Below are 47,388 nucleotides of genomic sequence, written 5' to 3'. Positions count from 1 at the left end.
AGCGTGTTGGCCATCGCCTGGACGTAGTGAATGCCGCAATGCACGCCGGAGGGGCCCAGCGGATAGAAGCCGTTGTCGGCCAGGCTGAGCGCCGTGTAGTAGAGCGCGGCGTCGCGCACCTCCTTGCCGGCCTTGTCTTTGAAGGGGAACTTGAACGAAGGCATGGTCACTCCCGTGCGCTTACGAAGCGTCCGAGAAAGACCGGGAGAACTCGCCGTCCGGCGGTCTGCCGGATGCTGGAGCGCACGCTAGCGGCGGTGAGTTACCAGCACAGGCGACGTTGAAACGCAGGGCGGAATGATTGGGCATGGCCGATCTCTTTGGAATGCCAAAGGCGATACAAGCCATGCTTCAGGTAAACGGCGCCCCCGTATATAGGCCGTTTCCCATTCATGCGGCTGAAAACTCAGAAAGCGCACGGATTTCGTCGCGGCTGGCTTCCGCGATGGCGAGATGCTGCCGCCGTCCGGCAATAGGGCCGGAGCGCGCCGGCGCGAACGTGGAGTCAGGTTCGCGCCAGCAACATGAAAAATCAAATCACCAGTTCAATCAAGAACGGCCCCGCCTTCGCATTGGCCGCCGTGAACAGCGCCGCAAACCCCTCCATGTCCACCGCGCGCGCAGCCTCCACGCCCATGCCATTGGCCAGCTTCACCCAGTCGAGATCGGGGTTGCCGATGTCGAGCATGTCGAGCGCGGTCTTGCCGGGATTGGCGCCGACACCGGCGAGTTCGCCCAGCAGGATGGCGTACTTGCGGTTGGCCAGCACCACCACCGTCACGTCGAGCTTTTCGCGCGCCATGGTCCACAGCGATTGCAGCGTGTACATGCCGGAGCCATCGGCCTGCAGCGCGACCACGCGGCGGCCGGGCGCGGCGACGGCGGCGCCGGTGGCCAGCGGCAGGCCTTCGCCGATGGCGCCGCCGGTGAGTTGCAGCCAGTCGTGCGGCGCGGCGTGCACGGTGCCGGGATAGAAGGCGCGGCCGAAGCTCACGCTTTCTTCCACCACGATGGCCTGCTCTGGCAGCAGCGCGGTCAGGGTCTGCGCCACGGCTTCGGAGGTCACGGCGCCCCTGGCGATCTCGTGCATGGAGACGGAGGCCGGCAGCGCCACGACGGGCGCGCCAAGTTCGTCGGCCAGGCGCGCCAGCGCTTCGGCGAGGTCCTGCTCGGGGCGGGCGAGCACGAAGACTTCGGCGTCTTCCGGATAGGGGCGCGGCGACTTGCCGGGGTAGGCGAAGAAGGTCACGGGCGGCGGCGCGCCGACCAGGATTACGTTGCGGATGCCGGCCAGCTTGGCGCGCGCCGCGTCGCCGGAGTACGGCACGCGGTCCACGTTGAAGCGGCCACGGCCGCGCGACACGCGCGCATTGGACATCGGCGTGATCAGGCGCGCGTCGGTGGCGGCGGCGATGCGATGGGCGTCCGCCAGCGCGGCTTCGCGCAGCGCGGTGCCGGCCAGCACGATCAGCGTGGGCTGGCCGGAGCGCAGCACGCGCGCGGCCTGCTGCACGGCGTCGGGCGAGACCTTGGGCACCGGCAGCGGCGCCAGCGGGGCGGCCACCTTGCCGCCGGCGTCCCAGCACACGTCCGAGGGCAGGATCAGGCTGGCCACGCCGCCCGGCGCGGCGCAGGCCGCCTGCACGGCGGTGGCCGCATCGGCGCCGACCGAGGCAGCGTGCGTGGCGGTGCGGGTCCACACCGAAACCGGGCGCGCCCAGCCTTCGGTGTCGGCGGTCAGCGGCGCGTCGAACGGCCGGTGATAGGTAGCCTGGTCGCCGATGATGTTGATCACCGGGGTCTGCGCGCGGCGCGCGTTGTGCAGGTTGGCCAGGCCGTTGGCCAGGCCCGGGCCGCAGTGCAACAGGGTGGCCGCGGGCTTGTCGGCCATGCGCGCGTAGCCGTCGGCCGCGCCGGTGACCACGCCTTCGAACAGGCCGAGCACGCAGCGCATGCCGGGGATACGGTCGAGGGCGGCCACGAAGTGCATTTCACTGGTGCCGGGATTGGCAAAGCAGGTGTCCACGCCGCACGCCAGCAGCGTCTTCACCAGGCTCTCGGCGCCGTTCAGTTCGCCCTGCCCGTGGTCTCCATGATTCGCCTGGTTGCGCTCGGTAGTCTGCATTTGCTTGTTTTCCGGTTGGGTTGCTGGATGGGGATGTGGATGTGAATCGGGATGCGGAATCGGGTTGCTGGCCCGCTCACGGTTGCGTGGCAGCGCGTGCCGGATAGGCCGGGGCAGCCCCCGCGCCCGGCGCGAGCAGGTCGAAATCCAGGCACACGAACTCGCTCGGGAATTCGATGCGTGCGTAGTAGACGATCACGCCGTCCACGCAGGCATGGCGGCGCAGTTCGGCCACCGGCGCGCCCACCGGCAACGCCAGCCGGGCTGCGGTTTCGGCGCCGGCGGCGATGATCGACAGGCGCTGGCGGGCGGCCGTCACCTTGAGATGCGGGAAGCGGTCCAGCACCGGCACCGAGGCGCCCTGGCGGAAGGCCTCCGGCTCGCGCGCGAACACGCTGGCCTCGATATAGACCTCGCCAAGCGCGAACGGCCGTTGCTCGATACGGTGCAGCCGGCGCAGGAAGCGATAGCCCGGCGCGCGCGCGGCGCTGCATGGCAGCCCCAGTTCGTCGGGCAATGGCACCAGGCCGTCGGATTCGCTGAGCGCCTCGGTGCCGAGGCGGTCGCCTACCGCCACGGCCTGGTCCCAGCTCACGGGCAGCATCAGCGGGCGCCGCTCGCGGTAGCCGGTCTTGACGAAAGTGCCGCGCCCGCGCTCGCGGGTCAGCAGGCCCTCCTCGTCCAGCAGCGACAGCGCGTTGTGCATCGTCATGCGCGCCACGCCGAACTCGCGGCAGAGCTGTTCCAGCGAGGGGATGCGGGCGCCCGGCCGCCATTCGCCGCTCTCGATATGGCGGCGGAAGATGGTGGCAAGCTGGAGATAGACGGGCTGGCGGCTGCGCGAGAGGAGATCGCTGGCAAAGGCCGGGTTCGGCGGAGGGTTCTGCATGGGCGTCCGGGTGCGCGGGCTGGCCCGGCGGCGGCTGGCGCAGCCGTGGCTGCAAGCGAGCTACTTTAGTAAGGTCTACAAAGCTAGACTACTAGGGTTAACTAGGGGGTCGGGGCCGAGCAGGGGCCGGAAATGAAAAAAGCGCGGGATGGCTCCCGCGCTTCGCTTGCAGTCCATGTCGTGCGGCATGGCGCCGCGTGGCTCACGCCGCGAGCGCCTGCGCGTATTGCGGCGGCCTGACCTGCCTGAGGTCGGGCGCCGGGATGACCGCCGACGCCGCCACGGGCGCGGCCAGCCAGCCTTGCACCGTGGCCTGGACGCCGTCGGCCTGCGCCTGCTTGCGCCGGTAGGCCGAGCGCTTCTTGGACGGCAGTTCCATCGCATCGCGGCGCGGCAATCCGACCGGTATGCCCACGTTGCCGCCCTCAAGCACCTCGCCCCCGCACTCCATCCAGAAACTCTCGTAGTCGCACAGGATCTCGCGCGGCGTGTGGCGCTGGCGCCCGACGTGATTGGCCCGGGACACACCCACGATGCGCTGCACGTCCAGCGCGGCGGCAAAGCCCAGCAGCGCTTCCATCACGGCGTCCTTGGGGCGCAGACCGTCGCAGGCCTTGGTCGACTCGCGGATGAGGTCCCGGCTGTTCTCGCCCATCGGGCCCTGCAGGCCGCCGACGAAGATCTCCGCGCCATCCTTGCCCCGCCGGAGGTAGAAGCTGATCTGGCTCAGGCAGGTGCCGCTGGCGATGTCCAGCCAGTAGAAGGCCAGTTCGCCTTCCTTCGGATTCGGCCCGGCATCGGCCAGGCGCAACACGTAGCGGCCCTCGCCGAAGGCACATTCCAGGCCGCCTTGCACGTAAATGCGCTCGCACAGCGCCAGCGGCACCAGCGCGTTCAAGGTCCGGTAGTGGTCCAGTACCGTGCCCATGCGCTCGCGAAAGCCAAGTCCGGACACGCCCAGCGGGCGGTACGGACGCTCCAGCAGCGCCGGCTTGGCCGCGGCCACGCGCAGCATCAGCGCACACGACTCCACGGCCTGCAACCAGCCGCGCACTGCGGCGAAACGGAATGCCGAACGGCAAATCAGCTTTATCCGCTTGAAGCGCCAGCGGCCACCTTGTTGCGGATAGCAGAATGCCGCCAGCGCCGTCAGCGTAGCGAGATAGCGAAGATAGAAAAACGGCCCGAGGTTATTGAAATAACCACGGGCATGGATGGCCGACAGCCACTGAAGGCTAGACATGGGTCCCTGCACGACTTGATGCTCCCCTGTTCCTGATGCAGCTAGCCGGTATCCGGTCTTATGCTGATTGCTGCCCTTGACACGAGTTTCACGAAACGGCCGGATCCGGACCAGGGGCCAGAACCGGGCAAATGTATCCATCCCGTAATAATTCGTAACGGATGGTAATACGTCCCGTTGACCAGGAGATGAAGAATCTTTAGCCGCAAGGAAAAAAAGCCGGCTGATGCCGGCTGGGGGTCTCTCGGGACCTCCGGGGAGACCTTCCGGGATGCGGGGGGCTCGCTGGCCGCGACTCAGCGGTGCGCCGCCGGCCCTTGTTGCCGCTCCGTGGCGAAATACAAAGCCGCCAGCACCGGCAGCCCGAACCCGATCCAGCTGGTCAGCGCCCAGCCGCCGTAGGCGAACGCCCAGGCACCCAGCGCGGAAGCAACGGCGCCACCCGTGAAGAAGATCGCCATGAAGATGCCGTTGAGCCGGCTGCGGATGGTGCCGCCGAGCGCGAAGATGGCGCGCTGGCCGACCACCAGGTTGGCGGCCACGCCGAAGTCCAGCGTGATGGCAGCCAGGGTCAGTGCCGCCAGCGCCGGCGTCGATCCCGGCGTGCCGGCCATGCCCAGCAGGAAGGCGCCAGCCGCCAGCGCCATGGCCAGCGCGGTCATGCGGCGACCGAGTCCGCGATCGGCCGCGCGTCCGGCGAGCGGCGCCGCCACGGCGCCGGCCACGCCCGCCAGTGCGAACAGGGCGATGCCCTTCTGGCTCATGCCGAATCCGGGCCCGGCCAGCCACAGCGGCACGGTGGTCCAGAACAGGCTGAAGGCGCCGAACATGCACGCCTGATAGGCAGCCCGCCGGCGCAGCACCGGCTGGCTGCGCAGCAGCTCCCACATCGAAGCCAGCAGCGCGCCGTAGCGCACCGCCGGCGCCGGGCGGCGGTCCGGCAGCAGGCGCGCCAGCACCGTCGTCAGTACGGCCATGCCCACGGCCGAGCCGGCGAAGATGGCATGCCAGCCCCACAGGTCGGTGACCAGGCTGGACACCGGCCGCGCCAGCATGATGCCGAGCATCAGCCCGCTCATCGCATTGCCCACCACCTGGCCGCGCGCATGCTCGGGTGCCAGGTGCGCGGCGAACGGCACCAGCACCTGGGCCGCCACCGAGCTGAGCCCGATGCACACGGCCGCCGCCAGGAACACGCCGGCATGGCCGGCCAGGGCCGCGGCGGCCAGCGCCACCGCGCTGGCCGCCAGCAGCGTGCAGATCAGCCGGCGGTTTTCGATGATGTCGCCCAGTGGCACGATCAGCAGCAGGCCGACGCCGTAGCCGGCCTGGATCACGGTCACGATCAGGCCGGCGGCCTGCGGCGACAGCCCCAGCGCATGGCCGATCGGGCCGACCAGCGGCTGGGCGTAGTACAGATTGGCCACGATCAGGCCGCAGGCGGTCGCCAGCAGCAGCGTCATCCAGCTCGCGCCGCCCACGGGGCCCGCCTGCGCTGTCGCCGCGCAGTCCGCTCTTGTCGTCATGATCGTATTCCTGCAGCTGACCTCGGCCGGCGCCCGATACGGGTTAACCAGAGGTCGAAGGGCGTGATCATGCCTCAGATGGCGCAAGCTTGCAGGCGGCGGCCCGGCTCACGGCAGGTAGCCCAGCAGCCGCCACCAGACATAGTCCAGCGGCATCAGCACCAGCAAGGTCGGCACGGCCAGCGCCAGGCACAACCGGGTGCCTGCGCGCAGCCCCACCCCGCCAAGCTGCATGGCGATCACGATGGGCGGCGACTGGTAAGGAAAGAACACCGTGGAAAAGACCGGCACCTGCAGCATCAGCACGGTTTCCAGCGGCAGGCCGGTGGCCTGCGCCAGCTCCCTGGCCAGCGGCGTCAGCACCGCCGGCAGGCCCGGCAGCGTGGTCACCAGCCCCAGGGCCGCGCCCACCGCGCCGAGCGCCGCCACATTCGCGGCGTTATGTCCCGGCGACAACGGCAGCCACTGCAGCAAGGCCTTGCTGATGGCCGTGCCCAGCCCGGTCGACTCCACCACCGCACCCAGGCCGAGGAAGCCGGCTACATAGATCAGCGGCGTCAGGTGCACCTGCTCGGCCAGCATGCGCGGCGACACCAGCCCCACGCCCGGCAGCAGGCACACGATGCAGGCCGCCAGCGAAATCCAGGCAGGCGAGATACCGTGCAGCGCATCGGTGGCAAACCCGGCCACGGCCAGCGCCAGGATCGCCGCCAGCACGGTCTCCTGCCGGCCCGGCGTGCCCAGGTCCTGGGGCGGCAGCGCGGCGAGCTGCCCCTTCTCCGGGAACAGCCGACACACCAGCCACACCAGCAGCACGGTCTTGAGCGCGCCGAGGATGGGGAAATGCAGCAAGAGATAGCTGCCGTAGCTCAGGTTCACGCCGTACAGCGAACTCGCCGCGCCGAGCAGCACGCTATTGGGGATATTGGCCGGCAGGATGGTGGTCGGCGGCATATAGCTGGCCGCGGCCACCGTGAGCACCATGCCGATGCGGCCGTTGGAGCCGGGGCCATAGCCCAGGCGGTCGGCCAGCGCCAGCACGATGGGCATCAACAGCAGCACCCGCCCGGTGGTCGACGGCATCAGGAAGGCCAGCCCGACCGCGCTCAGCGCCACGGTGGCGATCACCTGCCGGTAGCTGCCCACCCGCCCGCGGAAGATGATCGCCGCCAGGCGCTGCGCCAGCCCGGTCTGGCGCAAGGCCACGCCGGTCACGGCGCCGCCGAACATCAGCCACCAGGCGGTGGAAGTAAAGCCGGAGAACACCACCGGGGGCGGCGCCACGTGCAGCAGGATGGCGCACAGGAAGAACAGCAGCGTAGTGGTGGGCTCGGGCAGCACGCCGAGCGCCCAGCAGCACACCGTGGACAGCACCAGCGCCGCCGCCAGGACAAGCGGGCCGGGCGCGCCGAGGGCGTGCCCCGCCAGCCAGACCGCGGTGACGCATACGGCAATGACGGCGGCGGCGCGCGCGCTGTCGGAGAGATTGCCGGCTTGCGGCGGGCTGGGCGCGGGCTTCGGCGGGGCCGCGGCGGCTGCGCCGGCCGCGGGATAGCCTGGCTGGGGGCTGGTATGGCTCATGGGGGCGAACTCCGGGGTGCCTTGGGATGTGCGCCATGCTAGGGCGATGCGCCGTGGCCGGGTTACACTTTCCGGGCAAGTTCTTACGAATTCCAGCCACCATCGGCAATCCGGTTCCATCACTTCGCCCCGCATGCCACGTCCGACTTACCAGCCCATACCGCTGACCGAGCCCACCGCCGAACAACCGGTCATCGTGCACCTGCGCCTGCCGCCACCCAATGCGATCATTCGCCGCCACCGGCATGCGTGGGGCCAGGTCTCCTTGCCGCTGCGCGGCAGCATGCGCGTGACCGCGGCCGGCACCACCTGGGTGGTGCCGGCCATGCGCGCGGTATGGATCCCGCCGGACGTTGAGCACGAGGTAGTCACGCTGGGCGACGCCGCGCTGCATGCCTGCTATGTGCTGCCGGCGGCGTCGCCGCTGTCGTTGTCCACCTGCACGGTGCTGGAGGTGTCGGCGCTGATGCGCCAGTTGCTGGTCACGCTGGCCGATGCCGCCCGGCTCTCGCCGCGCCGGCGCCAGCTCAGCGCCGAACTTCTGCTCGAGGAACTGCGGGTGGCGCCCACCCTGTGGCCAGGGCTGGCGCTGCCCACCGACCGACGCCTCAAGGCGCTGTGCGATGCGCTGATGGAAGCCCCCGGCTCGGCCCTGAGCCTGGCGCAATGGGCGGCGCACACAGGCGCCAGCGAGCGCACGCTGGCGCGCCTGTTCCGCACCGAGCTGCACACCAGCTTCGCGGCCTGGCGCCAGCAGCTGCGCCTGGCCCACGCGGTCGACCTGATGAGCCGTGGCAAGCCGCTGGCCCATGTGGCGGCGGAAACCGGCTACGCCAATGCCGGGGCCTTCTCCACCATGTTCCGCCGCGCCCTGGGACAGGCACCGCGCGACTTCCTCGCGCACCGGGCCGAAGCGTAGACGGGACCGCCAGGGGACGGCAGCCGGGCATGGACGCGCGCCACCGAAACCGGGTAGATTCGCCTGCGTATCAACGTATGCGGCCAAGCTCGCGGAGGCAGCCTTTGGGCGAGAAAACACATCTGGGACGCGCCATCCACTGGTCCGCCGGTCCGCAGGCACATGCCGGCGAGATGCTGGCCGCCGGCCTGGGCATGGCCGCACCGCTGCTGCTGGCCGGCGCCATGGGGCACCAGCCCCTCGGCCTTGCCGCGGCGCTTGGCAGCCTGGCCATCGGTTCCGGCACCACGCCGGCCGCGCCGGGCAGCGAAGCGGAGATGGCCCGCAGCGCCGGCGCCCAGGCGCGCGAACTGGCCGCGTTGCTGGCGCCGTTCGCTGCGGCGGCGGCCGTTGCCGCGGCCTGCTCCGGCCATGGCGCGGCCAGCGACGCCATCGTCATCCTGCTCGCCGTCGCGGCCGCTGCCATCGGGGCCTATAGCCGCCCGCTCGCCGTTGCCTCGACGCGCTTGCTGCTGTTCCTGGTCATCGCCGCCAATAGCGCAGGCGCGGCGCCGCACCGCGGCGGCTTCCTGCTGCTCGCGCTGGCCGGCGCGCTCTGGACCTGCCTGTTGCTGATGCTGCTGGGGCCCTGGATGCGCGCGGGCCAGCCAGCGGCCGCGGCGCAAACGGCGCAAGCAACGGAACCGGTGGAAGCGGCCGCGCCCGGGCCGACCACGGCGCAGCGCTGGCGGCGCTGGCAACGCACGATGGCGTCATGGGCGGGCTGGCAGTACCCGCTGCGGCTGGCCTTCGCGCTCGCCGCAGCCGCCGCGCTGCGCTGGCTGTTTCCCGGCCATCACTTCGACTGGATCGCGCTGACGGTGGCCCTGCTGATCCAGCGCCAGCCCGGACTGCCTTCGCTCAAGACCACGCAGCGCGTAGGCGGCACCGTGCTGGGTGTGCTGCTGGCCGCCCTGCTGCTCGGCCACCAGCTGCCGGCCTGGGTCATCGCCGTCAACGCCGGCTGGCTGGCCGGCATGCGGCCCCTGCTGCGCAGCCGCAACTACCTCGCCTACTCGGCGGCGATGACGCCGCTGATGGTGCTGATCACGGGCGCGGGCAATGCGTCCACGGCCGGGGCCATGAGCGGCATGCTGGCCGACCGCGTGGCGGCGACCGTGATCGGCGCCGCCCTTGTCATCCTCGCCGACGGCGTTGCGCTGCGCCTGCTGGCGAAGCCGCTCAGCCGAACCTCGCCAGGTTGAGCGCGGGCAGCGAGCCGCCCGGTCCTTACTCGAAGGCGCTCTTCACCGGCGGCGCCAGCAGGGCCAGCAACTCGCGCACATCGTCCAGCTGTTCGAGGTTCATCACCATGGCTTCGATGTCGGACTGGCGCTTTGCATCGATCAGGCCGCCGGTCAGCGCGCGGTACTTCATCGCCACCTCGGCATTGGACTGCGGCGACTCGATGGCGCGCGACATCTGCCGGTTGATCTCGATGCGCTGACCGTCCGTGAAGGTGACCGCCAGGCGCACGCGCCCGCGGCCATGCTGGCCGCCGGCGTCGAACCCGGGATCGTGCCTGACCGCGATGCGCGGCAGCAGCGCCCAGACATCGTCGGCGTCGATGCGCGAAGGAGCGAACTGCGGCACCAGCGCGGCGCCGTCGAGCACCGCCACCGCCAGCGCGTAGCCGATGTTCATCTGCGCGCCGATCGGCGTGAGCGGGCGCTCCGGCACCCACCAGCCGTGGTGGTAGACGGCGTGCGACACGTCGACCTCGATGCGCGCGATCTGCTCCGCGCGCAGCGCGCGCTGCGCGCCCACGTCGAACAGCGCGTCCAGCGGCGCGTGGATGCCGCCCATGGCCGCATATGGCTTGATCACGATGCGCTCGACTTCCCAGCGCTCGCCCAGGCCATCGGTGATCTGCGACGCATCGGGCGCATGCCCTTCGCCGAAGGTGGAGAGAAAGCCGCCGTACTCCCGCTCGAACACGCGCTTGATGCCCGTGTAGCCGCCCGCCGCCAGCACCGCCGCATAGAAGCCGTTGCGCGCGGAAAAGCCGTGGTGCATGCGCTTGCACATGGCCTCGTACTGCGCAGCCATCAGCCCGGCCGACTGCGTGCCCGCCAGCCCCAGCGCATCCTCGAAGCGGGCGGCGTCCAGTCCCAGCAGCTTGCCCACCGCGGCGGCCGCCGCGTGCGTGCCGAACACCGAGCCGGAATGCCAGCCGCGCGAGAGCATCTGCCCGCCGTGCAGCGCCATGCCCACGCGCGGCCCGACCTCGTAGCCGGCCAGGGCCGCCTGCAGGAATTCGCGGCCGCTCACGCGTTGCTCGCCGGCTGCCGCCGCCCATAGCGCCGGCAACACCAGCGAGGCGCTGTGCAGCGGGCCTAGCGGATGATAGTCGTCGAGCTCGAAGCCCTGGATGAAGGTGCCGTTAAGCAGCGCCGCGCCCGGCGCGCTGGTGCCCGCGCCCCAGCCCACGATGGTGTGGCTGCCCTGGCCTTCGGTCTTGCGCACGATTTCCACCGCGGTGCGCGACCACGGCAGCCGGGCGCCGACGATGGCGCAGGCGATGCCGTCCAGCGTCAGCGCCTTGGCGCGCTCGCGGGCCTTCTCCGGTGCATGCGCCAGGTCGAAGCCGGCGAGCCAGAGCGCGAGCCGGCCGGTGGGGCCGGCCGGATCGGTGGGGGCCTGGGCCTGGGCCTGGGCCTGGGACTGCGGTTGCGGTTGTGATTGCTGTTGGGACATGGCAGGGCGGAGTGGTTGCACGGAGCGTGTTGGACGGAGCGGGTGACGGGAACGGACCAAGCTTGCGCTGGCCGTGTCCGTCCAGCACAGTAACCGTTGTTATGTGTTTATATTCTAGGTACAACAGTTCCTGCCTTGCAAGCGATTTTTTTGCGCCGATGCCTGGGCACGGCCGCGCGCGGGCATTCCGCTCCGGCGTGGCGGAGGGAAAGGAAACGGAACGCGGAACGCGGAAGGGAGGAAAAGCCGGAAGCGGTGCGCTAACGGGACGCACCGGCACCGCGGCGTGCTTGATAGAATCGGCCAGTCAGCGCCCTGACCCCACGATACGAGGCCCCCGATGCCCATCGCAGACACCAAAGCCACGCCCTACTACGCAGTGATCTTCACCTCCATCCGCACCGATGCCGACGGCGGCTACGGCGCCATGGCCGACGCGATGGAAGCCTCCGCATCGCAGCAGCCCGGCTTTCTCGGCGTCGAGTCGGCGCGCGAGGAAATCGGCATCACGGTGTCGTACTGGGAGAGCCTCGAAGCGATCGCCGCATGGAAGCGCGACGCCGCGCACCTGATGGCGCAGAAGCTCGGCCGCGAACGCTGGTACGAGGCGTACAAGACGCGCATCTGCAAGGTCGAGCGCGACTACGAGTTCGCGCGGCCCTGAGGCGCCGCGGCCAACCCCAGGCTCAAATGCTCCCGTCCCGCCGCAGCGCGGCAACGACGCCCGCGTCCACACCCCATTCACGCAGGATCGCCTCGCTATCCGCGCCAGCCTCGACCGGCGCCCGGGGCACGCCGGCCGGCGTGCGGCTAAAGCGCGGTGCCGGCGCCGGCTGTACCACCCCCTCGATCTCCAGGAAAGTCTCGCGCGCGCGGTTGTGCGGGTGTGCGGGAGCTTCGTCCCAGTCCAGGATCGGCGCGAAGCAGGCATCGCTGCCTTCGAGCAATTCGCACCATTCGTCGCGCGTGCGCGTGAGGAACATTTCTGTCATGCGGGCCTTGAGCGCGGGCCACTGGCGTTTGTCCAGCTGCGCATCGAAGGCCGGGTCGTCCAGGCCGCAGCGCTCGCGCAACAGCGCGTAGAACTGCGGCTCGATGGCGCCCACCGCCACGTACTTGCCGTCGGCGCAGGCATAGGTGTCGTAGAAATGCGCCGCGCCATCGAGCAGGTTGTCGCCGCGCTTGTTGGTCCAGCGGCCGGCGGCCTTGAAGCCGTACATCATGGCGCCGAGCAGCGCGGTGCCGTCGGTCATGGCGGCGTCCACCACCTGCCCCTTGCCGGACTGGCGCGCCTCGTTGAGCGCGCACATCACGCCGAACGCCAGCAGCATGCCGCCGCCGCCGAAATCGCCGACATAGTTGAGCGGCACCGCGGGCGGCTCGCCCGCACGGCCGATGGCGTGGAGGGCGCCCGCAATGGCGATGTAGTTGATATCGTGGCCGGCGGCCTGCGACAGCGGCCCGTACTGGCCCCAGCCCGTCATGCGGCCGTACACCAGCGCCGGGTTGCGCGCCAGGCAGGGCTCGGGGCCCAGGCCCAGGCGCTCCATCACGCCGGGGCGGAAGCCTTCGATCAGCACGTCGGCTTTCGCGATCAGGTCCAGCACCACCTGCGCCGCGCCGGGCTTGCGCAGGTCGATGGCCAGCGAGCGCTTGCCGCGCGCGGTCACGTCGCAGCGCGCGCGGCCGGCGCTGGTGGCGGCCGGCTCGCCCGCGGCGGCGGGCCTGGGCCGGTCGATGCGGATCACCTCGGCGCCCTGGTCGGCCAGCATCATCGCGCAGAACGGCGCCGGGCCGATCCCTACCATCTCCACCACCTTCAGTCCTGCCAAGGGTCCCGCCATATCCTGTCTCCGGTTGTCTGTGTCCGGGTGCGCCCCGGATGTGCCTTGGCGGGCAGTTTGCCACGGGCGCCGGGCGGGCGAATCGTCAATAGCGACGAATCGGGCTGTCGGTGACGTCAGACGCCGGGCACGGCGAAAGCCGGGGGGTTGGCGCGAAGCGCGTGCCGCAGCGCATCCGCGGTCAGTTCCGGCAGCCCGGCGGGCACGGCGAGCCCGTCCTGCGCCAGCGCGCCGGCCACGCTCACCACCTTGTCGGCACGGTACTGGCGCCCGCTGCCGATGGCGGCCTCGAACGCGTTGGCGCGCTGGTTGATCTCTTCCGGGTCGGCACTGACCAGCAGCACGGCGTGGGCCAGCACCACGTGCAGGCTCGCATCGGCCGCGCCGGCCACGCGGCGCCAGTACTGCGCCGTGCCGGCAATCTTGCGCGCGTCCGCGGCCGGGCCCCAGGCCAGGTTGAAGCGGCCGTCGCAAAAGGAGCCGTCCACGGCCTGCCAGTGCGTGCGCAGCCCGAGCTGCGCCAGCGCGCCGGCCAGCACTTCGCACAGGTGCAGGTAGACCGCCTCGGCATGCGTGCCGGCRCCGCCGCGCACCGGATAGGCCAGGCTCAGGTTGAGGATGCCCGGACCCTGCGGCACCAGTCCGCCGCCGGACAGCCGCAGCCACACCGGGCAGCCGCGCGCGGCAAAGGCGCTGCGCCCGGCCTCGAGTTGCGCGTGGCGCAGGTAGCTGCGCGGCACCACCAGCGACACCGGTGCCTGCCAAAGGTGCGCCAGCCAGCGGCCGGCGGCGGCCTGTTCGAGCATGGCCTGCTCGGCGCGCAGCGGATCGGGATCGGTGGGGTCGGGAGTGAGGTAGGCGAAGGACATGGGTTGCATCGTGACGACGTTGCACAAGTACCGCCGGCCAATACTGCCACGTCCCCGCCGAGATACAAAGATGGCCAGGCGCTGCCACGGCGGCCGCGCCCGGACCCAACCCCAGGCTTCACCCTCCCAGGTGCGCCTTCAGCAAGGCATTGAACTCATTGGCCCGCTCCATCTGACTCATATGCCCGGTGTCGTCGAAGACCTTGACGGTAGCGTGCGCCGGCGCGTTGCGCGCATGCGAGGCCGGCACGATGCGGTCCTGCGCCCCCCACACCACCAGCACCGGCTTGCCGCCGAGCTTGCGCCCCGGCTGCTCCGTCTGCCGGCCGCCACCGAACAGGCTCGCGCCCAGGCTCGCCAGCGCCTGCGTCACGCCGTCCAGGCGCTTGTACTTCAGCAGGTCGTCCAGCATCTGGCGGCTGACCAGCCCGGTATCGGCGAACAGTTGCTCCACCACCGGCTTGAGATCGCGCCGTGACTGCGCGCTGACGAAGCCTTCGGTGTAGCCATTGTTGATCTCGTCGCCGAAGCCGACCGGCGAGATCAGCGCCAGCGAGCGCACCCGCTGCGGCGCGTCCACCGCCAGTTGCGTAGCTACGCCGCCGCCCATCGAATGGCCCACCAGGTGGGCCTGGCCGATATCCAGCGCATCCATGAACTGGGCGACAAAGCCCGCCAGCGCGGCCAGCGTGGTGCCGGGCAGCCGCGGCGTGGACTGGCCATGCGCGGGCAAGTCCAGCGCCACCACGGTATGGGTGCCGGCCACCGCATCGAGATTGAACAGCCACGCGTCCAGGTCGCCGCCGAAGCCGTGCAGGAAGAGCACGGTCTCGGCGCCCTCGCCGCGCTTCGCGTAGCGCACGCGGATGCCGTCGATATCGATGAACTGATAGGCGGCCGCCGCGGCAGCGTCATCGTCCTCATCCGCCGCCGGGGTCTCGTAGGCGGCCACGTAGGCATCGATCTCCGCGTTGCTGACCCCGGCGGGCGCCAGCACGCCGAGCAGGGCCTTCACCGGCAGCACATCGCCCACCGCCGCCACCTTGCGGCGCAGCGTGCCGGCGTCGGGCGCTTCCACCGCGTTGGCGATCTTGTCGGTCTCCACGTCGAGGATGGGCATGCCCACGGTGATCTGCGCGCCCTCTTCCACCAGCCAGTCGTTGACGGTGCCTTCTTTCATCGACAGGCCCCATTTGGGCATGACGATCGGGGTGATCTCGGCCATCAGTGTTTCCCTCCTTTCACGGTCTTGCGCGCGGCATCGGCGATCTGCGCCGCGCTGGGGATGTAGAGGTCTTCCAGCGCGGGCGAGAACGGCACCGGCGTGTGCGGCGGGCACACCATCTCGATGCCGGCCTTGAGCGCGCCGAAGGCCTGCTGCGCGACCTGGGCGGCGATGTCGGTGGCGATATTGCAGCGCGGGCTGGCTTCGTCCACCACCACCAGGCGGCCGGTGTTTTCCACGGTCTCCAGCACGGTGTCGATATCGAGCGGCGAGAGCGTGCGCAGGTCCACCACCTCGGCCTCGATGCCTTCCTTGGCCAGCGTGGCGGCGGCTTCCAGCGCGCGGTGCACCATCAGCCCGTAGGTGACGATGGACACGTCCTTGCCGTCGCGCACGATATTGGCTTCGCCGAACGGGATCGCATACGAGTTCTCAGGCACCTCGCCTTCGAAGCCGTACAGGTTCTTGTGCTCGCAGAAGATCACCGGGTCGTTGTCGCGGATGGCCTGGATCAGCAAACCCTTGGTGTCGTACGGCGTGGACGGGCACACCACCTTGAGCCCGGGGATATGCGTAAACAGCGGCGTGAGCATCTGGCTGTGCTGGGCCGCCGCGCGGAAGCCCGCGCCCACCATGGCGCGGATCACCACCGGGGTCTCGGCCTTGCCGCCGAACATATAGCGGAACTTGGCCGCCTGGTTGAAGATCTGGTCGAAGCACACACCCATGAAGTCGATGAACATCAACTCCGCGATCGGGCGCATGCCGCAGGCCGCCGCGCCGATGGCCGCGCCCACGTAGGCGGACTCGGACAGCGGCGTGTCCAGCAGGCGGTCGCCGTGCTTGGCGTAGAGGCCCTTGGTGACGCCGAGCACGCCGCCCCAGGCGTCTTTCTCGCCGTCCGCGCCGGCGCCGCCGACGATATCCTCGCCGAGCATGATCACGCTCGGGTCACGGGTCATTTCCTGGTCGATCGCCTCGTTGATCGCCAGCTTCATGCTGAGTTTGCGGGACATGGTTTGGTCTCCTGTTCGTGCTGTTCGTGCTGTTCGTGCTGTTCGTGCTGTTCGTGCGGTCCGGTCTGCGGTGCGCCGCGCTCAGTAGCTGACGTACACGTCGGTCAGCAGGTCGGCGGCGGTCGGGAACGGCGCGGCCTTGGCCTGCTGCACCGCGTCTTCGATCAGCGCGGCGACCTGTTCGTCGATGGCCTTGAGCTCCTCCGGCGCGAGCACGCCGGCCTGGGTCACGGTGGCGGAGAACTTCTTCAGGCAGTCCTTGTTGGCGCGGATGTCGTCGAGCTCGCCGCTGGCGCGGTAGGTCTGCGCATCGCCTTCGAAATGGCCGTAGAAGCGCACCATCTTGCATTCGAGCAGGGCCGGGCCGCCGCCTTCGCGGGCGCGCTTGATGACTTCGCCGGCAGCCTCGTGCACGGCGAAGAAATCGGTGCCATCCACGGTCACGCCGGGAATGCCGAAGCCGGCGGCGCGGTCCACATAGCTGTCCACCGCGGTGCCATAGTCGCGCGCGGTCGATTCGGCATAGCCGTTGTTCTCAATCACGAAGATGACCGGCAGGTTCCATACGGCGGCCAGGTTCAGGCTCTCCAGGAAGGTGCCCTGGTTGGAGGCGCCGTCGCCGGCGAAGGTGATGCCGATCTCGCCCTTGCCGCGGAACTTGGCCGCCAGCGCGGCGCCGCAGATCAGCGGCGCGCCCGCGCCGAGGATGCCGTTGGCGCCCATCATGCCCTTGGACAGGTCGGCGATATGCATGGAGCCGCCCTTGCCGTTGCACGAGCCGCCCTTGCGCCCGTAGATCTCCTTCATCATCGCCACCGGGTCCACGCCCTTGGCGATGCAGTGGCCGTGGCCGCGGTGCGTGCTGGCGATGCGGTCGCCGTCGCCGAGGTGATGCAGGATGCCAACGCCGGCGGCTTCCTCGCCGGCATAGAGGTGGACGAAGCCGGGGATGTCGCCGCGGCCGAAGTCCACGTGCAGGCGCTCCTCGAAATCGCGGATGGTGCGCATGCGGCGGTAGACGGCGAGCAGGTCTTCCTTGCCGAGGGGCAGCGTGTTCTGGCTGCTTGAGGTTGTCGTCATGTCTGTCTCCTTCACGGTTTTTGCAGTGGCGGTATGTGAGCGGGGTTACGACTGAGGGTGCGGATGCGGGTGCGGGTACGGCTGCGAGACTGGCCGGGACGCCAGGGGCGGCGCCGCATGCGAAGGCGGCGCCTGCGCGCTCGGCGCGCGGCCGCCGCGCATCAGCCCGGCGGCGGCGGCGTAGCGCATGCAGGCCGCCACGTCGATGCTGAGGAAGGCGCGCTCGCGCAGCGTCACGGTGACTTCGTCTTGCTCGCCGAACACCAGCTCGCGCTCGCCGTCCAGCGCGACGACGCCGCTGCGCTGGCGCACGCGGTGCGGCACGCCGTCGGTCAGGCGCTCCCAGCCTGCGATGGGCACCGCGCTGAGCAAGCCAGGCGCGATCGGCGCGCGCAGTTCGAAGCGGCCTGCGCCTGCAGCCGCCAGCTCAATGGCCAGCCCGCCGGATTCGTGCCGGCCCACCGGGTCGAGCAGGCCGCCGATGGCGGACAGGCCGATGGCCTGCGGATCGGCGAAGGCGAGGTACACGGCGCCCAGCGTCTCGGTCTTCCACAGGGCGCGCGCGCCGATGAAGTGCTCGTGGGAGATGACCGCATCCACCAGCGCAATATCGCGGCGCACCTCGTTCGTGCCGGCGATGCAGATGTCCAGCCGCTTGTTGCCGGCCAGCGAGTGCGCCGCCGGAATGCGCCCGCTGGCGAACAGGCCGGTGGCGAGCCCGGTGATGGTGGCCTCGCGCATTTCGGGATAGGCGTTGTTGGTGCCGGTGGAGATGCCGGCGATCGGCACGTCGCCGCATTCGCGCACCACGGCGCGGTGGGTGCCGTCGCCGCCGAGCACGATGATGGCGGACACCCCCGCTTCGCGCAGCATGCGCGCGGCCAGGAAGGTGTCGTCCACGCGGGCGGTGACCGGCATGTCGAGGTACTCCACCCCGGGCAGCGCGGCGTCCGGCCCCTGGCGACGCGCGAGGTGCCGCGCCAGCAGCACGCGCATGCCCTCGCGGTCCGGCATCATCAGCACGCGACCCACGCCGCAGGCGGCCAGCGCGGCCAGCAGGCGCAGCACGATATTGACGCGGTCGGCCAGTTGCAGCGTGTTGGCGTTGGCGATCACGCGGCGGATATCGCGCGCCGAGACCGGATTGGCGATGATGCCCACCAGGGGCCGTTCGGCCAGCGTCTGCTCACCCATGCGTGTCTCCTGCCGTCTTGTCTTGTGACAGGCATATCGCAATGGGCGTGCCACCCACCGGACACGCGCGCAGGGCAGGAAAAGCGCGGGATTACCCGCAGGAAAAAGGGCCTTTGGCCGGGCGTGGCGGCGCACCGCGTGACAGGTGTCACAGCATCAGGTGTACGGCCGCTGGACAGGTGTCGCGCGGCGCGGGGCCAAGCGCGTCGCCGCGCTCAGTCGTGCGCCGCGTCGCGCTGGTTGGGGGACGCGATGCCGTAGCGCGCCATGCGCCGGTACAGCGTCATGCGGCTCACGCCGATCTGGCGTGCCACCGCGCTGAGGTTCCAGCCGGCGGCGCGCAGATATTGCATCAGCAACATGGCTTCGGGCGGCAGCTGGTGCGGGTCGAAGCCGGGTGCCGGCACCGTGAGCGGGACCGGGATCGTCTGCGCCATGGTGGCGGCCGGCGCCGCCGGCGCGGCCGCCGTGGCAAGCAGGCCTTGCTGGCGCGCCGCCGCGCCAATGCCTTCGGGCAGGTCTTCCACCTCGATATGTCCGTCGGTGCAGATCGCGCGCGCATACTCGAGCGCGTTGCGCAGTTCGCGCAGGTTGCCGGGCCAGGCATGCGCGTGCAGGCGCGCGCGCGCCGCCGGCGACAGGCTGACGGTGCCGATGCCAGTGCCAGTGCCAGTGCCAGTGCCAGTGCCAGTGCCAAGCATCTTGCCGATCAGCCAGTCGAGGTCCGAGCGCTCGCGCAGCGGCGGCAGCATCAGGCGGGCGCCGTTGAGCCGGTAGTAGAGGTCTTCGCGGAAGCGGCCGCTGCTCACCAGCTGGTCCAGCGGATGGTGGGTGGCGGAGATCACGCGCACATTGACCGGCACCGGCCGCGCCGCGCCGATGGCCAGCACCTCGCCTTCGGCCAGCACGCGCAGCAGGCGCGATTGCAGCTCGCGCGGCATGTCGCCGATCTCGTCGAGGAACAGGGTGCCGCCGTCCGCTTCCTGGATGAGGCCGCGCTTGGGCCGCGAGCCGGCGCCGGAGAAGCTGTTGGGCAGGTGGCCGAACAGCTCGCTCTCGATCAGCGATTCGGGGATCGCCGCGCAGTTCACCGCCACGAAGGGCCCCTGGCGGCGTCCGCTGGACTGGTGCAGCGCCTTGGCGAGATATTCCTTGCCGCTGCCGGTCTCGCCGTTGATCAGCAGGTTGATCGGGGAGTCGACCAGCTTGGCGGCGCGCAGCAATTGCTGCTGCAGCGCGTCATCGCCGCCGCACAGGGCCGCCAGCGGCGCTTGCAGCGGCGCGCTGCGCACGGCGGCGGCCGGCTGCCAGCGCAGCGCCGGCGGCATCACGCTCAGGTAGAGCCGCGTGCCGCTGCGCGACAGGGCCAGCGCGCGCTGCTCGCTCGGGCGCGAATGCACGAAGCGGCCCAGTTCGTCGAGGCGCGCGTCGAACAGCGCCTCGAAGGCCATGCCAAGCAGGGGCGCCCCGCCCAAGCCGGGTTCGGCCCCCAGCATCTGCTGCGCGCGGCGGTTGTGCCCGACCACGCGGCCGCCGGCGTCGAGCGCGAGCAGGTATTCCGGGTTCACGTCGACGAATTCCGGCGCGGCATTGAGCTTGAGGATCCAGTCTTCGCGATGGCTGCGCAGGAAGCTGGCGTTCTCGATATGGCTGGCGTAGATGCGCACCATCTGCAGCGCCAGTCCCTGGCTGTCCTTGGCCTGCGGCGAGGTCAGCGCGGAGATGTCGAGGATGGCGCAGAGGCTGCCGTGCGAATCGAACAGCGGCGCGGCGGTGCAGGTCAGCGGGATATGGGTGGCGTCGAAATGGTCGGCCTGGTGCACGGTCAGCGCCTGCCCGGTGGCCAGCGCGGTGCCCACCGCGCAGGTGCCGGCGCCGGCCTCGCTCCACTGCGCGCCCAGGTACAGGCCGGCGCGGCGCAGCCGCGCATCGGCACTGGCGTCGCCGAGGTAGTCCACCGTCACGCCCTGCGCGTCGGTGAGCAGCACCACGTAGCCCATGCCGGCGACCTGGCTGTACAGCGTCTGCAGCCCGTGGCGCGCGATGCGGGCGAAATCGTCGATGCGCTGCTGGTGCTCGCGCAGGCGCGTCTGCGGCAGGATGCAGGCCTGCTGCATGCGCGCCGGGTCCAGGCCGTACTGGTGCACGCAGCGCCGCCAGGAGTTCTGGATGATGGTCTCGGGCGCGCGCGGCAACAGCGCGCCGGCGTGCGTGGTGAGCTGCACTACCGTATCGATGTGCTCGCGTTGCCGCAGGTCCATCGTCGTCTCCTTGTCGTCTCCCGGCCTGGCGCCGTCGCCGGCTCTATGTGCCTCTGGAATGACGGGCGGCCGGGAATCCTAATGTATCCGACAGGGAGCCGCTTGGGCAAACCGCTTGGGCAAACCTCTTCATGCGATGTGCGGCCTGCACTTCATGCGCCGCGCACGCGCGCGGATCTCCGCCCTGGATGTGCGCGGGCCGGCGCATGCGACGACCCGCGCGAGACGGAAAGCACGAAACCGGACGGATCAGCAGATCCGGTCCGCCAGCTCGGTCATGCTGCTCACCACCACATCCCAGTCGGATTCGGCGGCAAGATCCCTGGACTGGTTCGGGCCGTATTCGGCAGGCCGATTGACGTAGGCGGTGCGCATGCCGTGCGAGCGCCCGTGGCGCAGGTCGTCGTTGTGCGCCGCCACCAGCATCACCTCGTGCGGGCGCAGGCCGAGAAAGCCGATCACGCCGCGGTAGATCCTCGGGTCCGGCTTGAAATGCCGCACGATATCGGCGCTGAACACCGCGTCCCAGGGCAGGCCGGCATGCCTGGCGGTATTCACCAGGCAGGACACGCTACCGTTGGAAAACGTGGAGATGATGTAGCGCTGCTTCAGCCGCGTGAGGCCCGGCACGGTGTCGGGCCAGCCCGAGAGCCGGTGCCAGGCGCGGTTGAGATAGTCCTTCTCCACTTCGTCCAGGCCTTCGATGCCGAACTCGTCGAGCAGCACGTCGAGCCGCTCGCGGTGCAGCACGTCGATATTGGCCCAGGGCCGCTCGCCCTCGCGCACGCGGTCCATGCCGGGCACATAGCCGGCGCGCCAGGCATCGGCGAACGCCACCCAGTCCGCCTCGATGCCCTTGCGCTTGCCGAACGCGGCGAGGTCGGCGCTGACGCTGCTGCGCCAGTCCACCACCGTGCCGAACACATCGAACACCAGCGCCTTGACCTCGCCAAGCCCGTGGCCCTTGCTGTCTTCCTTCTTGCTGTCCATGTCCGCTCCAGGTTCGGCCGCGCTCAGGCGCTGGCCTTGTCGAGCAATGCGATATCGTCCGCGCCCAGTTGCAGGCGCGTGGCGGCGATCAGGTCGTCGAGCTGCGCGACCGAGGTGGCGCTGGCGATGGGCGCGGTGATGCTGGGACGCGCGATCTGCCACGCCAGCGCGACCCGCGTGGGATTGGCGCCGTGCCGCGCCGCCACATCGTCCAGTGCGGCCAGGATGCCCAGGCCGCGCGCATCCAGGTAGGCCTTGACCCGCTGGCCGCGCGCGCTGCTCTTGTCGAGATCGGCCTCGGAGCGGTACTTGCCGCTCAGCAAGCCGCTGGCCAGCGCGTAGTAGTTGAACACCCCGATCCCTTCGCGCAGTACCAGCGTTTCCAGCTCGCTCTCATACTCATTGCGGGTGTAAAGATTGTAGTGCGGCTGCAGGCTCTCGTAGCGCGGCAGGCCGAGGCGCCGGCTGGTCTCCAGCGCCTCGGCCAGGCGCGCGGCGGTGTAGTTGGAAGCACCGATGGCGCGCACCTTGCCGGCCTTGATGAGACGGTCGTAGGTGTCCAGCGTCTCCTCCAGCGGCGTGTCCTGGTCGTCGGTGTGCGACTGGTAGAGATCGATGTAGTCGGTCTGCAGGCGCTGCAGCGAGGCGTCCACCGCGCGCTCGATATAGGCGCGCGACAGGCCCTTGCGGCCTTCGCCCATGTCCATGCCGACCTTGGTCGCCAGCACGACATCGGCGCGCTTGCCGCTGCGCCGGAACCATTTGCCGAGGATGGCCTCGGATTCGCCGCCCTGGTTGCCGGGTACCCAGCGGGAATAGACGTCGGCCGTGTCGATGAAATTGAGTCCGGCGCCGACGAAGGCATCCAGCAGCCTGAACGAAGTGGCTTCGTCGACACTCCAGCCGAACACATTGCCGCCGAATGCCAGCGGCGAGACTTCCAGCCCGGACCTGCCCAGTTTGCGCCTGGTGATGCTGTTGGTGATGCTTGAGGTCATCCGTGTTGCTCCGCGAGTTGCATCGAACCGCCCCCGTCAGACCGCTGTCGGGCCGCTGCCCTGCCCGAACCCCATCTGGCATGACTGCCGGCGGCAAAGGTGCCGCGCCGGTCCAGGCGCGGCGAAAAGCACATTGTAGGCAGGGAACGCAAAGCTTGCCGGCGGCAGCGTGCCAGGCCGGCGCGCTGGCGGTGAATGCACCGGAGATCGCGCGGCGCGGCGGCGAGAACAGACCGCCGGCATCGGGCAGGTCGGGCAGGCGGTCAACCAGATGGATGCGGTGCCGCAGCAGGACGCCGCGCTGGTGGAACAGGCCGCGGCAGCGGCCCAGGCGCTGGCGGAGCAGGCGCAGTCGATGAAGCGCGCGGTCGGCGTGTTCAAGCTCGCCGCCTGACACGTCTTGTTCCGCGCCGGCGCGCGAGCCGGCAAGGGCGGACTGGCCGCCCTGTCTATTTTCCGGCGCGCCTCAGATGGCGGCGCGCGCGGCGGGCTCCAGTTCCTTCATCACTTGCGCCGCGATTTCGAACGAGCGCAGCCGCGCTTGGTGATCGTGGATCTGCGCGGTAAGCATCAGCTCGTCCGGGCGCAGGTCGTCGACAAAGCGCTGCACGCCGGCGCGCACGCCCTGCGCGTCCCCCACCACCGAGCATGCCAGCGAGCGGCGGATATGGGTGGCCTCGGTCTCGCTCCACAGCGATTCGATATCGTCCACCGGCGCGCGGATCGGGCCCGGCGTGCCGCGCACCAGCGCCAGGAACTGCTGCTGCAGCGAGCTGAACAGCCGGCGCGCCTGCGCATCGCTGTCTGCGGCGAATACATTGAGGCCAAGCATGACGTGGGGCCTGGCCAGTTGCTCGGAGGGCCGGAAGGTCTGGCGGTAGAGATCCACCGCCTGGCGCATGAAGCCCGGCGCGAAGTGCGAGGCAAAGGCGAAGGGCAGGCCCATGGCGGCGGCCAGCTGCGCGCTGAACAGGCTCGAGCCGAGCAGCCACAGCGGCACCTTCAGGCCCGCGCCTGGCACGGCGCGCAGCCGCTGGCCGGGGCGCGGCGCATCGAAGTACGCTTGCAGCTCTTCCACGTCCTGCGGGAAGGCGTCGGCGGTATCCTGCGTGGCGCTGCGGCGCAGCGCGCGCGCGGTGGACTGGTCGGTGCCGGGCGCGCGGCCCAGGCCGAGGTCGATGCGGCCGGGAAACAAGGCTTCGAGCGTGCCAAACTGCTCGGCCACCACCAGCGGCGAGTGATTCGGCAGCATGATGCCGCCCGAACCCACGCGGATGGTGGAAGTGCCGTTGGCGACATAACCGATCAGCACGGCCGTGGCGGCGCTGGCGATGCCGGGCATATTGTGGTGCTCGGCCAGCCAGAAACGATGGTAGCCAAGACGCTCGGCGTGCTGCGCGAGCGCCAGCGAGTTGCGCATGGCCTGGCCGGCATCGCCGCCTTCCACGATGGGGGACAGGTCAAGCAGGGAATAGGGAATCATGGCGACGAAGATTGACTGCGACGGATGGCGGCAAAACGTCCCGCGGAAGGTCCGGCGGGACGGCGCGGCCAGCCCGGCAATTTATTGAACGATCGCTATATTAATCACACGCTGGTGCGACTGGCAACGGAAAAATATAATGACCACTATGAAAAAGAGTGTTTCCGGTGCGGGCCGCGGACGGCCCAGGCAATTCGATCGCGAGACGGCGCTGGGCCAGGCCTTGTCGCTGTTCTGGCGATATGGCTATGAATCCACTTCGATCGCCACGCTGACCGAGGCGATGTCGATCACGGCGCCGAGCCTGTACGCCGCGTTCGGCAGCAAGGAGCAGTTGTTCTACGAGGCGGTGGAGCGCTATGCGCAGACGCATGGCGCGCTGCTGTACGGGCCGCTCGAGGCCGGCGGCAGCGCCCGCGACGCCGTGCACGGGCTGCTCCGCGGCGCGGCCGCGCTGTTCAGCGCCAAGGGCAATCCGGCCGGCTGCTTCCTCATGAGCGGCACCAGCCATTCGGCCGACTGCGCCTATATCGAGGACACCCTGCGCCAGCGCCGCCGCGAGAAGGAACAGGCCATGCAGGCGCGCATCGAGGCCGGCATCGCACAAGGCGAGCTTGCCGCGGACGCCGACGCCGCAGCGCTCGCGCGCTTCTTCAACGCAGTGATGCAGGGCATGTCGATGCAGGCGCGCGACGGCGCCACGCGTATCGCGCTGGAACAGATGGCGGAGATGGCGATGCAGGCGTGGCCCGGCAAGGCCGTGAAAGCGGCGCGCGCCACCAGGGCCACCAGGGCCGCCAGGGGGCGGGAGGTGCAGGCGGCCTAGCCCGGCGGCTCGGGACGGCACCACAGCCAGGCCAGCACGCACGCCATGCAGGCAATCGCGCCATAGGCCAGCCAGGGCCGGTGCATGCCGAACAGCAGCACGCCGGCGCACACCGTCATCGCCGCCGTGGCGCTCCATTTGGCGCGCCGGCTGACCATGCGGCCGTGATGCCAGTTATAGAGCATGGGCCCGAACACGCGATGGCCCAGCAACCATGCATGCAGGCGCGGCGAGCCCTTGGCCGCGGCCCACGCGGACAGCAGTACGAACTCCGTGCTCGGCAGCCCCGGCACGAACAGCCCCAGGATGGCCACGCCCAGGCTCAGCAGCGCCAGCGCCGTCAGCAGCGCGCGCGCGGTGCGCGTGCGCGCCAGCCGCAGCGGGGTGTCTTGGGAAGCCTCCGCGGCGGCGGCCCTCGTAGGCGGCACCGCGTCGCGCGCGCAGGCTGCGTCGGCATCATCCAAGGCTTGTCACCACAGTGAGAAATTGCGCCGCAGCAACGCGCCGAAGCGGTCGAAGGCATCCTGCGCGGCGGTCTCGTGCTTGAGACGCTGCGGCAGCGTAAGTCTGTCTGGAGAGTCGGCAAGGGCCGGCAGCATGTCTCGGTTTCTCTCGGTTCGGCCGGCGCGGATGCTTCGGCGACTGGACGCGCCCACTGCGCCAGCACGCGGCCGTGCCCATTGTCGCGCGCCGCCACGGCAGGGGGCAAGGTGAGACCCTGGCGCCCGTGCTGGCTTTCGCACACAGGCAAGGCCGGAATCCGGCGCGAATTCCCGTACGCGGCACACCGCACGGCACGGCATATAGTAGCGCTTCGGCGGCAGTCGCCGGCGCCAGTGCCTTGGCCTGGGACAGACGCTGCCAGCGCGAGGCCGGAATCAGTGCGAGGTTCATTCACCTAGCTGGAGGGATTGCGCGGCTACCCGCCGACGTCCGATGGTTTGCCGTCGCGCTGCCCGGCGACGCCGTGGCGGTTGTGAAATGCTGCCCGTGCGGCATCCTTGCGCTGCGTCATGCCGCGCATGCAATGCGCAGGAATGGCACGCGATAAATGCTGCCGCGCACGGTCACGGCCGGTATACTCGCAGGCACGTCTACCCCTGCCTGCAGACCGCTCATCGTGTCCTCTTCCTCCGCGCACAAGACCGCCGCGCAAGCACCCGCCGCCGCACCCTACGATTTCACCGAGCAGGTCGGCCACCTGCTGCGGCGCGCCTACCAGCGCCATGTGGCGATCTTCCAGCAGACCATTGCCGATTCGCAGCTCACCGCCGCGCAGTTCGTGGTGATGTGCGCGGTCAACGACCGCGGCTCCTGCTCGCTCAGCGAGATCGTGCGCGCCACCGCCATCGACCAGGCCACCGTGCGCGGCATCATCGAGCGGCTCAAGGCGCGGGCGCTGGTGGCGGTATCGCACGATGCCAACGACCGCCGCAAGGTGGTGGTCACCGTCACGCCGGGCGGTCTCGCGCTGATCGAGGAAACGGTGCCGTTCGCGCACCGCATCTCCGAGCAGACCTTCGGCGACCTCAACCCGGCCGAACGTGTGGCGATCCTCTACCTGCTGCGCAAGATGAGCGAGTGCGACGAACGCGGCGAACGCGACGCCGCGCCGGACGCGCAGGCGTAGCCGGCGTCAGGCCGGCTGCGCGATGCTGCCGGCCAGCGCCGCCAGCACCGCCTCCGGCGTGAAGGGCGCGCGCCGCAGCCGCACGCCGGTGGCATCGAACAAGGCATTGGCAATGGCCGGCGCGCCCGGCAGCGAAGCCGACTCACCGGCGCCCATGGGCGCTTCCTCCTGCCGTTCCAACAACAGCACCTCGATCGGCGGCAGTTCCGGGAAGGCCAGCAGCGGATAGCTGCCCCATTCGCGGCTTGCCACGCCCGCCGCGTCGAAACGCACCTGCTCCTTGAGCACGCGGCCCAGGGCCTGCACCACGTTGCCCTGCACCTGGTGGCGCACGCCGTCGGGGTTGACCATCATGCCGGTGTCCTGCGCGACCACCAGCCGCTGCACGACGATCTCGCCGGTATCGGGCGCCACCGTGAGGTCTACCACCCAGGCCGCCCAGGCGGCGCCGAAACCGGGAAACCGGCTATGGACATAGCGGGCGTAAGCCACGCCGCGCCCGCGCAGCAGGCCGTCCGCGCCAGGCGTGCCGCGCGTGCCGCGCGCGCCTTCGCGCCAGCCGGCGTGCGTCGCCAGTTCGCGCAACAGCGCGCTGGCGCGTTCGTCGGGCAGGTGGCGCAGGCGGAAGGCGAGCGGATCGGCGCCGGCTTCGTGGGCGATCTCGTCGATCAGGCACTCGTGCGCGAACACATTGGGCAACGCCGAGACGCCGCGCAGCCAGGAGGCCCGCACGATGGCCGGCGTGTCATCGCAGGCGATGCGCGCACTGGCGTAGTGGTACGGCGGCACGGCAGTGCGGTCGCCCATCTGCAGCGTGCGCGGGGCATTGTCGACGATGCCGGTGAGCAGCAGCGCCAGCGTGGGCGCGTCATTGGACGGATAGCGGCTGACGAAGTCATAGGCGAGCAGGTCGCCGGCGGCGCCGATGGCCGCGCGCACGTCCATCAGCTGCGCCGCGCCCTTGGGCTCCCACAGGTGTTCCTGTTCGCGGCTGAGCTGCACGCGCACGGGCCGCTTCACCGCGCGCGAAAGCAGCACGGCGTCAGCGCAGACGTCGTCGGCGCAGTTACGCCCGTAGCACCCGGCAGCCTCCATGCGCACGATCTCGATACAGCCTTCGTCGAGACCGGTGAGGCGCGCGAGATCGATGCGCAGGACATGCGGGTTCTGCGTGCCGGACCACACGGTGAGGCCGTCGTCGCGGTAGTCGGCCACCGCACACGAGGGGCCGATCGAGGCATGCATCTGGAACGGCCATGCATAGCTGCGCGACAGCACCTTGCCGCTGCCCCGCGCGGCTTCGAGCGCGCCGGCCACGTCGCCTTCGTCCACCAGCTGGCGGCGCGTGGCGGGGTTGGCGCGCAGCGCGGCCTCCGCCTCGCCCGGGCCATTGAGCGCGGGCAGCGGCGGCACCGGCTTCCAGTCCACGCGCAGGCGGCGCGCGGCCTGCATGGCCTGCTCCTCGCGCTGCGCCACCACGCCGACGAAATCGCCCTGCACCACCACGTCGATGACGCCGCGCACGCCCTCGAGCGAGGCGCGGTCCACCCCGCGCAGGCTGGTGCCGACGAAGTCGCCGCAATCGCGGCCTGCGTAGGGCGGACGCACCACGCGGCCGTGCACCATGCCGGGTACGCGCACGTCATGCACGAAGGCCAGTTGCGCCGTGGCCTTGGCGGGAATATCGACACGCGCCGCGGCGCGGCCGACCACGCGGTATTCGGAGACCGGCTTGGTGTCGAACTGGTCGGCCAGCGGCAACTCGACATGTTCGCCCGCCAGCAGTTCGGCATACGACAGTGCCTGGTCCGGCGCGCCCTTCACGCGCAGCCGGCCGTCGTCCGCGGCCAGCGTGGCGGCGGGCACGCCCAGCCGCTGCGCGGCACGTTCGCGCAGCCAGGCCATGGCCTGCGCCGCCGCGCGCCGCAGCGGCAGCGCCGAGATCTGGATGGTGGCGCTGGCAATGGTGGGGCCCTGGTTGGGCGTGGCCTCGGTATGGCCCAGCGTCATCGCCACGCGCGCGGCCGGCACGTCGAGCTCCTCGGCCACGATCTGCGCCAGCGAGGTGCGGATGCCGGTGCCGAGGTCCACATGGCCGTTGAAGGCGAGGATCTCGCCGTTGTCGAGCAGCGCCACGAAGATGTCAGGCTGCGCCGCCACATAGTCCGATGCCGCGCCGGGCTGCCCCGGCGCCGGACGCGGCGCGGCCTGTGGCGCGCGCGTCACCAGCAAGGCGCCTTGCCTGCGCAGCAGCGCGTCGCGCAGCGCGCCGGGCGAGGTCGCGGAGGCGGCCACTGACGATGATGCGCGCGCATCGGCCTGCGCGGCGGCGGGGTCGGTTTGCATGGCTTCCCTCACTCGTCCATCCCTTGTCCATCCCTTGTTCATCACTTCGGTGCGCGCGCGGGCGCCGCGTTTGCGGCGCGCCATGCCCTGCCCGTTATACTCCCAGCCTTGATCAGCACAGCAACGCGGCTTCAGGCCCCAGACATATGAACACCCCGACCGCTAGGAAGAGCGCGGCAGCCGGAACCCGGGCCCGGCAGGCTCAGGACACCCGGGCCAAGATCCTCAAGGCAGCCATCAAGGTCTTCGCCATGGGCGGCTACGAGGGCGGGCGCGTGGAACGCATCTCGTCGCTGGCCAAGACCTACGACCGCATGATCTATTACTACTTCGGCAGCAAGGAAAAGCTGTTCGTCGAAGTGCTGGAAACCATCTACACCCAGCTCAACGAGGCCGAACAGGCACTCAAGCTCGACGCCGGGGACCCCGTGCGCGCACTGACGCAACTGGTCGACTTCGTCTGGAACTACTACCTGGAGCATCCCGAGTTCGTCGCCATCCTGTCGAGCGAGAACATGAGCCAGGGCAAGCACGCCAAGAAATCCGGCCGGCTCAGGGACATTTCCAGCTATGCCTTGTCGGTGCTCGACGGCATCCTCGAGCGCGGCAAGGCCGCCGGCCTGTTTCATGCCGATGTGCGCGCCCGCGATGTCTACCTGGTGATCGCCTCGCTGGGCTACTTCTACAACTCGAACCATCATACGCTCAGCGCCTTCCTGGGCGAGCCGATGATGAGCAAGGCCGCGCTCGAGCACTGGCGCAACATGATGCAGCGCACCGTGCTGAGCACGGTCTGCGTGGTCCCGTCCGGCAGCGCGCCGGTCGCGGCGCCGACGGAGCCCGCGCCCCCCAGGAAGGCTACGCGCGCCCGGCGCGCCTAGCCGCCCCGGCTCAGCGCGCATCGCCACCGGTGCGCGCCAGCAACGCCAGCGCCTCGTCGCGCGGCATCACGCTGGCGTATTTCTGCGCCATGTCGAACAGGTTGGCGTCGTGCGGGCCGATAGCGCGGTCGCCCACGCAATCGGACAGCACCAGCGGGCGAAAGCCCAGCGACATCGCATCGACCACGCTGGCGCGCACGCAGCCGCTGGTGACGCAGCCCGCCACCAGCAGCGTCTGCACGCCACGCTGCGTCAGCCACGCCGCCAGCGAGGTGCCGAAGAAGGCCGAGGGCACCGTCTTGCGCACCACCAGCTCGCCGGCGCGCGGCGCGAGCTGCGGCACGATGGCGCTGTCGTGGCTGGCTTCCTTCAGGCCCAGCATGCCGGGCACCTTCAGGGTGAAGATATTCTGGTCGCTGTCGTCGTCGGCGAACACGATGCGGCTGTGCGCCACCGGCCAGCCCTGCTCTCGCGCGGTGGCCAGCAACGGCACGGTGTTGGCGATGGCGGCAGGGATATTGCCGCCGCCGAACACCTCCGGATTGGCGAAGCCGTTGACGAAGTCGATGATCAGCAGGCCGTAGGGCGCCCTGGGCGCCAGCGTGGCGCCAAAGCCCTGGCGCTGGTAGGTGGTGGCTTCATCGTGCATGGGTGGCTCCGCTCTCGTGTGTTTGCCCCTGGTTCGACTGCGCCTGGCCGGCCTGGTGCCAGCCGTCCAGCACCTTGCCGCGCTCGACCACCGCCTCACCATCGAGCCGCACGGTGCAATGCCGCACCGGGATATCGATATGGCAAGCCGTGGTGCGGCTGCCGCCGGCCTCGTTGTTGGGACCGAAGGAGCACAGGAAATTGCCTTCGAAGGCGCGTGCGTCCATGCCGATGGTGGCCTCGCGGTCGTACATGGCCAGCGTGGACCAGCGCGCGCGCGGCTGCAGGCCCCAGCCGATATGCGACATGGCGTAGGCCTCCGGATCGTTGAAGGAGGCCATGTAGTCGCTCAGCAGGTCGGCGTCGAGGCCGCCTTCGATATGCGTGACATAGCCGTTGCGCACGGTGATGTCGACGGGCGCCTGCACATAGGACTTCATCGGCAGCAGGATGTCGCCGCGGTCGAGCACGATGCGTCCGCTGGTGCCGCCCTCGTTCGGCCAGGTCAGCACGAAGCCGCTCGGCCAGTGGTCCCAGCGCCCGGGCTTGTCGACGAAACCGTACTCGCTGATGGCCGGGAACTCGCCCAGCGCGCAGCGCAGGTCAGTGCCGGCGCCGGACGTGATGTGCATTTCCCCGGCGCGCCCGAGCCGCGCGGTGGCGGCCATGACGCGCGCGCGGTCGTCCTCGGTGGGCACCAGGCGCACCAGCACTTCGGGCGGCTCCACCGCCAGCAGGATCTTGGTGCCGCCGGACAGGATCTCGTGCTGCTCGGGCGAGAACAGCAGCGTCATCAGGTCCAGCACCAGGTCGCTGGCCTTGAGCGCGGCGATGGCGGCCGGGTTGCCGGTCAGCGGCGTGGTGCCGAGATAGGCCAGCGCGTCGCGGCTGAGCGCGCGCTCGCCGTTGACGGGCGGCAGGTCGAGCCGGTTGACGATGGCGCCCATCGACGCCGCCGCCAGTTGCGCGGTGCGCAGCGTCTGCGGGTGGGTGGCGGCGCCGGTCAGCACCGTGACGGTCTGTCCGGGCTGCAGCCTGGACAAGGTGAGCACCTGGCGCCAGGCCTGGGTCAGGTCGTGATCGCTTACGGGCATGGTTTCTCCTTGGTTGGCGGTGGCGCGCTCAGGCGGCGGCCTGGTCGCACACGAGCGGCGCGCCGAGGAAATCGCCGAACGCGCGATAGAAGCCGGCCTCGTCGTCCCACGGGATCATGTGGCCGGCATCGGGCACGCGCGCCACCAGCACGGCGGGCAGCAGGCCGCGGATCTCCTCGATATCTTCCGCGCGGATGACATCGCCGCGGCCGGCCACCATCAGTAGCGCGGGCACGCGCAGCGCCGGCAGGTCGGCGTGGATATCGTCGCGATGGAAGTCCTCGAAGCTGGCCACCACCGCGCGTTCGTCGCAGGTATGCAGCCACTCGGCGCGCAGGCGCAACTGGTCCTGCGTCCAGGTCGGGCAGAAGCGCCGCATGCCCTCGGCATCGATGCCCTGCCGCGCCAGGCGGATCGAATCGACATACCAGGGCAGTTGCGACGGATAGGCGCGGCGGCCCGGACCGGACACCGGCGGGTCCACCATCACCAGGCGGGTCAGCCCGGCGGGATTGGCGCGCGCGGCACGGATGCCGATGCGCGCGCCCATCGAGTGGCCGACGATGGCGTAGCGCGCAAGGCCGAGTGCCCGGGCAAAGGCAAGCACATCGGCGGCCTGCGCATCGAGGCCGTAGTCAAGCGTATCGCCCGCGGCCGACAGGCCGCGGCCGCGCACATCGAGGACATAGGTATCGAAGTGCTGGCCGAACCGTTCGCCGACGAAGCCCCAGGTGACGGCCGGGCTGGTGATGCCGGGCACGATGATCACCGCGTCGCGCTGCGCGCGCGCGCCGGCGTTGCCGCCGTAGCGCAGGTAGTGCTGGCGGATGCCGTTGGCGGACACGTTTCCGCCGTAGAGAAACTCGCTCATGGCTGGCTCTCTCGCGCTCAGTAGGCGCCCGACAGCAGCGCGCCCGCGCCGGGCACCACCGGTTCGAGATCGAGCTGCCTGAGGATGGCGTAGGTGGTGGCGATGGCGGCGGTGATGACAGGCTTGCCGGTCATGGCTTCCACCTTGGCCACGGCCGGCAGCGAGGGCATCTGCACGCAGGCGGACAGCACGATGGCATCCACGTCCTTCGTGTTCATCTGCGCGACGATGCCCGGCAGGTTCGCAGGGTCGTGGCGGCCTACCTCCAGGTTGTCCGCGATCTCCAGCGCGCGCCAGTCCACCACCTCGTAGCCCTCATTGCGGATGTAGTCCACCACGAGCTCGGTCAGTGGCTTCATGTACGGCGCGACCACGGCAATGCGCTTCGCACCGATCACCTTGAGCGCGTCCACCAGCGCGCCGGCGCTGGTGATCACCGGCGCATCGGCGCCATTGGCCGCGGTATGGGCCTGCAGGCGCTTCTCGGAGACGCGGTGGTAGCCGTGTCCCATCGCCATGATCGCCACCAGGCAGGCGTAGCCCAGCACGTCGACGCGCGCGTCGCTCAGCTCCAGCGCGCAGCGGTCGGATTCGGCGTCCATTGCCGCCAGCTCTTCCTTGACCACTTTCTTCATGCGCATGCGGCTGGAATGGAAGGTGAAGCGTTCGGGCCGAACCAGCTGGCGCGCCGCGAGCATCGCCGGGATTTCGGTTTCCATCGTGGTGTTCGAGCTCGGCACGATCTGGCCGATACGGAAATTTTTCTGCACTGTCGACTCCATCATCCATCTGTTTTGTCCACCCGCCCAGGCGCTGCGCTTGCGTGGCCAGCTCCTTGCACGGCGGCCCGGCGGCTTGCCAGCGCCCCGGTACCTTGCGAACGATTGTAGTGTACACACTGTAATTTCACAACAAATCAATGCGCCGCGCGTGCCGCACTTATTCAGTGCTCGCTTAACGAAATGATGCCTGAAAACGGGCATATTTTCCCGTGTACAGTGCAATACACCGCTGCAATCACATCCGGATAAGGGTTTTCCATAGGACGCGCATATCGTTCCTTTACTTCCATTTTTATGGTGTGTACACTTGATTTCACCAACTGGCCGAAAGGCCGCTCCAGACCCACATACATCGCCAGGAGAAATATCGTGCAAGGCAAACCACGGATCGCAATCATCGGGGCCGGACTGGGAGGGACCGCTGCCGCGGCGCTGCTGCAGCGCAGCGGCTTCGAGGTCAGGCTGTATGAGCAGGCTCCGGCGTTCTCGCGTCTGGGCGCGGGCATCCATGTGGGGCCCAATGTGATGAAGATCATGCGCCGCATCGGCATCGAGGATGCGCTCAACCAGATGGGCTGCCACCCGGATTTCTGGTACAGCCGCGACGGGCAGAGCGGCGAAGTGGTCGCGCAGATCCCGCTCGGCGACTACGCGCTGTCGCACTACGGGGCCAGCTACCTGACCGTGCACCGCGGCGATTTCCACGCCCTGCTGACCGAGGCGGTAGCGCCGGGCACGCTCCTGTTCGACAAGAAGCTCGACAGCGTGGAAGACCTGGGGCACGCGGTACGCCTGCGCTTCACCGATGGCACGGTGGACGAAGCCGATATCGTGATCGGCGCGGACGGCATCAATTCGCGCATCCGCGAGACCTTGCTGGGTGCCGAGCCGCCCCGCTACACCGGCTACGTGGCGCACCGCGCCGTGTTCCCGATCTCGCGCGTGAAGGGCTTCACGCACGACCGCTGCACCAAATGGTGGGCCGACGACCGTCACATGATGGTCTACTTCGACACCGGCAAGCTCGACGAGATCTACTACGTGACCGGCGTGCCCGAGCCCACCTGGGACCTGAGCAAGAGCTGGCTGCCGAGCAGCATCGAAGAGATGCGCGCTGCCTTCGACGGCTGGCACACAGGGGTGCAGTCGCTGATCGAGGGCACGGTGGAAGTCACCAAGTGGCCGCTGCTCGAGCGCGACCCGCTGCCGTTGTGGAGCCGCGGCCGCCTGGTGCTGCTGGGCGACGCCTGCCACCCGATGAAGCCGCACATGGCGCAGGGCGCGGCCATGGCGATCGAGGATGCCGCCATGCTGACGCGCTGCCTGGAGCAGACCGGACTGTCGGACTTCGGCACGGCCTTCTCGCTGTACGAGGCCAACCGCGCCGCGCGCGCCAGCAAGGTGCAGCTTGTTTCGCACAACAATACCTGGCTGCGCGCCAACGAGAACCCGGACTGGTGCTTCGGTTACGATGTGTTCAACGTGCCGCTGGCGCAAGCCGGGCAGGTGGCGATCGCCGCCTGAGCCAGATCCGGCAATACCGCCAGGCCCCCGGGGCCTCCGGCCGCACATGCCTGCCCACGTCGCATGCATGGCGCCGGAGCCGGGGACCGGGCCTCGCAGAGTGATGTTCTGGAACGCCCCCGCCCCACTGGAATGCACACGCCCCGCCCCCTCACCCTCCGGGTCAACCGGACCACGCACCTGCTCGATGCCGAGGTCGACCCCGACACGCCGCTGCTCTATATCCTGCGCAACGACCTGGCATGCAACGGCCCCAAGTATGGCTGCGGGCTGGGCCAGTGCGGAGCATGCACGGTGCTGGTCGACGGCGTCGCGGCACGCTCGTGCGTGATCCCGGTCAAGGCCGTGGCGCAGCGCGCGGTGACCACGCTCGACGGATTGGGCACGCCGGAGCGGCCCGACCCCGTGCAGCAGGCCTTTATCGACGAGCAGGCGGCGCAATGCGGCTACTGCCTGAACGGCATGATCATGACCGCCAAGGCGCTGCTGTCGGAGAACCCGTGTCCCGATGAAGCGCAGATCCGCGAGGCGCTGCGCTTCAACCTGTGCCGCTGCGGCACGCATGTGGAAATCCTGCGCGCGGTGCAGCGCGCCGCCGTGCTGCTGCGCCAGGCTGCCGGACCGGAAGGCGCGCCATGAGCGGGCGCGACGAGATCGTCGCCGGCCAGGCCGGCGCGGCGCCCTGGATGCCACCGGAAGCAGCGGATTGCCTCGCCTGCCATATGGTGCGGCCCCCGCAGCTTGCGTGGCAGGCCGACACCCTGCGCAGCGCCCGGCTGGTCGATTGCGATGAGGCCGCCGCGCGCGCGGTGGCCGGCGTGGCCGCGGTGGTGCGGCGCGCGAACTTTCTCGGCATTGCCGCCGGCACCGCGCAGCAGGCGGCCCAGGCTGCCAGCGCATTGCGCGCACGCTGGCGCGCGCCGGATACCGGCAAGCCGGAGCTGCGGCCCGGCGCCCGCGTGATCGCCGCGCACGGCGATGCCGCCCAGGCCACGGCGAGCGCCGCGGGCGGGAGCACGCAAGACTACCGCTGGCCGTTGGCCGGCACGCAGCCCGGTGGCTGCACCGCCATTGCCGACTGGCGCGGCGGCGCGCTGCGCGTCTGGCTGCCCAGCCGCACGCCCGGCGCCCTGCGCGCCGAACTGGCCGCGCTGCTTGGGATCGGCGCGGACCGCATCACGCTGGTCTGCTGGCAGGCCATGGACGATGGCGCGTCCGGCGAAGACCCGCTTTACGCCCACCATGCCGCCGCCGACGCAGCGCTGATGGCCCACGCCGCCGGCCGCCCGGTGCGCGTGCGGGTGCAGGCGCATGAACTCGGCGCCACGCAGGCGTGGGCCGGCATCCATCTGCAAAGTGCATGGGCGAGCGATGGCCAGATCACGGCCTATGCTGCCGATGCCACCATTGACGCGCGCCACAGCGCGGCGCTGGCAAGTGCGCCGCCGCTGGCGCTCTGGCTGACCGGCACGCCGTCGCCGGTCAGCGAGATCCGCCCCGATGCGCATGGCGGCGATGCGCAACCCGACGCGAGCGACGCCATCCTGCCACCCTACCGTTTCGCCAGCCTGCGCGTGACACAGGCCGACGCGCCGGGCCAGCCGCCCGCCGCGGCGCCGGAGGAACAAGCAGGACAGACGGCGCGCGCGCACGTCTTCGCGCGCGAATCGCATCTGGACGAGATCGCGGCCGCCAGTGCGCAGGATCCGGTGGCATTGCGCCTGCGTCATCTCGAAGACGCTCGCGGCGCCGCGCTGGTCGGCCGTGTCGCCGCCCAGGCAGGCTGGCAGCCGCGCGCCACGCGCGCGCCAGGCAGCGGCAATGTGCGGCGCGGGCGTGGCTTCGCCTACGCCAGCACCATCGACGCCGGCGACGCCCATGCCGGGCGGAGCTGGTCCGCATGGGTGGCGGACGTCGAAGTCGACGCGGCCACGGGCGAGGTTAGCGTGACCGGCATCACGCTGGGGCACGACGGCGAAGCGGCGGGCAAGCCTGTCCCCGCCGACGCGCCGGCACTGCAGCAGCAAGCCATGCGCGCCGCGCGGCGCCTCACCGCCGGCGGCGGCTTTGACAGCTGGGGAGAGACGCAGGACTTGCAGGAGGATCACCTGCCGGCGCTTGCCGACGCGCCCTTGCCCACCGTGCGCGTCGCCGGCACGCTCGGCCCTGCGACCCTCGGCACCGGCGCGGCGACGACACTGCCGGCCGCGCCCGCCGTGGCCAATGCCATCTTCGACGCAACCGGCGTGCGCCTGCGCGAGCCGCCCTTCAGCGGCGAACGCCTGCGCGCCGCGCTGGCCGCGCAGGCAGGCGGCACGGATGCGCGCGGCGCCAGGCGCAAGCGCAACTGGCTGCTTGCCGCCGCAACCACCGCGGCGACGACCGCCGCCGGCCTGATCGCAACCGCCATGCCCTGGCGCGCGCCGATCGCGCCGGTGGCGCCGCCTGCGCCCGGCTTCTACTCGGCGGCCACCATCGAACGCGGCCGCCTGGTGGCCGCCGCCGGCGACTGCGCGGTCTGCCACACGGCGCCCGGCGGCGTGCGCAACGCCGGCGGGCTGGCGCTCGATACGCCGTTCGGCACCATCTACAGCACCAACATCACGCCGGACCCGGAAACCGGTATCGGCAACTGGTCCTACGCCGCCTTCGAGCGCGCCATGCGCGAGGGCATCCACCGCGACGGGCGGCATCTGTACCCGGCCTTTCCGTACACCGCCTTCGCCAAGGTCAGCGACCCCGACCTGCAATCGCTCTACGCCTACCTGATGGCGGCCGAGCCGGTGCGCGCCAGGGCGCCGGAAACGGCGCTGGCCTTCCCCTACAACCTGCGCCCGCTGATGGCCGGGTGGAACCTGCTGTTCCATCGCGCCAAGCCCTTCGAAGCCGACCCCGCGCGCAGCGCGCAATGGAACCGCGGCGCCTATCTGGCCGAAGGCCTGGGGCATTGCAGCGCCTGCCATTCGCCACGCAATGCGCTGGGTGCCGAGCGTGGCGGCCGCGCTTACCTCGGCGGCGGCGAGGCCGAAGGCTGGGAGGCGCCCGCGCTGAGTACGCTGTCGCGCGCGCCAGTGCCGTGGACCGAGCAATCGCTGTTCGCATACCTGCGCCAGGGCTACGCGCCCCATCACGGCGCGGCGGCGGGACCGATGGCGCCCGTCGTCGAGGAGCTCGCGCTGTTGCCGGAAGAGGATGTGCGGGCTATCGCGCACTATGTCGCGTCCTTCGGCGAGAACGCGCCGGACGCGGCGCAGGCAGCCACGCAGGCCGCGCTGCTCGAGCAGCGCAGCGCCGCTGCCGCGCGCGCGCTCGCCGGGCCGGCGCAGCGCCTGTACCAGAGCGCCTGCGCGGTGTGCCACCAGGGCGAGCAGGGCATCCGCCAGTTCGGCATCAAGCCTTCGCTGGCGCTCAATACCAATCTGCATGGCGACAAGCCCGACAACCTGATCCGCGTGCTGCTCGACGGCATCCCGGCGCCGGCGGCCAGCGCGCTGGGCTATATGCCGGCGTTCGGCGACAGCCTCGACGACGCCCAGCTGACGCAACTGGTGCACTACCTGCGCGCCCGTTTCGCCCCCGACAAACCCGCCTGGGACAACGTCGACGAGACGCTGGCCAGGGCCCGCGCCACGCCTTCGCACTGAGAAGCACTATCGAGGCGGTCCCGGCTTCGCCGCACGGCCATGGCAGGTACGGCTTGCCTGCGGCAGTCACGCCTGGCCTGGACCGCTTCGCTTGACCCTGATAGCGCCTCCAGGCGGGAAAACCCCGAGGAGAAAACCACGCCCTCGCCCTTGCACGCCTGTTTCATGTAGCTTACGCTGAATGATCATGTAGCAGGCACTACATGAGTGCGGCGTGAAGGAAAGCGGTGCCGGCCCTGCACAAGGACGGCGCCACGGCAGACGGCCAATGTGCCCTGCGGCCCGCATCACGGCGCTGCCAGGCCGGCGGCCCGCATCAAACCATAAGAAAACGACCCAGCCATCACTGCACAGGCGCTGGCCCGCAGCTTGCATAGCAAGACGGCGGCCCGCCGCCGGCAGCACTGGCGAAGACACCCAACGGCAGACAACGGTAGAAAACAAAGGAGTGAACATGTCGTATCAGTATCAAGACGGCGCGGCGGGCGTACTGCCCGCCGCGTCCCGGCCCGACGTCTACCGCAAGGTGACGTGGCGCCTGATCCCGTTCTTCTGCGCCTGCTATCTCGCAGCCTATCTCGACCGCATCAACGTCGGGCTGGCCAAGCTGCAGATGCTCGACGACCTGCACTTCAGCGAGACGGTCTATGGCCTCGGGGCCGGCCTGTTCTTCGTCGGCTACATCCTGTTCGAGGTGCCGAGCAACCTGGTGCTGCAGAAGGTGGGCGCGCGCCTGTGGATCGCGCGCATCATGATCACGTGGGGCCTGCTGTCCGGCGCGACCATGTTCGTCACCACGCCGACCCAGTTCTACGTGCTGCGCTTCCTGCTGGGCGCGGCCGAGGCGGGCTTCCTCCCCGGCGTGCTGCTCTACCTGACCTACTGGTTTCCCACCCACAAGCGCAGCAAGATCATCGCCCTGTTCATGATGGGCCTGCCCCTGGCGAGCATGATCGGCAGCCCGCTGTCTGGCTGGATCATGACGGCGTTCGCCGGCGTGCACGGCTGGGCCGGCTGGCAATGGCTGTTCTTCCTGGAAGCCATTCCCTCGGTGCTGCTGGGCGTGATGGTGTTCATCTACCTGCCCAACGGCATTGCCGACGCCAAATGGCTGCAGCCCGACGAGAAGCGTGTCCTGCAGCGCAACCTGGAGTCCGACGTGCTCACGGAAAGCAGCCATTCGCTCAAGGCGGCCTTCACCGACCGCCGCGTGTGGATGCTGGGCCTGATCGACATGTGCCTGCTCATGGGCACCTACTCGATCGGCTTCTGGATGCCCACCATCATCCGCGACACCGGCGTGGCCAGCCCGCTGCATATCGGCCTGCTCACGGCCATCCCGCACGCGGTGGCGGTCGTGGCGATGCTGCTCAACGGCGCCCATTCGGACAAGACCCGCGAGCGCCGCTGGCATATCGTGATCCCCATCCTGGCGGGCGCGGCCGGCCTGGTGGGCAGCACCTTCGTCACCGGCTCGGCCTCCGCCACCGTGATGATGCTGACCCTGGCCAACGTGGGCATCGTGGCGACCTTCCCGGTGTTCTGGTGCCTGCCGTCGACGTTCCTGAGCGGCACCGCGGCCGCCGCCGGCATCGCGCTGGCCTGCTCCATCGCCAACCTCGGGGGCTTCGCGGCCACCTACCTGCTGGGCTGGCTGAAAGACACGTTCCACAGCCCCAGCGCCGGCCTGATCCTGTTCGCCGGCTGCCTGCTGGGCGCCTGCTTCCTGGTGCTGGCCATGCCAGCCAGGGTGGTCAACCGCTAAGCCGCGGCGACACGGGCGGCGCGCGGACATTGAGCCGCGCGCCGCTTATCCGTACCATGCTGCCCATGCAAAGCGGGAACATGGTATGACTCTCAAGACTCTGGACGGCGCGCTGGCCCTGCTGACCTACTTCACGGTGCGGCAGCCCACCTGGGGCGTGCGCGAGCTGGCCAAGCACAGCGGGGTGCACCACGCGGTGGTGCACCGCGTACTGGCGACCTTCGCCGCCAACGGCTTCCTGGTGCAGGACGCGGCCAGCGGCAAGTACTCACTGGGGCTGCGGCTGTTCGAGCTGGGCCAGGTGGTGCGCAAGACCTTCTCGCCGGCCGAGGTAGTGCAGCCGGTGCTGGAAAAGCTTGCCGCGCAAAGCGGCGAGACGGTATTCCTGTCATGGCTGGACGGCCATGAAGGCCTGTGCGTGGGCATGGTGCAAGGCCAGCACCAGCTGCGTTTCTCGATCGAGCTGGGCCAGCGGTTCCCGCTGCATGCGGGTGCCCATGCCAAGGTCATCCTGGCTTTCCAGGACGACACCTTCCGCGCCCGCGTGCTCGCGCACGCCAGCGACCCCGCGCATGCGCAGCCGGGCCTGGCCACGACGGATCCGGCCGTGATCGAGCCCCAGCTGGCGGAGATCCGCGCGCAGGGCTGGGCCCACACGCGCGGCGAGGCAGCCGCCAGCGTAGCCGGGCTCGCCTTGCCGCTGTGGTCGCGCGACCACGGCGCGGTGGTCGGCTCGCTGGCCATCGCCGGGCCGCAGCAGCGCCTGGATGAAGAGGCGGTGCCGCGCATGCTCGATGCCCTGCGCGACGCCAGCCGGCGGCTCGAGGAAGTCGTCGGTTTCGGACGCTAGGGTCTGCTCAGCGCGCCCACAGCGCGCGTGCCACCGCATCGCCCGCCGCGCCGCCGCCGAACACGCGCTGGCCGATGGCGAAGCCAAGTTCGCGGTAGCTCTCCCACTGCGCCTCGTCGAAGAACTGGTCGCTGGTGGGTTCCTGCGGAAAGGCCGGATGGCTGCCACCGTATTGCCGCACGTCCGCCGGTGCGCTGGCGACCTGGCAAGGCTTGAGCAGGACGATGCGCGTCACCGGCCTGCGTGTGGCGGCAGGCTCGTCGGCGCGATAGACATCGAGCAGCAAGGCGCATTTCTCGCAGGCCGCGGCGCGGGCCTGCGGCGTGAAATCCGCTGGCGTGCCGAACACGCTGCCGAGCACGGGATCCCCGGCGGCGGCGGTGTCGACCACGATCTCCAGCCCCATGTCGATGCGCGCCAGGCGGATCAGGTTGGCAAGGTCGCCGAACTGGTAGTTCGGATCCGCCCCGCAATCGCACAGCACGATCATCGACACCGCGCGCTCCGGCCGCAGCAGCTCATACACCGCGGTGTTCTCGAAATGGCCGCCGTCCGACAGGTACTGCCAGCCGCGGCGGGTGCCGTGAAAGCGCGCGCTCAGCTCGCAGGCCAGGTAGTAATGCGTGCGGAACAGCGAGATGAAGGCACCCAGCCAGGGCCGGTCGGGGCGGTCGTCCTGCACGCGGTCGCGCTCGGCACCGCCGGCGCGCGGTGCGCTGCCCGCATCGAGCGGATAGGACGGCCACCACGTGCCCAGGCGCAGGTTGGCCAGGCCCAGCAGCAGCGAGGTACCAAGTGTGGTGGAGCGGCCAAGGCCGGTGGAGATGGCCGCGCCCGAGGTGGCGATCCAGTCGCCAAGCGTGCGCGCCTGCGAGAGTTCGCTGCCGCCGGCCTTGTGCGTTTCCGGAAAGTAGCGCTGCCCGTCCACCGTGAAGCGCACGAAGGCGTCGGCGGGCAGCCCGCGCGCCGTGGTGGCCGGCAGCGTGAACGGCCCGGGCGCGATGCACAGCGGCTTGCCCTTGCGGTCGCGCTGCACCAGTTGTTCGGCCGGATCCACGGTCAGGTTGAGCGTGATGTTGATCAGGTGCAGCGGCGCCAGCATGGCGGGATCGTAGTAGGCGTTCAGGCTGAGCGGATCGCCATCGGCGGGCTCGGCGACGCTGAGGCGGGCGCGCTGGATGGCGTGCTGGCGCGCCGCCGTTCCCTCGCCCGCGGCAGGCGCGAAGCGCTGGCCGTTGGAGCCGCCAAGGTAGGCGCGCGTCAGCCGCGCCGAGTAGAACTGCTGCAAGGTCGACAGGTTCAGGAAGCCGGCGAAACGCCCGGCGATCAGCGTCAGCCCGAGCGCCAGGGCGCTCAGCGTGCCCAGCACAGGCGTGGTGTAGGCATTGCCGAACACCAGCCAGTCGACCGGCTCGCCGCCATTCCAGCGCACCCACAGGACCAGCCACGACCACAGCACGAAGACCAGCATCGCCACCACGGCCGCGGCGATGCCGGCCAGCAGCGATACCGGCAGCCGCGACAGCCAGCCGGTCACGCCAGCCTTGCCGTCGCCGCCCTTGCCGTCGACCAGGCCCGCGCCGTAGCGGATCAGCCAGACCACGCCGCCCAGCAGCCCGGCCGGGCCGAGTGCGCCCCAGGGATGTCCGGTGGACTGCGTGTACAGGTAGAACGTGCGCGCCACGGTATCCGCCACGCCCAGCGCCGCCAGCCATAGCACGGTGCCAACGGCGCCGCTGAGCAAGCGCGTGGCACGCACGCGGTAGGCCTGCACGGTGGCCGGCCGCACGCGGCACAGCGCAAAGCAGCAGGCTACGCCGAGCAGGGCCAGCACCGCCGCGCCCAGCAACAGGCAGGCCACCGCCAGGCCAGGCCCCATGCGGTGCAGCCATGCCGCCAGGCCCAGCATCACGACGCCCGCCAGCGCGGCCAGGCGCGTGGCCAGGCTGTCGAAGCGCAGCGCCGGGCGCGCATCGGCGGGATGCGGGTAGACCAGCCAGTACGCCACGGCAGGCGGCACCGCGAACAGCAGCAGCGCGGCCAGCGGCAGCCACATCAGTTCACTCCACCAGATCGCCAGGCCGCCTTCGTTGAAGACCTGCCGTGCGTCATGCAGCAGGTCCATCTCGTGCCGGCCCAGATCGATATAGGTGCCCACGGCCAGGTGACGCAGCAGCGCGAGTACCGCCAGCAACAGCAGCAACGCGCTGCCGATCACGTATTGCATGGCGAACCAGTTGCGCACCACCAGCGATGCCGCGTACAGCGAGTCGCCGGCGCCGGTCGGCGTCAGGTAGCGCCCGTTCTCGCGCAGCCACGCCACCGCGGCGCGGCCGGGATCGCCGGCGTACGACACCGAGGAACGGATGCGCCCGGGTGGCTCCTGCTGCAAGGTTCGGTAGGCCAGCGTCGCGGCCTCGACGCCGTTGGTGCCTGGCTTCAGGCGGCCCGGCACGAACAGGCTGCAGAAGAAGGCGCCGAGGTAGCCGCCGCCGCTGACGGTGGAGAGGTAGTCGAACTGGCCGAGCAGCGAGGCGGTGGCCGGCACGGCGGCAGGCTCGATGGCGTCGGGACCGTCGCCCTCCTGCACATCGGCGCGCGCCGCCCCGGGCGGCGGCGCGTGCGCGGCTTCGTGCCCGGCTTCGTGCCCGGCTTGGTGCGGCGTGGCGCCGGCCTGCCCCGCCAGCGCCGGCGGCGGCGCCTTGGCCAGCGCCTGCATCACGCCCAGGCAGAAGGTGGCGCTGCGGATGCCGCCGCCGGACAGGGCCAGCGCCCAGTTGCCGTCGCCGTCGCGCATCCGCCTGGCGATACCGAGTTGCCGGCGCCGCCGCGCGATGCGCGCCGATTCGTCACCGGAAGGCTGGTCTTCGGCTGGCATGCGGCTCTCCCTCGCAGATACCCGCCCCAGTATAGGCAACGCCACCTTGTATCCAAGTCCGCACGCAGCCAGGCTTGTACCATTTCAACAGCATCATGCAGCCGCATGTGGCCACTTCCGCGCCGGTGGTGGGCGTGGCGCTGACCGCGCAATCGGTGGTCTCGGGCAGCGCCACCAGCGCCAACCACGAGATCGACATCGCCGAGGCGGTGCGCTTCTGCGTGGAAGTGGCCAAGCGCTTCGGCCAGGACAAGTGCCGCTTCTTCAACGCGGTGGAGTGGGACAAGATCCGCGCGATCTATCCCGACATGACGGCCTTCCAGCGCGCCGGCACGGCACGCTGAAGACCGGCGCCTGCCGGCGCGAGGCCGCGCTGGTGGCGCCGTGCGTGCGGCAGGCCACATGGAGGATGTTCAGAGCGCCCGCTTCAGTGTATGGTTGCGCACCTGACGCGGTCCCAGCCCCAGCGGCTATTCTTTTTGCATGAAGTCCTGCCTCAACGCCCCCGCCAGCGCGCCGCTGCTGCGCTGCCTGTCCATCCTCGCCGCCTGCGCCGCGCTGACGGCGCTGACGGGCTGCGAACGCGAGCAGCCGGCACCGGCTGCCCCGGCGGCGGCCGACGCCTCGACCGCGCGCGCCGACGATGCCGGCCAGCCCGACGACTCGCCCGCCTTCGCTCCGGCCCCGCTGGCGCGCCCGCTGGTGGCGCTGCGCGGGCTATCCAGCATGGCGGACGTGCAGGCTGCCTGGGGCAAGCCGCCCAATATCACGCCCAACCAGGAAGAATGCGGTACGGCACTCGACGAAGAGAACCTGGTGGACTACCGCTACCCGGACGCGCTGATCGAAGTGGGCCGCAGCGGCGACGCCGTGATCCGTTCCCTGCACGGCATTCCGGCGGGACTGACGCTCAAGCTCGAGGGCCACGACATCGCCGCGACCACGACGCTCAGCGAACTCAACTCGGCCCTGCGCAAGAACCCGCGCTGGAAAATGGCGGAGGCACCCGGCAAGGTGCGCAGCCCGGCCGACCGCGACGAAGACGATCCGCTCGAGCACCTCGCCTACACCACGCTGTACACGCTGGATGGCGACGGCGACCAGTACCGGCTGTATTTCCTTGGCGAGCGGCTGGTCGGGTACGCCTACTGGGTCGGCTGCTAGCGCAGGCGGATCGCTAGGACGTGCGCGGGGCGGGCTCCCGCGCGGCGAGGTCGTCCGCGGCGGACGCCGCGTCGTGCAGGCGTTTCCATTCGTCGAAGCCGCCGGCCAGCGCCCACGTGTTGAGATAGCCCGCGCCTTGCAGCCGCTCGGCCAGGATGGCGGCGGACACCTCGTTCGGACATGCGCAGTAGATGACGATCTCGACGTTGGCCGGATGGGTCGACAGCAGGTCCAGCGGCGCGTGCAGATCCATCGTCAGCGCACCGGGAATCCTTTCGATGGCTTCGGTGCGCACGTCCACCACCAGCGGGGAAGCGTCGCCCTGGCGCCGCGCCTCGAGCTCGCCCACCGTCATGCGGCGCACCAGGCGGGTCCGGCGCAGCAGCCGCACCCGCCGCACGAACTTGTACGCGACGAAGGCCGCGAAAGCGGCCAGCACCACCGCCACCGCCACCGGGCCATAGGTGCTGAAGGCAAGCAGGATGGCTTCCACGAAATCGGTAAACACCACGCCGATCAGCAGCGCCCCGCCGGCCCACACCAGCGCGCCCAGCGCATCGTAGAACAGGAATATCGCGAACGGCGTGGCGGTCATGCCCGCCATGGCGGTGGACAGCGCGCCGGCGCCCGGCAGCAGCTTGGAGAACACCAGGCTGCGCGGGCCCACGCGCAGATACAGCGACTGCGTCTGGCGGATGCAGCTGTCGGGGGAAATCGAGACGCGGCAGATGGTGCGCAGCATCGGCTGGCCCAGGCGCTTGCCGGCAAAGTACCACGCGGTATCTGCAATCAGGCAGGCCAGGATGACCGCCCCCAGCACCAGCCCGATCGACGGCCCGGTGTCGCGCATGCCGAGCGCCCCGGCCACGAACAGCATCGGCACGGCCGGCACCGGCAGCCCGGCCTGCTCGGCCAGCACATTGAGAAACACCAGCATCACGCCGTGGTTCTCAAGCAAGGTCTTCAATTCGCCCAAACTGCCCACGCCACTCTCCGCGCTTTTCTGCCCCTCAACTCAGGCGGCGCGGGCGGGATGCCCGCGCCGGCGGGCATAGGCGTAGTGTGCCACCATGGCGGCACCGTGCGGCGCAGAGTCTTGCATGGCAGCCTCAAAAACCCTGAATGAAAAGCCGCCGGGCCCGATGCACCTCAGGCGTGGGCGCCGTCCTGGAACGTGTCGATCTTGCGTGCCGGGTCGGACGACACGCCGGTGCGATCCCAGCCGGCCAGCTTCTGCGCGCCATCGGAGTACGGGTCCGGCCTGCGCAGCTGGCTGGCGGATGCCACGGGGACGGGCGGCGCGGCGGGGTCGAGGCGCGCGCCGTCGCTGTACACGTCGAAGCGCGACGCGTGGAACGCGTGGAATACATAGCCATAGCGGTCGGCGGACACGGCGCTGTCCCTGGGGCCGGTGGCCTGCGCCGGGATCGCCAGCGTGGCGAGGCCCGCAAGTGCGGCAGACGTCATCAGGAGCTTCAGGCTGGGGGTCTTCATGATGCTCTCCTTCTTGGCGATCGGCGGATCGCAGTATTGCTAGCGAGGCGCAGCGCGTTGCGCTGTTCCGGCCACACGTGAATCGCGCGGTTGAAGACAGATACGCCGCGCGGCGCGCGATGGATGCAGTCAATCGCGATGCCGGTGCGGGTCAGGCTTGCAGGTCAGGCTTGCAGGTCGATCCCGGCCGCGCCGGCCGGGCGCCGGACCAGCCTTCGCCGCTGACTTTTCCCCGGCCAGCAGGCATCATGTCGGCTATCCGTTTCCCGTCCCGCCTTGCCTGTCCCGGAGCCACGCATGCCCGCCCGACCCGCCCTGCAAGACCAGCTGATCCAGCGCTTCGGCCTGCAGGCACATCCCGAAGGCGGCTACTACCGCGAGACCCATCGCGACACCGCGCACGTGGCGCGCGAAGGCAGCCCGGCCGGCGTGGCCACGCACGCCGCTTCCACGGCGATCTACTACCTGCTGTGCGACGAGGCGTACTCCGCCTGGCATCGCATCCGCGCCGACGAGGTTTGGCACTTCTATGCGGGCTGCCCGCTGCATGTGCACGTGCTGGAAGCCGATGGCAGTCTCACCACGCACCGGCTAGGCGATGCGCTTGCGCACGAGGACACGGTGTTCCAGGCGGTAGTCAGGGCGGGTTGCTGGTTCGCCGCCGAGCGCAGCGATCCGGACGGATTCTCGCTGGTCGGCTGCACGGTGGCGCCCGGCTTCGAATTCAGCGAATTCGAGCTGGCCGACGCCGCCAGCCTGCAGAAGGCACACCCGCGCCACGCCGCGCTGATCGCGCGGCTCGCGCCTGCCGTGGCGGGCTGAACACGCGTGGCGGCGACGCCGGCGCCGAATACCCGCCGAGTACCCGCCGAATACCCGCAGAGTACCCGCCGGGTACCGGAACGATTCCCAACCCTGCCGTACTTTCCCGAGAGCCTTGGCTATGAAATGGTTGTCCCTCGCAGCGGTCGCGCTGGTGGCGCTGGAGCATGTCTACATCATGGTGCTGGAG

41 protein-coding genes and 1 pseudogene (1 of these 42 running past the window's edge) are annotated in these 47,388 nt (G+C 70.1%); 16 read left to right on the top strand and 26 right to left on the bottom strand.

The genetic code is table 11. The annotated features are described in order from the left end of the window. Positions 1-532: 532 nt before the first annotated feature. The 5 genes from AB4Z48_RS20805 to AB4Z48_RS20785 all read right to left on the bottom strand — a co-directional run bounded on the left by AB4Z48_RS20805 (position 533) and on the right by AB4Z48_RS20785 (position 7,364). The gene (locus AB4Z48_RS20805) at positions 533-2,071 is read right to left on the bottom strand and encodes an acetolactate synthase large subunit (RefSeq protein WP_441617385.1); all 1,539 of its coding nucleotides are present in this window, start codon (positions 2,069-2,071) and stop codon (positions 533-535) included. 130 nt (positions 2,072-2,201) lie between these two features. Beyond that, complete coding sequence (locus AB4Z48_RS20800; RefSeq protein ID WP_441617369.1) at positions 2,202-3,014, bottom strand: GntR family transcriptional regulator; 813 nt, start codon at positions 3,012-3,014, stop codon at positions 2,202-2,204. Positions 3,015-3,216: 202 nt separating this feature from the next. After that, complete coding sequence (locus AB4Z48_RS20795) at positions 3,217-4,257, bottom strand: DUF535 family protein (protein ID WP_441617367.1); 1,041 nt, start codon at positions 4,255-4,257, stop codon at positions 3,217-3,219. A gap of 296 nt (positions 4,258-4,553) precedes the next feature. Further along, positions 4,554-5,783 (bottom strand): MFS transporter, encoded by a 1,230-nt coding sequence (locus AB4Z48_RS20790; protein WP_441617365.1) that lies wholly within the window; start codon positions 5,781-5,783, stop codon positions 4,554-4,556. Between the two features lie 108 nt (positions 5,784-5,891). Further along, a complete protein-coding gene (locus tag AB4Z48_RS20785; protein WP_441617363.1) occupies positions 5,892-7,364 on the bottom strand; it encodes an SLC13 family permease in 1,473 nt (490 codons plus the stop codon). 133 nt (positions 7,365-7,497) lie between these two features. Here AB4Z48_RS20785 and AB4Z48_RS20780 point away from each other — a divergent pair, with 133 nt between their 5' ends. Continuing rightward, on the top strand, positions 7,498-8,283 hold the full coding sequence (locus AB4Z48_RS20780; protein ID WP_441617361.1) for an AraC family transcriptional regulator: 786 nt from the start codon (positions 7,498-7,500) through the stop codon (positions 8,281-8,283). A 104-nt stretch (positions 8,284-8,387) separates the two neighbouring features. Further along, the gene (locus AB4Z48_RS20775) at positions 8,388-9,527 is read left to right on the top strand and encodes an FUSC family protein (RefSeq protein WP_441617360.1); all 1,140 of its coding nucleotides are present in this window, start codon (positions 8,388-8,390) and stop codon (positions 9,525-9,527) included. A 25-nt stretch (positions 9,528-9,552) separates the two neighbouring features. Here the strand turns inward: AB4Z48_RS20775 and AB4Z48_RS20770 are convergent, their stop codons facing one another. Further along, entirely contained in the window at positions 9,553-11,019 is a 1,467-nt protein-coding gene (locus tag AB4Z48_RS20770; protein ID WP_441617358.1) for an MmgE/PrpD family protein, read from the bottom strand. Positions 11,020-11,359: 340 nt separating this feature from the next. Here AB4Z48_RS20770 and AB4Z48_RS20765 point away from each other — a divergent pair, with 340 nt between their 5' ends. After that, positions 11,360-11,683, top strand: a complete 324-nt coding sequence (locus tag AB4Z48_RS20765) for an antibiotic biosynthesis monooxygenase family protein (RefSeq protein WP_441617356.1) — start codon at positions 11,360-11,362, stop codon at positions 11,681-11,683. A 22-nt stretch (positions 11,684-11,705) separates the two neighbouring features. Here AB4Z48_RS20765 and AB4Z48_RS20760 read toward each other — a convergent pair whose 3' ends face one another. The 9 genes from AB4Z48_RS20760 to AB4Z48_RS20720 form a co-directional block, all read right to left on the bottom strand. After that, positions 11,706-12,863, bottom strand: a complete 1,158-nt coding sequence (locus tag AB4Z48_RS20760; RefSeq protein ID WP_441617354.1) for a CaiB/BaiF CoA transferase family protein — start codon at positions 12,861-12,863, stop codon at positions 11,706-11,708. Between the two features lie 116 nt (positions 12,864-12,979). Next, positions 12,980-13,732, bottom strand: a complete 753-nt coding sequence (locus tag AB4Z48_RS20755; RefSeq protein ID WP_441617352.1) for a lipoyl protein ligase domain-containing protein — start codon at positions 13,730-13,732, stop codon at positions 12,980-12,982. 118 nt (positions 13,733-13,850) lie between these two features. Next, the gene (locus tag AB4Z48_RS20750) at positions 13,851-14,957 is read right to left on the bottom strand and encodes an acetoin dehydrogenase dihydrolipoyllysine-residue acetyltransferase subunit (protein WP_441617350.1); all 1,107 of its coding nucleotides are present in this window, start codon (positions 14,955-14,957) and stop codon (positions 13,851-13,853) included. Further along, positions 14,957-15,973, bottom strand: coding sequence for an alpha-ketoacid dehydrogenase subunit beta (locus tag AB4Z48_RS20745; RefSeq protein ID WP_441617348.1), 1,017 nt, complete (start codon positions 15,971-15,973; stop codon positions 14,957-14,959). Before AB4Z48_RS20745 ends, AB4Z48_RS20750 begins: the two co-directional genes overlap by 1 nt. A gap of 81 nt (positions 15,974-16,054) precedes the next feature. Further along, the gene (locus AB4Z48_RS20740) at positions 16,055-17,053 is read right to left on the bottom strand and encodes a thiamine pyrophosphate-dependent dehydrogenase E1 component subunit alpha (RefSeq protein ID WP_441617347.1); all 999 of its coding nucleotides are present in this window, start codon (positions 17,051-17,053) and stop codon (positions 16,055-16,057) included. Between the two features lie 45 nt (positions 17,054-17,098). Beyond that, a complete protein-coding gene (locus AB4Z48_RS20735) occupies positions 17,099-18,247 on the bottom strand; it encodes an ATP-NAD kinase family protein (protein WP_441617345.1) in 1,149 nt (382 codons plus the stop codon). Between the two features lie 215 nt (positions 18,248-18,462). Next, entirely contained in the window at positions 18,463-20,508 is a 2,046-nt protein-coding gene (locus AB4Z48_RS20730) for a sigma-54-dependent Fis family transcriptional regulator (protein ID WP_441617343.1), read from the bottom strand. Positions 20,509-20,757: 249 nt separating this feature from the next. Next, positions 20,758-21,498: a haloacid dehalogenase type II gene (locus AB4Z48_RS20725; RefSeq protein WP_441617341.1), complete on the bottom strand. Its 741-nt coding sequence runs from the start codon at positions 21,496-21,498 to the stop codon at positions 20,758-20,760. Positions 21,499-21,521: 23 nt separating this feature from the next. Beyond that, positions 21,522-22,496, bottom strand: a complete 975-nt coding sequence (locus tag AB4Z48_RS20720; protein WP_441617339.1) for an aldo/keto reductase — start codon at positions 22,494-22,496, stop codon at positions 21,522-21,524. 169 nt (positions 22,497-22,665) lie between these two features. Between AB4Z48_RS20720 and AB4Z48_RS20715 the strand changes: the two genes are divergently transcribed. After that, entirely contained in the window at positions 22,666-22,890 is a 225-nt protein-coding gene (locus AB4Z48_RS20715; protein ID WP_441617387.1) for a hypothetical protein, read from the top strand. Between the two features lie 72 nt (positions 22,891-22,962). Here AB4Z48_RS20715 and AB4Z48_RS20710 read toward each other — a convergent pair whose 3' ends face one another. After that, entirely contained in the window at positions 22,963-23,979 is a 1,017-nt protein-coding gene (locus AB4Z48_RS20710) for an LLM class flavin-dependent oxidoreductase (protein ID WP_441617337.1), read from the bottom strand. 139 nt (positions 23,980-24,118) lie between these two features. On the opposite strand from AB4Z48_RS20710, the gene AB4Z48_RS20705 reads away from it, so the two are divergent. Beyond that, the gene (locus tag AB4Z48_RS20705; protein WP_441617335.1) at positions 24,119-24,805 is read left to right on the top strand and encodes a TetR/AcrR family transcriptional regulator; all 687 of its coding nucleotides are present in this window, start codon (positions 24,119-24,121) and stop codon (positions 24,803-24,805) included. On the opposite strand, the gene AB4Z48_RS20700 is transcribed toward AB4Z48_RS20705, so the two are convergent. Next, positions 24,802-25,269 (bottom strand): YbaN family protein, encoded by a 468-nt coding sequence (locus AB4Z48_RS20700; RefSeq protein ID WP_441617333.1) that lies wholly within the window; start codon positions 25,267-25,269, stop codon positions 24,802-24,804. The two genes, AB4Z48_RS20705 and AB4Z48_RS20700, sit on opposite strands and share 4 nt — an antisense overlap. A gap of 6 nt (positions 25,270-25,275) precedes the next feature. After that, positions 25,276-25,404, bottom strand: a complete 129-nt coding sequence (locus AB4Z48_RS20695) for a hypothetical protein (protein WP_441617331.1) — start codon at positions 25,402-25,404, stop codon at positions 25,276-25,278. 521 nt (positions 25,405-25,925) lie between these two features. On the opposite strand from AB4Z48_RS20695, the gene AB4Z48_RS20690 reads away from it, so the two are divergent. Continuing rightward, a complete protein-coding gene (locus AB4Z48_RS20690) occupies positions 25,926-26,435 on the top strand; it encodes a MarR family winged helix-turn-helix transcriptional regulator (RefSeq protein ID WP_441617330.1) in 510 nt (169 codons plus the stop codon). Between the two features lie 6 nt (positions 26,436-26,441). Here AB4Z48_RS20690 and AB4Z48_RS20685 read toward each other — a convergent pair whose 3' ends face one another. Further along, entirely contained in the window at positions 26,442-28,781 is a 2,340-nt protein-coding gene (locus AB4Z48_RS20685; protein WP_441617328.1) for a molybdopterin cofactor-binding domain-containing protein, read from the bottom strand. 146 nt (positions 28,782-28,927) lie between these two features. On the opposite strand from AB4Z48_RS20685, the gene AB4Z48_RS20680 reads away from it, so the two are divergent. Further along, on the top strand, positions 28,928-29,662 hold the full coding sequence (locus tag AB4Z48_RS20680) for a TetR/AcrR family transcriptional regulator (RefSeq protein WP_441617326.1): 735 nt from the start codon (positions 28,928-28,930) through the stop codon (positions 29,660-29,662). 10 nt (positions 29,663-29,672) lie between these two features. Here AB4Z48_RS20680 and AB4Z48_RS20675 read toward each other — a convergent pair whose 3' ends face one another. From AB4Z48_RS20675 to AB4Z48_RS20660, 4 genes are read right to left on the bottom strand one after another with little or no spacing between them, the layout of a single operon-like run. Beyond that, entirely contained in the window at positions 29,673-30,311 is a 639-nt protein-coding gene (locus AB4Z48_RS20675) for an N-carbamoylsarcosine amidohydrolase (RefSeq protein ID WP_441617324.1), read from the bottom strand. Then, a complete protein-coding gene (locus AB4Z48_RS20670) occupies positions 30,301-31,404 on the bottom strand; it encodes a 2,5-dihydroxypyridine 5,6-dioxygenase (protein ID WP_441617322.1) in 1,104 nt (367 codons plus the stop codon). Before AB4Z48_RS20670 ends, AB4Z48_RS20675 begins: the two co-directional genes overlap by 11 nt. 28 nt (positions 31,405-31,432) lie before the next feature. Further along, positions 31,433-32,275 (bottom strand): alpha/beta fold hydrolase, encoded by an 843-nt coding sequence (locus AB4Z48_RS20665; protein ID WP_441617320.1) that lies wholly within the window; start codon positions 32,273-32,275, stop codon positions 31,433-31,435. A 17-nt stretch (positions 32,276-32,292) separates the two neighbouring features. Continuing rightward, the gene (locus AB4Z48_RS20660) at positions 32,293-32,994 is read right to left on the bottom strand and encodes a maleate cis-trans isomerase family protein (protein ID WP_441617383.1); all 702 of its coding nucleotides are present in this window, start codon (positions 32,992-32,994) and stop codon (positions 32,293-32,295) included. Positions 32,995-33,426: 432 nt separating this feature from the next. Here AB4Z48_RS20660 and AB4Z48_RS20655 point away from each other — a divergent pair, with 432 nt between their 5' ends. From AB4Z48_RS20655 to AB4Z48_RS20635, 5 genes are all read left to right on the top strand, one after another. Further along, positions 33,427-34,581 (top strand): FAD-dependent monooxygenase, encoded by a 1,155-nt coding sequence (locus AB4Z48_RS20655; protein WP_441617319.1) that lies wholly within the window; start codon positions 33,427-33,429, stop codon positions 34,579-34,581. Positions 34,582-34,713: 132 nt separating this feature from the next. After that, positions 34,714-35,220 (top strand): (2Fe-2S)-binding protein, encoded by a 507-nt coding sequence (locus AB4Z48_RS20650; protein WP_441617317.1) that lies wholly within the window; start codon positions 34,714-34,716, stop codon positions 35,218-35,220. After that, positions 35,217-38,225 carry a c-type cytochrome gene (locus tag AB4Z48_RS20645; RefSeq protein ID WP_441617315.1) on the top strand — a complete coding sequence of 1,003 codons (3,009 nt, stop codon included), beginning with the start codon at positions 35,217-35,219 and terminating at the stop codon, positions 38,223-38,225. The genes AB4Z48_RS20650 and AB4Z48_RS20645 overlap by 4 nt, the downstream gene beginning before the upstream one ends. Before the next feature lie 454 nt (positions 38,226-38,679). After that, positions 38,680-39,990 (top strand): MFS transporter, encoded by a 1,311-nt coding sequence (locus tag AB4Z48_RS20640; protein ID WP_441617313.1) that lies wholly within the window; start codon positions 38,680-38,682, stop codon positions 39,988-39,990. A gap of 85 nt (positions 39,991-40,075) precedes the next feature. Next, positions 40,076-40,840, top strand: coding sequence for an IclR family transcriptional regulator (locus tag AB4Z48_RS20635; protein ID WP_441617311.1), 765 nt, complete (start codon positions 40,076-40,078; stop codon positions 40,838-40,840). Positions 40,841-40,847: 7 nt separating this feature from the next. Here the strand turns inward: AB4Z48_RS20635 and AB4Z48_RS20630 are convergent, their stop codons facing one another. After that, positions 40,848-43,718 (bottom strand): hypothetical protein, encoded by a 2,871-nt coding sequence (locus AB4Z48_RS20630; RefSeq protein WP_441617309.1) that lies wholly within the window; start codon positions 43,716-43,718, stop codon positions 40,848-40,850. 71 nt (positions 43,719-43,789) lie between these two features. Here AB4Z48_RS20630 and AB4Z48_RS20625 point away from each other — a divergent pair. Continuing rightward, positions 43,790-44,062 (top strand): annotated as a pseudogene (locus AB4Z48_RS20625) (DUF1177 family protein); the annotation flags it as partial. A gap of 139 nt (positions 44,063-44,201) precedes the next feature. Next, the gene (locus AB4Z48_RS20620; RefSeq protein WP_441617308.1) at positions 44,202-44,882 is read left to right on the top strand and encodes a hypothetical protein; all 681 of its coding nucleotides are present in this window, start codon (positions 44,202-44,204) and stop codon (positions 44,880-44,882) included. Between the two features lie 13 nt (positions 44,883-44,895). Here the strand turns inward: AB4Z48_RS20620 and AB4Z48_RS20615 are convergent, their stop codons facing one another. Continuing rightward, positions 44,896-45,858 (bottom strand): DedA family protein/thiosulfate sulfurtransferase GlpE, encoded by a 963-nt coding sequence (locus tag AB4Z48_RS20615; RefSeq protein WP_441617381.1) that lies wholly within the window; start codon positions 45,856-45,858, stop codon positions 44,896-44,898. A 173-nt stretch (positions 45,859-46,031) separates the two neighbouring features. After that, entirely contained in the window at positions 46,032-46,376 is a 345-nt protein-coding gene (locus tag AB4Z48_RS20610; RefSeq protein ID WP_441617306.1) for a hypothetical protein, read from the bottom strand. Between the two features lie 297 nt (positions 46,377-46,673). Here AB4Z48_RS20610 and AB4Z48_RS20605 point away from each other — a divergent pair, with 297 nt between their 5' ends. Together AB4Z48_RS20605 and AB4Z48_RS20600 are read left to right on the top strand one after the other, a co-directional pair. Next, on the top strand, positions 46,674-47,198 hold the full coding sequence (locus AB4Z48_RS20605) for a cupin domain-containing protein (RefSeq protein ID WP_441617304.1): 525 nt from the start codon (positions 46,674-46,676) through the stop codon (positions 47,196-47,198). Positions 47,199-47,319: 121 nt separating this feature from the next. After that, on the top strand, positions 47,320-47,388 hold the start of the coding sequence (locus AB4Z48_RS20600) for a DUF1304 domain-containing protein (protein ID WP_441617302.1). 288 nt of this gene lie beyond the right edge of the window; only the first 69 of its 357 coding nucleotides appear in the window; it begins with the start codon at positions 47,320-47,322; its stop codon lies beyond the right edge, outside the window.

Source organism: Cupriavidus sp. 2TAF22, from assembly GCF_052115045.1.
Lineage (GTDB): Bacteria > Pseudomonadota > Gammaproteobacteria > Burkholderiales > Burkholderiaceae > Cupriavidus.
This window is presented reverse-complemented; position numbering and strand designations above follow the sequence as displayed.

Bases quoted from the DNA above. Each gene is read 5' to 3' on its own strand.
- AB4Z48_RS20800 (WP_441617369.1), bottom strand. From the start codon at position 3,014: ATGCAGAACCCTCCGCCGAACCCGGCCTTTGCCAGCGATCTCCTCTCG.
- AB4Z48_RS20795 (WP_441617367.1), bottom strand. From the start codon at position 4,257: ATGTCTAGCCTTCAGTGGCTGTCGGCCATCCATGCCCGTGGTTATTTC.
- AB4Z48_RS20790 (WP_441617365.1), bottom strand. From the start codon at position 5,783: ATGACGACAAGAGCGGACTGCGCGGCGACAGCGCAGGCGGGCCCCGTG.
- AB4Z48_RS20785 (WP_441617363.1), bottom strand. From the start codon at position 7,364: ATGAGCCATACCAGCCCCCAGCCAGGCTATCCCGCGGCCGGCGCAGCC.
- AB4Z48_RS20780 (WP_441617361.1), top strand. From the start codon at position 7,498: ATGCCACGTCCGACTTACCAGCCCATACCGCTGACCGAGCCCACCGCC.
- AB4Z48_RS20770 (WP_441617358.1), bottom strand. From the start codon at position 11,019: ATGTCCCAACAGCAATCACAACCGCAACCGCAGTCCCAGGCCCAGGCC.
- AB4Z48_RS20765 (WP_441617356.1), top strand. From the start codon at position 11,360: ATGCCCATCGCAGACACCAAAGCCACGCCCTACTACGCAGTGATCTTC.
- AB4Z48_RS20760 (WP_441617354.1), bottom strand. From the start codon at position 12,863: ATGGCGGGACCCTTGGCAGGACTGAAGGTGGTGGAGATGGTAGGGATC.
- AB4Z48_RS20750 (WP_441617350.1), bottom strand. From the start codon at position 14,957: ATGGCCGAGATCACCCCGATCGTCATGCCCAAATGGGGCCTGTCGATG.
- AB4Z48_RS20745 (WP_441617348.1), bottom strand. From the start codon at position 15,973: ATGTCCCGCAAACTCAGCATGAAGCTGGCGATCAACGAGGCGATCGAC.
- AB4Z48_RS20740 (WP_441617347.1), bottom strand. From the start codon at position 17,053: ATGACGACAACCTCAAGCAGCCAGAACACGCTGCCCCTCGGCAAGGAA.
- AB4Z48_RS20735 (WP_441617345.1), bottom strand. From the start codon at position 18,247: ATGGGTGAGCAGACGCTGGCCGAACGGCCCCTGGTGGGCATCATCGCC.
- AB4Z48_RS20730 (WP_441617343.1), bottom strand. From the start codon at position 20,508: ATGGACCTGCGGCAACGCGAGCACATCGATACGGTAGTGCAGCTCACC.
- AB4Z48_RS20725 (WP_441617341.1), bottom strand. From the start codon at position 21,498: ATGGACAGCAAGAAGGAAGACAGCAAGGGCCACGGGCTTGGCGAGGTC.
- AB4Z48_RS20720 (WP_441617339.1), bottom strand. From the start codon at position 22,496: ATGACCTCAAGCATCACCAACAGCATCACCAGGCGCAAACTGGGCAGG.
- AB4Z48_RS20710 (WP_441617337.1), bottom strand. From the start codon at position 23,979: ATGATTCCCTATTCCCTGCTTGACCTGTCCCCCATCGTGGAAGGCGGC.
- AB4Z48_RS20705 (WP_441617335.1), top strand. From the start codon at position 24,119: ATGACCACTATGAAAAAGAGTGTTTCCGGTGCGGGCCGCGGACGGCCC.
- AB4Z48_RS20695 (WP_441617331.1), bottom strand. From the start codon at position 25,404: ATGCTGCCGGCCCTTGCCGACTCTCCAGACAGACTTACGCTGCCGCAG.
- AB4Z48_RS20685 (WP_441617328.1), bottom strand. From the start codon at position 28,781: ATGCAAACCGACCCCGCCGCCGCGCAGGCCGATGCGCGCGCATCATCG.
- AB4Z48_RS20680 (WP_441617326.1), top strand. From the start codon at position 28,928: ATGAACACCCCGACCGCTAGGAAGAGCGCGGCAGCCGGAACCCGGGCC.
- AB4Z48_RS20675 (WP_441617324.1), bottom strand. From the start codon at position 30,311: ATGCACGATGAAGCCACCACCTACCAGCGCCAGGGCTTTGGCGCCACG.
- AB4Z48_RS20670 (WP_441617322.1), bottom strand. From the start codon at position 31,404: ATGCCCGTAAGCGATCACGACCTGACCCAGGCCTGGCGCCAGGTGCTC.
- AB4Z48_RS20665 (WP_441617320.1), bottom strand. From the start codon at position 32,275: ATGAGCGAGTTTCTCTACGGCGGAAACGTGTCCGCCAACGGCATCCGC.
- AB4Z48_RS20660 (WP_441617383.1), bottom strand. From the start codon at position 32,994: ATGGAAACCGAAATCCCGGCGATGCTCGCGGCGCGCCAGCTGGTTCGG.
- AB4Z48_RS20650 (WP_441617317.1), top strand. From the start codon at position 34,714: ATGCACACGCCCCGCCCCCTCACCCTCCGGGTCAACCGGACCACGCAC.
- AB4Z48_RS20645 (WP_441617315.1), top strand. From the start codon at position 35,217: ATGAGCGGGCGCGACGAGATCGTCGCCGGCCAGGCCGGCGCGGCGCCC.
- AB4Z48_RS20640 (WP_441617313.1), top strand. From the start codon at position 38,680: ATGTCGTATCAGTATCAAGACGGCGCGGCGGGCGTACTGCCCGCCGCG.
- AB4Z48_RS20635 (WP_441617311.1), top strand. From the start codon at position 40,076: ATGACTCTCAAGACTCTGGACGGCGCGCTGGCCCTGCTGACCTACTTC.
- AB4Z48_RS20630 (WP_441617309.1), bottom strand. From the start codon at position 43,718: ATGCCAGCCGAAGACCAGCCTTCCGGTGACGAATCGGCGCGCATCGCG.
- AB4Z48_RS20620 (WP_441617308.1), top strand. From the start codon at position 44,202: ATGAAGTCCTGCCTCAACGCCCCCGCCAGCGCGCCGCTGCTGCGCTGC.
- AB4Z48_RS20610 (WP_441617306.1), bottom strand. From the start codon at position 46,376: ATGAAGACCCCCAGCCTGAAGCTCCTGATGACGTCTGCCGCACTTGCG.
- AB4Z48_RS20605 (WP_441617304.1), top strand. From the start codon at position 46,674: ATGCCCGCCCGACCCGCCCTGCAAGACCAGCTGATCCAGCGCTTCGGC.